Genomic DNA, 55,307 nt, shown 5'->3' on the forward strand with positions numbered 1-55,307 from the left:
AGCGGGAAGCGGATCGACATGTTGTGGTGCCCCTCAGGTTGACGTGGGCGGAATGCCCATGCCCGGCCCATGTCGGCAAAGCGTGACGATCCTGTTGCAGCGCACCACGAAAAGAAGGCCCGCTTCCGGGGGCTGAATCCGGAAGCGGGCCAAGGATCGGCACATGGGGTGCCGGAGGGTCTGGTGAAACTAGTTGGCGGCCACCTGTCCTGCCGCGCGTGTGGCCTGGTCCATCAGCGCCTTGGCGGTCTTGATGCCGTCGGCTTCCTTGGTCTTGCCGCTCTGGATCTCGTCGGCGATGCCGAGCAGGCGGCTGGCGATCACCGTCCCGGCCTCGGCCGCCTCGGTGATGCGGATGCCGTTCTTGGCCGCGGCGATGCGGTCCCACTCGCCGCGGATCGCTGCCCAATAGCCCTTGGTCGCCGCCCAATAATCGTCGGCCGCCTGCACCTTGTAGCCGTCGAACCTGGTATAGGTGTTCAGGACATATTCCTGCACGACCGGCTCGAGCTTGCCGTCGAACTCGCCCATCTTGGTATTGTCCTGCCAGTGGATCCAGCCGCCCGGGAACGCCTGGTGGCGGTTGATCGCGTAGTAGCGATCATAGACCGGGCCGCGCACCGCATCGCGGCGGGCGAGCGGGCGCCAGGTCCAGTTGGAGCGCCAGCGGCGGATGCCCGCCTCGCTCGTCCACTGGCCCCAGCCGCCGTAGCGCGGGCTGTCGTCGACCTGGTAGACGGTCTGCGACCAGCGGCCCTTGCGCATCCGCTCGGGCACGTCTTCCCAGGTCCAGCTGTCGGGGCCGGAATAGACCAGCACCCTGGCCGGCTCATATTCCCAGTCCTGGCGCCAATGCTTGATGACGTGATCCTTGCCTTCGTGGCTCACCACCAGCAGGTGCTGGAGCCGGATCACGCGGCCGGTGTCCTCGATCACCCGCACCGATTCATGCCCGCCCGAGACTTTGGCCTCGATCGGCGTGTAGTCGGCGCGCCATGGCGTCGACTCGCGCATGTCGAACTTGACCTTGTAGTTGCCCGCCATCGCCAGGATGTCGCGCCGGTCGGCCTCGAACGAGCTCTGCTCCTCGGCCTCCGCCCGCGGCTTGACCGGCCCATCGGCCAGCGCCGGCGCGGTGGAGGCGATCAGCGCCGCTCCCGCGATCCACATCATCTTCTTCATTTCGTTGCCCTCCTTTTATCGTTCAGAAGCGGACGCTCACCGACACGCTGCCGTTGCGGCCCGGCTGGGTGTAGGCGTCCTTGATCGTCGAGGTCGCCGCGAGCCCGCGCACGTCGCTCCACCAGGCGTATTTCTCGTCGGTCAGGTTAAAGAGGCCGCCGCGCAGCGTGACCCTGTCGGCGATCTTCACGAACGCCGTGACGTCGAGCGTGGTGAAGCCCGGAGGCGTGTATTGCCCGCCCGCGCGGTCGCGCTCCTTCTGCGCGCTGTGCGTCGCGATCACCTGCCCGCCGAAACGCCCGCCCGGATCGCGCCAGCCGGCGCCGACCACTACCTTGAGCGGATCGACCGACAGCAGCGGCGACTTGACGCCCGTCGGACTGATCTCGTCACCGGTGGCGTAGGAGATGGCGAGACGCCCGGTGAAGCCCGCATCGTTCCACGTCTCGAACCGCGCCTCGGCGCCCTTTACCCGCGCACGATCGATGTTGATGAATTGGAAGATCGTCGGATCGGCCGCGGTGCCGCTGCCACCGACGCTGTCCTGCGAGATGAAGTCGTCATAGTCGACATGGAAGGCGGTGAGGTCGAGCCGGACGTTGCTGCCCAGATACCGGATGCCGGCCTCGAACGCCTCGCTGGTCTCAGGCCGCAAATTCGGATTGGGTCGCGAGGTGTAGCCGAAGGCGAGGTTCTCGAAGAACTGGTTCACCTGGCTCGGCTCAGGCGCCTTGAAGCCCTGCGCATAGTTGCCGAACAGCCGGATCTCCTCGCCCAGCTTCACCACCGCGCCGATCTTGGGCGAGACGCGCGATCCCTCCTGCTTCGCCGCGGCAAAGCTCGGCAGCAGCGGATCGTCGTCGGGCGAGAGGTTGTAGTGATCGAAGCGCAGCGCCGGATGCAGCGTCACCGGGCCCAGCGTGATCTCGCCCGCCGCGAACAGCCCGGCCAGCGTATAGTCGGTCCTGGGAAAGGCGCGGGTCGGGAACACGTCAGGCGGCGTCGGCACGGTGCCGTCGCGCAGCCCCTCCTGTTCGGTCACGCTGATGTCGCCGCCCAGCACAATGCGCTGCGGCGTCTCGGCGCTCCCGAAGTTGAGCCGCAGCTCGCCCGAAGCGCCATAGATGCGGTTCTCGAAGGTATTGATGCGCGTGCGGTCGACCGCCGGGTTACGATCTTCGAACGTGAACTGGCGATCCTCGGAATCCTGGAGATAGGCGGTAATGCGTGCCTGTTCGATCCGGCCATTGCCGTCCCACGTCCAGTCGAACGCGCCGCGCCAGCGATGCCCAGTGTCGGTCGCATCGAGATCGACGATAGTCGCCGAGTGACCGGTCAGCACGTCGGTGAACAGATGCGTGTCGAGATACTCGCCGGTCAGGCGGAAGCGGTGCCCGCCGCTCTCATAGACGATGCGGCCGAGCGCCGCGTTGGAACGGCCGTCCTGAGGGTTTGCCTTGGTGCGTGTCGCGCGGTCGCCGCCAACCTCGCCCTGATTCTCATATTCGTTGAAGTCGCGGCGGGTATAGGCGGCCATCGCCGACCAGTCGCCCAACCGGCCAGCGACGATCAGCGTCTCGCTGAACTCGTTGTCGGCCGACGACCACGCGGCGCGCGCGCGGCCGCCGAAGCTCTCGCCCTCGCGCAGGAAATCCTTGGGATCGGCGGTGATGAAGCTCACCGCGCCGGCGAGTCCGTCGCTGCCGTAGAGCGCTGAGGCCGGGCCGCGCAGGATCTCGACCGACTTGATCAGACCCAGATCGACATAATCGCCGCGACCCACGCCCTGCGCACCGAAGCTGAACCCGTCGGGCACGCGCACGCCGTCGACCTGGATCAGCACGCGGTTGCCGCCCATGCCGCGGATGTTGAACCCCTCATTGCCCGCGCGGCCGGTCGTGCCGAGCGCCGCGCCGAAGCGGGTCGGCTGGCGCGTCACGCTCACGCCCGGCTCAAACCGCACCAGCTCCTTGATGTCGGTCACCAGCTCGTCGGCAATCTGCTCCTCGCCGATCACACTGACCGTCGCGGGCGCATCCTGAGTCGCCAGCGGCGAGCGGGTGGCGGTGACGGTCACCGTGTCACGCGCTTCGGGATCGGCCTCGTCGGCTGAGGCCGGCGCCCCCGCCAGCAACCCCAGCGCGCTGACGCCCGCCGCCAGCATGACCCGCATCGATTTCATCTTGCCCCTTTCATTTTGCGATTGCGACTGACTCGCATTAGCTAGGGGCGCCTAAGCTTGTTGCGAACCGCTGTCAATTGCGCGGCGCCGGGGCACGTGCAAATCGCGCATGACGTTTCGGCGGCAGCGCGCTAAAGCCGCACGTCATGCAACGTCCCAAGCTTTCGGTCGTCGTGCCGTGCTACAATGAGGAAGGCTGTCTCGAGCTGCTGCATGGCCGCGTCTCGGCCGCCGTGCGCGCCGCGGTCGGCGACGATTACGAGATCGTGCTGGTCAATGACGGCTCGCGCGACGGCAGCTGGGCGGTGATGCAGCGCCTGGCCGGGGCCGATCCCCGCCTCGTCGCGATCAACCTCTCGCGCAATCACGGCCATCAGCTCGCGCTCACCGCCGGGCTCGATCTGTGTGCGGGCGACGAGATCCTGATCATCGACGCCGATCTGCAGGACCCGCCCGAGCTGCTGACCGAGATGCGCGCGACGATGCGCGAGCAGGGCGCCGACGTCGTCTATGCCGTGCGCCGCAAGCGCGAGGGTGAGACCTTTTTCAAGAAGGTCACCGCCGCCTTCTTCTATCGCATGCTCGACCGGATCACCGATACGCCGATCCCGCTCGACACCGGCGATTTCCGGCTGATGACGCGGCGTGCGCTCGACGCCTTCCTGTCACTGCCCGAACAGGCGCGCTTCATTCGCGGCATGGTCGCCTGGGTCGGTTTCCGCCAGGTGCCGTTCGTCTATGACCGGCACGAGCGGCACGCCGGCGAGACCAAATATCCGCTCGCCAAGATGATCCGCTTTGCACTCGACGCCGTGACCGGCTTCTCGACCGCGCCGCTGCGCTTCGCCAGTCACGCAGGCCTTGCGCTCACCGGCCTGTCGGCGCTGCTGTTCCTTTACATCGTGATCGGCTGGCTCGCCGGCAATGCGGTGCAGGGCTGGACCTCGACGATGCTCGTCGTCGTGTTCCTCGGCGCGGTGCAGATGTTCGTGCTTGGCATGATCGGCGAGTATCTCGGCCGGCTCTACGTCGAATCGAAGCGCCGCCCGCTCTATCTCGTCGCCGATGTCGCGGGGCCGGTGAAGGGCCATGCCTCGCTCGGCTACCGCTTCGCCGATTCGGGCGAGGTCACCGTGTCGCCGCACGCACCGGCCCGTCCCGACCTGCCCGACGCGGCGCCTGCCGTGCCACCCCTCCCCGCCAAAACGCCGCGCCGCAAGGCCGAACCACCGACCCTGCTCTGAAGCGCGCACTCGCCCTTCTTGCGCTCACGCTCGCCGCGCCGCTGTCCGCGCAGCAGGCTGCGCCGCTTCAGGCCAGGGTCGAGGCCGAGCTCGCCAGGGCGGCCACGGGAACGCGTTTCGGCTTGGTCGTCGCCGATGCGCAGGGTCGCGAGGTCGTCACGGTCAATCCCGACCAGCGCTTCATCCCGGCCTCGAACACCAAGATCGTCACCACCGCCGCGGCCTTCGCCACCCTGCCCATGCTTGACCGGCCCGACGCCGCTGGCGGCGCTGCGGTCCGGCTCGACGGGCGCGACGTGATCCTCACCGGCCGGGGCGACGCACGCCTCTCGAGCGCGCCCAGCTGCGTCGCGAATTGCCTCGCCGCCCTCGCCGACGCAGTCGCCGCACGGGCCAGACACGTCCGCAACGTCACCGGCGATTCCAGCCTGCTCCCCGACGAGCGGTGGAGCGCTGGGATGAGCTGGAACAACATCCCGTCGCGCTACGGCACCGCGATCGCCGCGCTCACCCTCGACGACAATGAACTCGCCGCCGTCGTCACGCCGGCCAAAGCGGGCCAGGCGCCCGGCATAAGCCACCTCGGCTATCTCGCGATCGACAACCGCGCCGTCACGGTCGCGGCGGGCGGCAAGACCGACCTCGAATTCGACCGCCTGCCCTTCGATCGCGCGCTTCGCATCACGGGGACGATCGCTGCCGATGCCGCGCCGCAGACGCTGCGCTTCGGCATCGACGATCCGGCCCATTATGCCGCCTGGCGCCTCGCCGCTTTGCTCCGTGAGCGCAGCGTGCAGGTCGAGGGCGAGATCGGGTCGCGCTATCGTCCGGTCGGCCCGGGCGACGACCCGCGCCAGCGCGCCGGAACGCCCCCGCCCCAGATCGAATTCGGCGCGCAGCTCGCCACGCTCACCCCGCCGCCGCTGCTCGACGACATCCGCACGATCAACAAGGATAGCCAGAATCTCCACGCTGAGCTGCTGCTCCGCCGCACCGGCCTGGCGCGCGGCACCGGCTCGGTCGCCGACGGACAGGTCGAGATCGAGGCAATGTTCGCCAGGGCGGGCGTGCCGCGCACCGCCTGGGATTTCTCCGACGGTTCGGGCATGTCGACCTACAACCGCATCGCGCCGCGCGGCATGGTCAAGCTGCTCGGTTGGATCGCCGCGCAGCCCTGGGGCGCAGCGTGGCGCGAGACGCTGCCGATCGGCGGCGTCGACGGCACGCTTGCCCGCCGCTTCAAGGGCACGATCCTTGAAGGCAAGATCTTCGCCAAGACCGGTACGATCAACGCGACCAACGCGCTCGCCGGCTATATGACGACGAAGAGCGGCAAGACGCTGACCTTCGCCGCCTATGCCAATGACGTGCCCTCGGGCACCTCCGCCACGCCGGCGATGGACGCCGCGCTGGTGGCGATCGCCGAGGCGAACTAACCTATATGCGATCAGCTGCGAGCCCGATCCGTCTCTACCCAGTCAGAATGAGCAAGGCTCAGTTCAGCCTTGTGTTCGTCCTTCTACCGTTTCTCGCATGCTCGATTTTACCAAGCTTGTTGTTCGGCGTCCTGTTCGGCGAATGGGGCAGTAATCTAATCTGGGGCAGCTACTTCGGTCTCGGCTGGTGCGTCGCAGCCTTCTGGTCGGGCGGCTTGGTTCATGATCTATCCGCGGCCCGCATTGGAATCGCCTGGAGCTGGTTGGCACTGCTGCCGCTCTATCCCTTGGCGGGCTTGCTGTGGGAAAAGACCAGCGTACGTGGAAGGAATGTCGCGCTCGCGACCTTGGGTCTATCTGCGCTGCTGTCGGTTCCTGCTCGGGCCGTGATGTATCTGGAAGAGTGTGGAATCCATATTCCAGACTACACCCTACATATGGCGCTGTCCTACTGAAAGACACCGCCCCTCGAAACGCGATTACCCCTTGGGCTGCGCCAGCACGATCAGCGACAGGCCCGGTGGCAGCGGCACGCGGCCGACCAGGTGGCGCTCCAGCCCGAAAATCTTCTCGAACAGCGCGTTGATCGGCTTGGCCGGCGGCGAATCGTCGCTGTCGTCCTTGCCGGTGAGCTTGCCCACCAGCCGCGCCGCGACCGCCGCGGGGAACAGCAGCGAGTTGAAATAGCCGAGCTTGCGCCACTTGAGCCCCGCCCGCTCCAGCGCCGCGGTCAGCGTCGCCTTGGAGTAACGGCGCTTGTGGTGGTTGACCACGTCGTGCGCGCTCCACATCCACTGGTGCGCGGGCACGGTGATCAGGATCGAGCCGCCGGGCTTGAGCCGCTTGGCCATCGCCTGGAGCGCGGCGACGTCCTCCTCGATATGCTCGACCACGTCGAGCACCGCGATCATGTCATACTGGCCGTCGGCGACGCCCGACAGCTCGGGCAGCGGCGCGCTGCCGACTTCCTTGCCCAGCCGCTTGCTCGCGATGCTGCGCGCGGCCGAGTCGATCTCGATCGCATCGACCTCGCCGAACGCGCCGAGCATCGGGAGGTTGTGGCCGGTGCCGCAACCGATCTCGAGGATGCGCGCGCCCTTGGGCAGGCTCACCTCGCGTGCGATGAAGTCGGCGAGGATGTCGCGGCGCGCCACATACCACCAATGGGTGGAATCATGCTCGGCCATGCGGTCGTAGACGATGCGGTCCATATCAGCCGAATACCCATTGCCGGTTCAGGGCGAAAGTCGCGAGCGGGGTGATTGTCACGATCGGGATCAGCGGCGCCCAGTCGGGATAGTGCAGCAGGTCCGCGATCACCCAGGTGAACAACGCGTTGAGCAGCAGCCCGAAGCCTTGCACAACCAGGAATTTGACATGCTGCCGCCCGCTATTGTCGCGGCTGCCATGCCCTTTGAAGCTCCACAGCGAGTGCATGAAGAAACCGCACGTCACCGCCACCGCGAAGGCGAAGGGCACCGCCGCGACCGCGAGGTTCGGGAACACCCAGGTCACGAGCGGCATATAGACCGCGGCATAGATCAGCGTCGAAACGACACCCGCAATGCCGAAGCGCATCAGCTGGCCCAGGACGCCGCTGCGCTGCAATTCACCGATTCTGTGGATGATCGCCGTCACGCCTGCCTTGCCCTGAAGCCGGGCGCCGCCCTAATGCGCAACAAGCGGTAGGGGAAGCGGTTTTGACCAAAGGTATCGGTGGCTTCGATCTCGAGCGCGAGCTGGACAGGCACTGGCTGCGCTGGACGCTGCTCGCCTGGGCGGCGATCGCGGGCTGGTATCTGTGGGATCGCTGGGGGCAGATCAATGCCCTGGGCCTGGGCGACACCGACGACAATATGCGGCTGATGCAGGTCCGCGCGCTGCTCGACGGACAGGGCTGGTACGACCTGCGCCAATATCGCCTGAGCCCGCCGGGCGGCCTCGACATCCACTGGTCGCGGTTGGTCGATCTGCCGATCGCGGCGCTGATCCTGCTCTTCAAGCCCTTCCTCGGCACACCGATGGCCGAGAAGCTGGCCTGCGGCATCGCACCGCTCTTCCCGCTCGGCGTGACGATGGCGGCGTTGGGCCTGACCGTGCGCCGCCTGATCGCGCCGGCCGCCTGGCCGCTGGCGATCATCATCCTGATGGGCTGCACCGCGACAATGTTGATGTTCGTGCCGCTGCGCATCGATCATCATGGCTGGCAGCTCGCCTGTCTCGCGCTCACCGTCGCCGGGCTCGCCGATCCCAAGGGAGCGCGGGGCGGGCTCATCGTCGGCTTGTCGAGCGCCGCGTCGCTGACGATCGGGCTCGAGCTGCTGCCCTATTGCGCGATCGCCGGGGCGATCGTCACGCTGCGCTGGGTGTGGGACGGCGCCGAGGTGCGGCGGATGCAGGCCTATGCGCTGAGCCTCGCGGGCGGAAGCACGCTCGGCTTCGCGATCTTCGCCTCCAACGCCAACCATGCGATGCGCTGCGACGCGCTGACCCCAGTGTGGCTGTCGGTGACGATCGCCGCGGGCGTGCTGCTGTTCGGCCTCAGCCTGCTCAACCCGGCGAGCCGCGCGGCGCGTCTCGGCCTCGCAGCGGTCGCCGGCGCGGCGATCGCAGGCGGATTCGCCGCACTCTTCCCCCAATGCCTGTCGCGCCCCGAGGGCGTCTCGGACGAACTCTACAACACCTGGCTGAACAATGTCCGGGAGGCGCGCCCCATCTACAAGCACCGCTTCGCCATGGGCTTCCCGATCGCCGTGCTGCCGGTCATCGGCATCATCGGCGCGGCGGTAGCGGCGATGCGGGCGCGCACCGCCGATCAGCTCGTTGCCTGGGTCGCGATCGGGCTGTTCACGGCGTTCGCCGGGGCGATGCTGCTGTGGCAGATCCGTGCGGGGCCGGCCGCGCAGCTGCTCGGCGTGCCCGGCGCCACCGCGCTCGCCTGGATCATCGTGCCGTGGTTCCTCAACCACAAATGGATGCCGGTGCGCATCCTCGGCTCGGCCGCGGCATTCCTGATCGTCTCGGGCCTGTTCGCCGGATTCGTCGTCAAATATGTGAAGATCGACAAGCCCCAGCCCAACCGCGCGGTGGTCGCCCGCGCCAATGCGCGGTGCGCGAGTGCCGCGGGCATGTCGCTGCTCGACCGCACGCTGCCGCCGTCGACGCTGTTCACCCATGTCGATCTCGGGCCGCGGCTGATCGTGATGACGCATCACAAGGGCATTGCCGGCCCCTATCACCGCAACGAGCGCGCGATCCTCGACGTGCACCACGCCTTCACCGGCAAGCCCGAGGCGTTCCGGCCGATCGCGCGGCGCTATGGCGCGCAATATCTGCTGGTCTGCCCCAACATGGCCGAGAGCACGGTGTATCGCTCGCGCGAGCCCAATGGCTTCTACGGCCAGCTCGCCAAGGGCAAGGTGCCCGCCTGGCTCGATCCGGTGAAGCTGCCGAAGAACGCGCCCTATCGGCTGTGGCGGATCCGATATGACCGGCCCTAGAGCCCGAAGCTGCGCCTGATCCCGTCGATCACGAACTGGATTGCCAACGCCGACAGCAGCACGCCGAGCAGACGCGTGATGACCGATTCGATCTTGGCGCCGAGCAGCCGCATCAGCGGCCCCGCGGCGAGCAGCGCGACCAGCGTCAGGACCAGCACCAGCGCCAGCGCGCCGAACACCGCGGCGGTCTCTCCCAGCCCCTCGGCGCGCGACACCAGCAGCATGACGGTGGCGATCGAGCCCGGGCCGGCGATCATCGGCATGCCCATCGGGAAGACCGACACGTCCTCGACCTCAGGCGTCTCCATGATCTTGGTCGCGCGATCCTCGCGGCGCTCCTGGCGCTTCTCGAACACCATCTCGAGCGCGATCAGGAACAGCATGATCCCGCCCGCGATGCGGAAGGCGTTGAGGCTGATGCCGAGTGTCTTGAGCAGCGCCTCCCCCACCAGCGCGAACACCAGCAGGATCGCGCTGGCGATCACCACCGCGCGGACCGCCATCGCCCGCTGCTGCGCGTGCGTCGCGCCCTTGGTCAGACCCGCATAGATCGGCGCGCAGCCCGGCGGGTCGATCACCACGAACAGCGTGGCGAAGGCGGAGAGGAACAGCTCGATCATGCACGCTCCGCCAGCTTGCGCTCCCAGGCGAGCGCATGCGCGACGATGCGGTCGAGATCGTCATGCTGCGGGCGCCACGGGAGCGCTTCGAGGATCGCACGATTGTCCGACACCAGTTCGTCGGGGTCGCCCGCGCGGCGGCCCTCGAGGCGGCGCTCGATCTTCATATTGGTCACGCGATCCACCGCATCCAGCACCTCGAGCACCGAATAGCCGCGGCCATAGCCGGCGTTGAGGAAGTGGCTCTTGCCCGGCTCGGCGATCAGCAGGTCGAGCGCATCGACATGCGCCGCGGCAAGATCGCTGACATGGATATAGTCGCGCACCCCGGTGCCGTCGCGAGTCGCGAAATCGGTGCCGAACACGCTGACATGCCCGCGCTTGCCGGTCGCCGCCTCGGCCGCGATCTTGATGAGATGCGTCGCGCCCGCCGTGCTCTGGCCCGAGCGGCCCTGCGGATCGGCGCCCGCGACGTTGAAGTAGCGCAGCGCCGCGAAGTTGAGCGGATGCGCTGCGGCGACATCGCGCAGCATATGTTCGGTCATCAGCTTCGACATGCCATAGGGATTGATCGGCAGCTGCGGCGCATTTTCGCGGATGGGCACGATTTCGGGGATGCCATAGGTCGCGGCGGTCGAGGAGAAGATGAAGTGCTTCACGCCCTCGCGTACCGCGCTCTCGATCAGGCTGCGGCTCGCGGCGGTGTTGTTGCGGTAATATTTGAGCGGGTCGCTGACCGATTCCGGCACCACCACCGATCCGGCGAAATGCATGATCGCGGTCACGCCATGGTCGCGGATCGCCGCGCGCACCTTGTCGTCGTCGGCGACGTTGGCGACGACCAGCGCCGCCCGCGGATCGACCGCCCAGTCGAAGCCGGTAACGAGATTGTCGACCACCACCACGCGCCACCCAGCATCGAGCAGCGCCAGCACGGCATGGCTGCCGATATAGCCTGCTCCGCCCGTCACCATCACCGCGCCATCACGCATAAAGCTCACCTCTAGTTGCCCGCCCCGCTCAACCCTATCTTGGGCGGCGTAGCAAGGAGTTGAGGCGAAATGACTACCGAAACCGCAATCTTCGCGGGCGGCTGCTTCTGGTGCGTTGAGGCCGTGTTCAAGGACCTGATCGGCGTTCAGTCGGTCGAAAGTGGCTATATTGGCGGGCATGTCGAGAACCCGACCTACAAGGCGGTCTGCGGCGGCGACACCGGCCATGCCGAGGCACTCAAGGTCGTCTTCGACCCGGCGCAGATCACCTACGGCGACCTGCTCGACATTTTCTTCGCGACGCACGACCCGACCCAGCTCAACCGCCAGGGCAACGATGTCGGCACGCAATACCGCTCGGCGATCTTCCCCCAGTCACCCGAGCAGGAAGAAGCGGCGAAGGCCGGGATCGCACGCAACCAGAGCGAATGGCCCGCGCCGATCGTCACGTCGATCGAGGCGAACGACACCTGGTGGCCGGCCGAAGCCTATCACCAGGATTATTGGGAAGGCGAAGGCCGGCGCAATCCATATTGCCTCGCGGTGATCCCGCCCAAGCTCAACAAGCTGCGCAAGAGCTTCGCCGCGCGAATCAAGGAGGGGGCGGCCGCCTAGACCGCCCCGCTTTTCCTATTCCTCCGCGGCCGGGAGCGGTCCGCCCTCGACCGGCGGCCGCTTGGCAGCTTCGGCGCCGAGCATCTTGTAGACCAGCCCGCCGATGATCCCGCCGGCGATCGGCGCGACCCAGAACAGCCACAGCTGCTGGATCGCCCAGCCGCCCACGACCAGCGCCGGCCCGGTGCTGCGCGCCGGGTTGACCGAGGTGTTGGTCACGGGAATCGAGATGAGGTGGATCAGCGTCAGCGCGAGGCCGATCGCGATCGGCGCGAAGCCCGCGGGGGCGCGGCTGTCGGTCGATCCCATGATGATCAGCAGGAACATCGCGGTCAGCACGACCTCGATGATCAGCGCCGCATGCATGCTGAACTGGCCCGGCGAATGCTCGGCGAAGCCGTTGGCGGCGAGCCCGCCCGCGAGATCGTAGCCGCCCGGCGCACCGCTCGCGATGCAATAGAGCAGCCACGCCGCCACGGCGCCGCCGATCACCTGCGCGATCACGTAGAGCGGGATGTCCTTCGCCGCGAAGCGTCCGCCCGCCCACAGGCCGAGCGTCACCGCCGGATTGAGGTGACAGCCCGAGATATGTCCGATCGAATAGGCCATGGTCAGCACCGTCAGGCCGAAGGCGAACGATACGCCGAGCAGCCCGATCCCGACCTCCGGAAACGCCGCCGCCAGCACTGCGCTGCCGCAGCCGCCGAAGACCAGCCAGAAGGTGCCGATCAACTCGGCCAGACCCCGTTGCACATTGGTCATCATGCCTCTCCCACTCTCGTGTTCGAACACTCGCCCGGTACGCGGCGAGGCGGAGACTAGGACTCGTTGCGCGGGTGTAAAGGGCTTAGTTTTCCACAACTAGCGGTGCGCGGCGCGGCGCAGCCGGTCGTTGATCGCGATCCCGATCCCCTCGTCGGGCACGGGGGCGACGGCGATCGCGGCGCAATCCGACTCGTCTGCGCGGTGCAGCGCGTCGAACAGCTTCGCCGCCGCTTCGGTCAAGTCGCCCGAAGCGGACAGCGTGTCATGGCCGGCAATCGCGCCGAAGCCGATCAGCCACTCGTCGGCACAGCGCTCGGTCGCGTCGAGCCGGACCGGCTTGGCGGGCGCATAATGGCTGGCGAGTTGGCCGGGCGCCTCGATCTTTTCACTCCCGCCAGCCAGCCAGCGGCCGATCTCGCGCTCGATCGCCTCGGCCGGAATCGGGCCCGGGCGCAGCAGCCGCGGGGCCCCGCCGAGCGCGACGATGGTCGATTCAATGCCCCCGCTGGTCGGCCCGTCATCGACGATCAGCGGGATGCGTCCGTCGAGGCTGGCGGCGACATGGCTCGCCCGTGTCGGGCTGATCGTGCCGCTGGCATTGGCCGAGGGCGCTGCGAGCGGCTTGCCGGAGGCGGCGAGCAGCGCCTGCATCGCGCGATGCTGCGGCACACGGAGCGCGACGGTGTCGAGCCCGGCGGTGACCAGCCCCGCGATCGCGGCGTCGGGCCGCAGCGGGAGCACCAGCGTGAGCGGACCTGGCCAGAACGCGTCGGCCAGCGCGCGCGCGTCGCGATCGAACTGTGCGATCCGCTCGGCCGCCTGGCGATCCGCGACATGGACGATCAGCGGATTGAAGGAGGGGCGGCCCTTGGCCGCGTAGATCGCCGCGACCGCGTCCCGATTCGTCGCGTCCGCGGCAAGGCCATAGACCGTCTCGGTCGGCACCGCGACGCATCCGCCCGCCGCGACCAGCGCCGCAGCCTCGGCAATCGCCGCCTCGCCGTAGGGTAAGGTACGGGTCTCTACGCGTGGATTTGGAGCGGCCATAGCTGCTGGCTATAGCGGGGAGAAAATACCGGCAAGAGAGGACCGATGAGCTTCACCCCCGCCACCGCCGAGCAGCGCTTCGTGCTGGAGCATGTCGCCGGCATTTCGGAGCTGTCCGAAGCCGCGACGCCCGACCTGGTCGACGCGGTGCTGGAGGGCGCAGGCGCGTTCGCGGCGGGCGAATGGGCGCCGCTCGATCGCGCCGGCGACACGGTGGGCGCGAAATGGACGCCCGAGGGCGTGAAGATGCCCCAGGGCTATCCGGAGGCCTACAAGGCTTATGTCGAGGGCGGCTGGGGGACGATCGGCTCGCCCGAAGCCTTTGGCGGCCAGGGCCTGCCCTTCACCCTCGCGACCGCGGTGCTGGAAACGCTGGGCACCGCGAACATGGGCTTCGCGCTGTGCCCGACGCTCAATGTCGGCGCGATCGAGTCGCTGGTGCATCACGGCACGCCCGAGCAACAGGATCTGTGGTTGCCCAAGCTCGCGACCGGCGAATGGACCGGCACGATGAACCTGACCGAGCCGCAGGCGGGCAGCGACGTCGGCGCGCTCAAGACCCGTGCCGAGCCGCGCGCCGACGGCAGATGGTCGATCACCGGGACCAAGATCTTCATCAGCTTCGGCGACCACGACTTGGCGGACAATATCGTCCACCTCGTCCTCGCGCGCACGCCCGATGCGCCGCCGGGGACCAAGGGCATCTCGCTGTTCCTGGTGCCGAAGTACCGGCTGGACGCCGACGGAAACCCGGCCGAGTTCAACGATGTCCGCGTCGTCTCAATCGAGCACAAGATGGGGCTGCACGCCTCCCCAACCTGCGTCCTCTCGTTCGGCGACCATGGCGATTGCGTCGGCGAGTTGATCGGGGCCGAGCTCGGCGGGATGCGCGCGATGTTCACGATGATGAACAATGCGCGGCTCAATGTCGGCCTGCAGGGCGTGCAGGTCGCCGAGCGCGCGACGCAGCGCGCCGTCGCCTATGCCCGCGAGCGCATCCAGTCGGCGCGGGCGGGACATGGCCGCGAGCCGGTGGCGATCATCGAGCATCCCGATGTCCGCCGCATGCTGTTGCGGATGAAGGCGCAGACGATGGCGGCACGCGCTTTGGTCTATCTCGCCGCCTCGATGGTCGATCGCGCCAATGCCGGCGATGCGGCGGCGAGGGCGCGGCTCGAATTGCTCACCCCGCTCGCCAAGGCGCACGGCACCGATCTCGGCAACGAGGTCGCCAGCCTCGGCATCCAGGTGCATGGCGGCATGGGCTATATCGAGGAGACCGGCGCCGCCCAGCATTTCCGCGACGCGCGCATCACCCCGATCTATGAGGGCACCAACGGCATCCAGGCCGCCGATCTCGTGGGCCGCAAGCTGAGCATGGACAATGGCGGCACGCTGCTCGCACTGACCGCGCAGATGCGCGGCGAGGCGCAGGACGCCGGGCTGATCGCGCTGATCGACGCGTGCGAGGAGGTCGGCCGCCACATGCTGGCGAGCGAGATTGATGACCGGCTTGCCGGCTCTTATCCGTTCCTGACGATGCTGTCGGTCGCCGTGTGTGGCTGGCTGATGGAGAAGCAGCGCGGCATCGCTGCGAGCGCGGAGGGCGACCCGGCGTTCCTCGCCCTGAAGCAGGCGGCAGCGCGATTTTACGTCGAGCAGATCGTGCCCGAGGCTTTGGGGCTGAAGGCAGCGGCGATGGCGAAGGCGGAAGTGCTTTACGCGGTGGATGCGGAGACGTTCGCGGCCTAGGCGATCTCGCGGTCCAGCAGCTCGTGCGCGTTCAGCCCCAGCAGCGCGATATGCTCGCGCACCTTGGGCCAGTAGCTGGTCAGGAAGCGGTCGCGCTCGGCGATCTTGAGCCGCTCGACCGCGCCGGGCAGCACGAACATGCCGACGCCGCGGCGCACCTCGACATAGCCGTCGTCCTGGAAGCTCTGATAGGCCTTGGCGACGGTCAGCGGGTTGGCGCCATGCTCGGCAGCAAGCGCGCGCACCGACGGCAACTGGTCCCCCGCCCGGTATTCGCCGCGCAGGATCGCCGTGGCGATGCTGGCGCGAAGCTTCAGATAAACCGGGCTGTCTTCATGCTCGAGCGCTGTCATGCTGCCTTAATACAGCATGGGAGCGGAAAGTTCCACCCCTAAGGCGGTTTCGTCAGATACCGTCCGTCGCGGTTCCGCCCCATGTCGAGACGACCTTGGCCATGTCGGGCCGGGGACGCTCCTCCAGCAGCTTGCCGGCCGTACCGATGAACACGAAGCCCACGATACGCTCGGACGCGGCGCCGAACAGGTCGCGCACGCGATCGCTATACGCTGCCCAGCCGGTGAGCCAGCACCCGGCATAGCCGCTGGCGTGCACCGCGTGGAGCAGGTTCATCGTCACCGCGCCCGCCGACAGCTCCTGTTCCCACAATGGGATATGGCTCTCGACCTTGGGGGAAGCGAGCACGACCACCAGCGCCGGGGCCTGCCGTGCGAACTGGTCCATCGCCTCGATCTCCAGCCGTCCCGCCCCGGGCTTTTCAGCGCGATAGGCATCGATGATCCCCGCCGCGAGCGCGTCGCGCGCTTCCGCCGGCACCACCACGAACCGCCACGGCGCGAGCTTGCCATGGTCGGGCGTGCGCGCCGCGATCTCGAGGATCCGCGCCAGTTCACCCGCATCGGGCGCAGGGGGGATCAGGTCGCGCGCCTTGGCCGAGCGGCGGGTGGCGAGCAGCGTAAGCGGGGTGGAGCGATCGTTGAAGGTCATGCGCGCGCCCTAGCGGCTCTTGCGGCGCAGCAAAAGCGACCGCCCCATGAAATCGCTCAGCCAGGGTTCAGTTACGTGTGACACAATCCCGCTTCACATGGCGATTTTCGCCGTTAGGCTCCCGCGCAGCAATCCGCCCCGCGCGCACGGGGCAGGAATCTGTTTGATAAAGGGGTTCGAAATTGCCGCATTTCAAAGACGTAGCATTATGGGCGGAGGCCGAGTGGATCGCCGTGATCGCCACGGTCCTGCTCTTCGCCTTCCTCGCGGGCGGGGCGCTGATCGCCGCCAGCAAGAAGCCGGAATTCGCGGGCCATCCCAAGGGCCTGTACATGCTGTTCTTCGCCGAGATGTGGGAGCGTTTCTCCTACTACGGCATGCGCGCCATCCTGATCTTCTACTTGACCCAGCATTGGCTGTTCTCGGACGGCAAGTCGAACCTGATCTACGGCGCCTATACGTCACTGGTCTACATCACCCCGGTACTCGGCGGCTATCTCGCCGACCGTTATTTGGGCCAGCGCAAGGCGGTGATCTTCGGCGGCCTGCTGCTCGCCGCGGGTCACTCGCTGATGGCGGTCGAGGGCACGGGCGGGCAGAATGACCCGACCATCAACGTCTTCTGGCTGGCGCTCGCCTTCATCATCGTCGGCTCGGGCTTTTTGAAGGCAAACATCTCGGTGATGGTCGGGCAGCTCTACAACCTCACCGACACGCGCCGCGACGCGGCCTATACGATCTTCTACATGGGCATCAACGTGGGCGCCGCGCTCGGCACCATCCTGGTCGCCTATCTCGGCCAGACGATCGGCTGGGGCTTCGGCTTCGGCCTTGCCGGCATCGGCATGCTCGCCGGCCTGATCGTGTTCGTGCTGGGCAAGGCGTCGCTCCACGGCGCAGGAGAAGCGCCCGCGCCGCTGTCGCGTTCGCGCGAGTGGACGCTCTACGGCGTCGGCTTCGCGTCGGTCGCGGTGATCTGGGCGCTGGTCCAGTATCAGGACGTGATCCAGACGCTGCTCGCCATCTCGGGCGTCGCGCTGCTCGGCTATGTCCTCTACGAGAGCTTCAAGCTGCCCAAGGAACCGCGCGAGCGCATGTTCGCGATCCTGTTCCTGATCTCATTGAATCCGATCTTCTGGGGCCTGTTCGAGCAGGCGGGCGGTTCGATGAACCTGTTCACCGACGAGTTCGTGGACCGCGGCGGCGTGCCGGCGGGCATCTTCCAGTCGATCAACCCGATCTACATCATCCTGCTCGCGCCGCTCTTTGCCGGGCTGTGGCAGATGCTGGGCAAGCGCGGCATCGAGCCGTCGGCACCCGCCAAGTTCGGCCTCGCTCTGCTGCAGATGGGCTTCGCCAACCTCGTGCTGGTGTGGGGCGCGCACGCCTGGGGGATCGCCGCGATGACGCCGGTGTTCCTCGTCTTCGCCTATTATTTCTTCGCGACCACCGCGGAGCTGTGCCTGTCGCCCGTCGGCCTGTCGGCGATGAACCGGCTCGCGCCCAAGTTCCTCGCCTCGCTCATCATGGGCGCCTGGTTCTACATGACCGCGGTCGGCAATTTCGTCGCGGGCAAGATCGGCGAGGCGACTGGCGGTCATGACGGCCAGATGACCAAGGACGGTCTGCTCGACATCTACAGCCTGTTCGGCTGGATCGCGATCGGCGTGGGCGTGGGCGTGCTGGTGCTCAGTCCGATCGTGAAGCGCTGGATGCATCTCGATACGCTCAGGGACGACAAGGACCTGGCGGGCGAGCCGGAACTGGCGGAGAATCAGGCGGCCGGGATGCGACCGGATCTGGAGACCAAGCCGGTCTGACAAGGGCGCAAACCAAAACAGGGCGCGGGGAGCATCTCCCCGCGCCCTTTTTATGCCCGTCAGGCCAAGGCGGCTTCGTAGATACGGCGCATGTCGGGGCCGAACGCGACCAGCATCACGTCGAGCTCCAGATCAGCCGCTATCGCTGCCCGGCATTCGCGCACTGCAATCGCCGCGGCCTGGTCGACCGGAAAGCGATAGACGCCGCAGCTGATCGCGGGGAAGGCGATGCTGCGGATGCCCTGCGCGGCCGCGATCTCGAAACAGCGGCGGTAGCAGCTCGCCAGCAATTCCGGCTCGCCCTTGCCCCCGCCCTGCCAGACTGGACCGACCGTGTGGATGATATAGCGCGCCGGCAGCCGATACCCACCCGTGAGCTTGGCATCACCAGTCTTGCAGCCGCCCAGCGCATAGAGCTTGCGGCATTCTTCGAGCAGCCCCGGTCCCGCCGCACGGTGAATCGCGCCATCGACCCCGCCCCCGCCGAGCAGGGACGAGTTCGCGGCGTTGACGATCGCATCGACATCGAGCCGGGTGATGTCCCCCTCGATGATGCGAAGGCTCATCGCAGCCGGTTCGCCACCAGATCGTCGACCACCGCCGGATCGGCGAGCGTGCTCGTATCGCCGAGCGACGACACGTCACCCTCGGCAATTTTGCGCAGGATGCGGCGCATGATCTTGCCCGAGCGGGTCTTGGGCAGGCCCGGCGCGAACTGCAGCGCGTCGGGCGTCGCGATCGGGCCGATCTCGGTGCGCACCCATTTCACCAGCTCGGCGCGCAGCGCATCGTCCGCCGCCTCGCCGGCGTTGAGCGTGACATAGGCATAGATGCCCTGCCCCTTCACGTCGTGCGGCATGCCCACCACTGCGGCCTCGGCCACCTTGGGATGGAGCACCAGCGCGCTCTCGACCTCGGCGGTACCCATGCGGTGGCCACTGACGTTGATCACATCGTCCACGCGGCCGGTGATCCAGTAATAGCCGTCCTCGTCGCGGCGGCAGCCGTCACCGGTGAAATACTTCCCCGGATAGGTGGTGAAATAGGTCTGGAAGAAACGCGCGTGGTCACCCCACACGGTGCGCATCTGCCCCGGCCAGCTGCGCGCGATGACCAAATTGCCCTCGGTCGCGCCGCCCAATACCGCGCCCTCGCTGTCGACCAGCTGCGGGTCGACGCCGGGCATTGGCCTGGTCGCCGAGCCGGGCTTCAAGTCGGTCGCGCCCGGCATCGGCGCGATCATCGCGCCGCCGGTCTCGGTCTGCCACCAGGTGTCGATGATCGGGCAACGCCCCTCGCCGACCACCTCGTGATACCAGCGCCACGCCTCCGGGTTGATCGGCTCGCCGACCGTGCCGAGCAGCTTCAATGACTTGCGCGAGGTCTTGGCGACGAAGTCGTCGCCGTCCTTCATCAGCGCGCGCAACGCGGTGGGGGCGGTGTAGATGGTGTGGACCTTGTGCCGGTCGACCACCTGCCAGATGCGGCTGGCATCGGGCCAGTTGGGCAGCCCCTCGTACATCAGCGTCGTCGCGCCATTCGCGAGCGGGCCGTAGAGGATGTAGCTGTGCCCGGTGACCCAGCCGATATCCGCCGCGCACCACCACACGTCGCCGGGGCGATAGTCGAAGCACAATTCGTGCGTCAGGCTCGCCCAGAGGAGATAGCCGCCGCTGGTGTGCAGCACGCCCTTGGGCTTGCCGGTCGAGCCTGAGGTGTAGAGGATGAACAGCGGATCCTCGGCGTTCATCGCCTCGGCCGGGCAGTCGGCGGAGACGTTCGCCGCGGCGTCATGATACCAGACGTCGCGGCCCTCGGTCATCGCTACCTCCCTGCCGGTCGCCTTGACCACGATCACCGTCTTGAGCGCGGGCGCGCGCTTTGCCGCCTCGTCGACATTGGCCTTGAGCGCGATGCGCTTGCCGCCGCGCCGCCCCTCGTCGGCGGTCACCACCACGCTCGAATCGCAGTCGGTGATGCGCCCCGCCAGCGCCTCGGGCGAGAAGCCGCCGAACACCACCGAGTGGATCGCCCCGATCCGTGCGCAGGCCAGCACCGCGAACGCCGCCTCGGGGATCATCGGCATGTAGATGGTCACGCGGTCGCCCCGCGCGACGCCCTTCGCCTTCAGCACATTGGCGAAGCGGCACACTTCCTGATGCAGCGCCAGATAGGTGAAGCGCCGGGGTTCCTCGGCGGGATCGTCGGGCTCCCAGACGATCGCGATGTCGCCGCCGCGGCTGGCGAGGTGGCGGTCGATGCAGTTGGCAGCGACGTTGAGCTTGCCGTCGGCGAACCAGTTGATCCGGAAATCAGCTTCGTCGAACGACCAGTCGCCCGCCATTTCCGGCCGCTTGATCCAGTCGAGCCGCTTGGCCTGCTCCAGCCAGAAGCTGCCCGGATCGGCGATCGACCGGCCATAGAGCCGCTCGTAACCTGCCGCATCGTAACGCGCATTCCGTGCCCATTCGGCGGGGACGGGGTAGATCTCGCCGGTCATCGCGTCTCCTTTCGGGCGCGACCTTTAGCGGGCACCATGCGGGGCGCAAGCGAACAAACGTTGCGCGATCAGGCCTTTGACCGGGCATATTCCTGCGTGCCGCGGGTGATCACCCGGTCGCCCTCGACGATCTCGGCGATCGGGATGTCGGGCTGCGCCAGAATCTCGCGATAGAGCGGTGCAAAATCGGTCTCGACGGTGACGCGGAGCAACGCGTCGAAGCCCGGGATGACGAAGTAATTCTGCTGGAAATCGTCGATCCGGTATTCGGTGCGCATCACGCGCTTGAGGTCAAAGCCGATGCGGTTGGGGCTGTCGCTGTCGAGCGCGAAGCGGCTCTCGCCGAAGCTCGACACGATGCCCGAGCCATAGATGCGCAGCCCCTCGGCTTCCTCGATCAGTCCGAACTCGACGGTGTACCAATAGAGGCGCGAGAGCTGCGTGAGCGCACCCAGCTCCATCGCCCGCTGCCCGCCGCGGCCATAGGCCTCCATATAATCGGCGAACACCGGGTCGGCGAGCATCGGGACATGGCCGAACACGTCGTGGAACACGTCCGGCTCCTGGAGATAGTCGAGCTGGTCCGGGCGGCGGATGAAGTTGCCCGCGACGAAGCGGCGATTGGCCATGTGGTCGAAGAACACCTCGTCGGGGACGAGCCCCGGCACCGCCACGACCTGCCAGCCGGTGAGCTTCATCAGCCGCTCGGAAAGCTCCTCGAAATTGGGGATGCCCGATTCGGACAGCTTGAGCAGCTCGAGGCCACGGAGATAGGCCTTCGAGGCGCGGCCGGGGAGCAGCTTGATCTGGCGCTCGAACAGCGTGTCCCACACGGCATGCTCGGCGGGCGTGAAGGCGTTCCAGTCCTGCGGGATCGTCCAGTCGGCCGCCGCACCCTCCGGCGGGCGGTCGAGAACATGGGTTTCGCTTATCATGCGCCCTTCATAACATGCGTCCGGCATGGACGAAAACGGCACCCGCAAGAAAGTTGCGCGGCGGCTGCTGCGCTGGCTTGGCCGCGCGGCGCTTGCGGTCGCATTGCTGCTGCTCGGCTATGGTGGCGCAGGATGGATCGGCGGGCTGATCCCGGCCAACGGCGAATGGCGCGAGCCCGAGCAGGGCATCCGCATCTATGTCGAGGACAATGGCGTCCACACCGGCATCGTCCTGCCAGTGCGCGGGGCTGGGGTGGACTGGAGCGGCCTCGTGCGCGGCGAGGATTTGCGCGACCCGCGCTTCGCCGGGCATGGCTGGCGCAGCTTCGGCTGGGGCGACCGCGACTTCTACCTCAACACGCCGACCTGGTCCGAGCTCAAGCCCGGGCGGGTGCTCAAGGCGGCAATCGGCAGCTCAAATACGCTGATGCATGTCGACTTCATCCCCGAGCCGACCGAGGGCCCGAAGGTACGGGCGATCATGCTGCGGCCCGAGGAATATCGCCGGCTCGCCGCCTTCATCCAGGCGAGCTTCCGCACCGGAGCGGACGGGCGCGCGGCGCGTTATCCCGGCTATGGCAGTTACGATGCCTTCTACGACGCAACCGGCAGCTACAGCGCGGTGCGCACCTGCAACGCCTGGACCGGCGAGGCATTTCGCGCGGCGGGGGTGAAAATGGGACGCTGGACCCCATTTCCATCTACGGTGATGCGATGGTTGCCCGTGGAGAGCACGCAATGACCCAAGCCGAGATCCTGCCGCCGCCGCGATCCTCCTTCTATGCGGAGGCGCCGCGCCTCGCCTGGGCGCTTGCCGAACTCGCGACCAAGTGGCGCAGCCTCAAAGATACGCCTCCGGGCGATGGCCGGCCGCTGCTGCTGCTGCCCGGCCTTGCCAATGGCGACGCGTCGATGGCGGCAATGCACCGTTTCCTGCGCGGGCGCGGTTATCGCACCTGGCGCTGGCGGCTGGGCATCAACCTTGGCGTGCGCTCGGTCGGCACTGATGTCGAGCGGCTGATTGCGCGGATCGAGCAGGTCTATGCCGAGGCCGGCGAGCAGCCGGTGACGCTGATCGGCGTCAGCCTCGGCGGCATCCTCGCCCGCGTCGCCGCGCAGCGCCGGCCCGACCTAGTCCGCGAAGTGGTGACGATCTCGTCACCCTATGCCGGCCCGCCGACCGCGACCAATGTCTGGCGGCATTTCGAGGTGCTGACCGGCCAGAAGATCGACGATCCTGCCGCAAGCGCGATGCTCGCCGAAGCGGCCGCGCCGCTGCCGATGCCGGCAACGTCGATCTGGAGCCGCAGCGATGGCTTCGTCAACGGCAGCATCTGTCATGAGGGTGATCACGACGGCGCGCGCGCGATCGAAGTGGTCAGCAACCATATCGGCGTGCATTTCCGCCCGCAGGTCCTCCGCGTGATCGCCGAAACGCTGGCGCGCGACGGGCAGACCTAGTCCTTGTCGCCCTCGGGATCGCCGGCGCGATAGCCCTGATAGGGGCCGCAATTGTCCGGATCCTTGCGGCACGCCTCTTCATGCTTCTTGCGCTCGCGGCCTTCGCGGGCCTCCTGTTTGCGCAGCTTGCGCCCGGCGTTGCGGTCGGCCTCGTCCTGGCTCGTCGTCGCCCAGTCGGCGGTCTGCCCCACCGCCTTGACCGGCAGTGTGACGACATCGACCGCGGCCTTGGCGAGGCAGCCGCCCGCGAGCAGCGGCAGCGTCGCGACGACCAATATGAACCCCTTGCGCATCGCGCCTGTCTCCTTGCGGATCAACGGGAATGCCGATCGCGCGCCTGAACCCCGTGATAAGGGTAATCGGTGAAGAAACCATCCACCCCGGCGGCGAGATGGCGCGAAATCTCCTCCTCCAGCCGCCCATGGCCAGCCGGATTGATGCCTGAGCGAAGCCCCGCGGGCAGGAAGAAATTCTCCGCCCGGAACGTCCAGGGATGGACCTTGAGCCCGGAGGCGTGCGCGTCGGCGACCAGCGGGGTGACGGCGCCGTCATTCGTTACCACCATCACCTTGGCCGGGCCGATTCCCGCGGCATAGGTGGCGATTTCCTTCAGCCCCGCGGGCGTGATCATCGCCGCATAGCTCGGCTGCGCCTTGTCTGCGGGACCGCCCTCGGCGTCGAGCAGCTGGATCAGGCGCACCTTGGTCTGCTTGCTCAGCGCCTTCAGATTGTTCACCTCGAACGACTGGATGAACACCGGCGCGTCGGCGCGGTCCCAGCCCGCCGCCTTGAGCTCAACGAGCAGCTTCGCCTCCAGCGGCAGGCCGATCGAGGCGAAATAGCTCGGATGCTTGGTCTCGGGATAGATGCCGACCGGACGCCCGCGCGTCACCGCGGCGGACTTGGCCAGCGCGATCACCTCGCGCAGCGTCGGCACCTCGAACTGGCCGTCATATTGCGTGTTGCCGCGCCGGAGCAGCGGCAGCCGCTCCTTGGCGCGCAGTGTCTTGAGCTCGGCAAGCGTGAAATCCTCGGTGAACCAGCCGGTCATCTTGACCCCGTCGATCGTCTTGGTCGTCTTGCGGTCCTTGAACTCGGCGTGGCTCGCGACGTCGGTGGTGTCGGCGATGTTGTTCTCGTGCCGTGCGACCAGCTCGCCGTCCTTGGTCATCACCAGATCGGGCTCGATGAAGTCGGCGCCCTGCTCGATCGCCAGGGTGTAGGACGCCAGCGTATGTTCGGGCCGCTCGCCGCTGGCGCCGCGATGCGCGATGACGATCGGTTTGGCGGCTGGCATGATCGTCTCCTTCGCCGCGGCGGGCCCCGCGACCATAATCAGCGCAAGCGCCGCTCGCCACATCCCCGCCATCGCCCTATCTCCTTCGAAACGCTCGGATCGGCTAGTCGATTCGGATGACAGTCTAGAGGCAGGCCGATGGCGAGGAAGTTGCATGATCGGGGCTGAACGCGTGGCGCTGGTGCTGCTCGCCGCGGGCCGCTCCAAGCGGTTCGGCGGCGACAAGCTGACCCAGCTCTATCTCGGCCGCCCGGTCGGGCTGCACGTCGTCGTCGCGCTCGAGGCGGTCCCGTTCCGCGAGCGGATCGCAGTGGTGTCAGAAACCAAGCTGGACCTCGCCGGCTGCGGCTACCGCATCATCCACAATGATGACCCCGCGGCAGGCATGGGCCGCTCGCTGCGGCTGGGCGTGGAAGCGGCCTGCGAGAGTGGCGCCGAGGCGGTGCTGATCGCGCTGGCCGACATGCCCAAGGTCACCGCCACGCACATCTACCGCCTGCTCGACCGCGCCGAGGGGCCCGATGCAATCGTGGCGTCGAGCGACGGCGAGATCCCGCGTCCACCGGTTCTGTTCGGATGCAGCCATTTCGACGAGCTGCTGCGCACCGAGGGCGACATGGGCGCGCGCGCACTGGTCAAGCACGGCCATCATGTCGTGACCTCCCCCGCCGAGCTGGTCGATATCGACACGGTCGAGGATTTGAACCGCCTGATTCGCGGCTAACCTCGCTATTCGTGCCGCAGCGCGTCGATCGGGTTGAGGCTCGCCGCGCGCCGCGCTGGGAAGAAGCCGAACACCACCCCGATCGCCGCCGCGATCAGGAAGGCGATGACGTTGATCTGCAGGTCGAACGTCCACGGCACCTGCATCAGCGGCGTGAGGATCGCGATGGCCAGCTGCGCGATCAGCAGCCCGATCACCCCGCCCAGCATCGACAGCACGATCGCCTCGACCAGGAACTGCATCAGCACCTCGCTCGCGATCGCGCCGATGGCGAGGCGGATGCCGATCTCGCGCGTGCGCTCGGTCACCGACACCAGCATGATGTTCATGATGCCGATGCCGCCGACGATCAGGCTGATCCCGGCGACCGCCGCGACGATCTGTGTCAGCAAGGTGGTGGTGCCGGTCAGCGTCGCGCTGATCTGGGCGGTGTCGAAGATGTTGAAATTGTCCTCCGCGCCCGGCTCCAGCCGCCGCCGCTCGCGCAACAGGTCGGTGAGCGCGGACTGCACCTGCTGCGTGTCATAGGCCTGGTCAACGCCGACCAGCATCAGGCGAATGTCACGGTTGCCGGTGAAGCGGCGCTGCACCGTCTTGATCGGCATGATGATGACGTCGTCCTGGTCGCCGCCGAAGCCGGCCTGGCCGCGCGTCGAGAGCGTGCCGATCACGTCGCACGAGACATTGTTGACGCGCAGCCGCGCGCCGACCGCGCGCTCGCCGCGGAACAGGTTCTGGCGCACCGTGTTGCCGATGATGCACACCGATTTGCCCGCCGCTTCCTCGGCCGGAGAGAAGGTGCGCCCCGCGGTCAGCGGCCAGGGCTGGACCTTGAAGAAGTCGTTGGTCGTGCCGTTGATCGTGGTCGACCAGTTGGCGCCCTCGTTGATCGCGGTCGCGGTCGACTGGGCCTGCGGCGCGACCGCGGTGACGCCCGCGACCTGCTCCTTGACCGCCTCGACGTCCTGCTCCTCGAAATCGGGCGGACGCGGGCCGCCGCCGCCGCGGCCGAAGCCCTGGCCGGGACGGACCTGCAGGATGTTGGTGCCGAGGCTCGCGATCTGCTGCTGCACCGCCGCCGTGGTCGCCTTGCCCAAGGTCACCATCGCCACCACCGCGGCGACGCCGATGATGATGCCGAGCGTGGTCAGGAACGAGCGCAGCTTGTGGCGCAGGATCGAGCGGATCGCGAGGGTGAGCGTGGTGCCGAGCATTGGCTAGCGAGCCTTACGCAAGAAAACGTCGTCACCCCGGCCCCCGTGCCGGGGTCCACTCATCCGCGCATACTGATTTCGAGCCTCACGCACATCGCTTGCCGCCCGCTGGACCCCGGCACGCGGGCCGGGGTGACGAATAAGAACTGGTAGGAGGCTCACACCATCACCTTCCCGTTGCCCGCATCGATCCGCTCGACCAGACCATCCTTGAAGTGGACGATGGTGTGAGCGAACGCCGCCATGTCGCCCTCGTGCGTGACCATCAGCACGGTGATGCCGCTATTCTTGTTGAGGCTGGTAAGCAGCTCCATGATCTCGATCGAGCGCTCGGAATCGAGATTGCCGGTGGGCTCGTCGGCGAGCAGCACCGCGGGGCTGGTGACGATCGCACGGGCGATCGCGACGCGCTGCTGCTGGCCGCCCGAGAGCTCGGCAGGGGTGTGGTCCCACCAGTCGGCGAGCCCGACCTTGTCGAGCGCGGCCATGCCGAGCTCGTGGCGCACCTTCCGGTCCTCGCCGCGATAGAGCAAGGGCAGCTCGACATTCTCGAGCGCGCTGGTGCGGCTGAGCAGGTTGAACCCTTGGAACACGAAGCCGAGATATTTGCGCCGCACCAGCGCGCGCTGGTCGCGGTCGAGCCTCTCGATATGCACGCCCTTGAAGGTGAACTCCCCCGCAGTCGGCACGTCGAGGCACCCAAGGATATTCATCGTCGTCGACTTGCCCGAACCCGACGGGCCCATCACCGCGACGAAATCGCCCTCCTGGATGTCGAGGTCGACCCCCTTCAGCGCCTGGAAGGCGGTCGGTCCCTCGCCATAGGTCTTGGTGACGCCGCGCAGGCGGATGATCGGATCGGCGTCAGCCACCCGTATTGCCTCCGCCACCGCCGCCCTGGCGCCGCTGGCCGCCGCCCGACTTGCGCTGGCTGGAGCCCGAGGATTCGCCCGCATATTGGCCGGTGATGACCTCCATCCCTTCCTTGAGATCGCCCGACAGGATCTCGGTCACCTGGCCATTGGTATCGCCGGTGGTGACCTGGATCGCCTGGGGCTGGCCGTCCGCGCCCTTCACATAGACGGTCTGACGTGCCCCGCGGGTGATCGTCGCGGACTTCTCCGTCGCCTGGCCGCCGCGGCGACCGCGCCGCGGCACGAGCGCGCCCGCCATGCCGCCGCCGCTCGCCTGCTGCGCGTTGCCGTCGCTGGGCGTGAAACGCAGCGCCGCATTGGGGACGAGCAGCACGTTGTTCTTCTGCAGCGTCACGATCTCCGCCGTCGCGGTCATGCCCGGGCGCAATTTCTGCTGGGCATTGGCGACGCTCAGAGTCGCGGCATAGGACACGACCTGTCCCGTCGTGCTCGACGTGCTGGTCGAGGACGAGCTGGTGCTCTGCGCCGACAGGTTCGAGCCGACATCGACTCGCTGGATCGTCGCGGGGAAGGTCTCCCCGGGGAACGCGTCGACGGTGAAGTTCGCCTTCTGCCCGTCCTTGACCTGGCCCACGTCCGCCTCGTCGATCGCGACCTGCAGCTCCATCGCGCCCAAATCCTCGGCGATCACGAACAAGGTCGGGGTGTTGAACGAAGCCGCAACGGTCTGGCCCGGCTCGACCTGCCGCGCCAGCACCACGCCGTTGACGGGCGAGCGGATCACCGCCTTGTCGCGCTGGGTGACGTTGGAGCGCAGCGCCGCCTGCTGCGAGACGACCTGCGCCTGGCTAGCGCGCAATGTCGCCTGCGCGCGGGCAACCGCGGCGCGGGCATTGTCCATCTCGGTCTTGGCCGGCACGCGCCCGCCCGACAGGCGGCTCACTTCCTCAAAGCGGGCGAGCTGGCTGCGCGACTCGGTCACCGTCGCCTGGTTCTGCGCGACGGTCGCCTGCGCCGCGGCGACCGCGGCCTCACCCTGCTGGATCGTGTCGTTGAGCCGCGACTGATCGATCAGCGCGAGCGTCTGGCCCGCGGTGACACGATCGTTCACATCCACCATCACCTTAGTGATCAGGCCCGACAGCTCCGAGCCGACCTGCACCTGGTTGGTCGGGGCGAGCTTGCCGGTGGCCGAGACGGTGACGGTGAGCGCGCCGCGGTCGACCTTCTGCGTCGCATAGCCGCCCGTCTCGCTGGTCCCGAAATAGCGCCACAGGCCGAACGCGACCGCGATCACCACCAGCACCAGCGCGACCCATTTGGCGTAGCGCTGCCATGGCGGAGTCACCCTGCCGCCGAGGAATTCGTCGAGCTTGGGGTTGGGATTCGCATCGGCCATCAGTTTTGTCCGGTCGTGGAGAGGGTCGCGGGCGCGGGAACACTCTGCGGGGTGGGCACGGCGCCGGCATCCCAGCCGCCGCCGAGCGCGAGATAGAGCTGGATCAGCGCCGAGGCCTGGTCCGAGCGCGCCTGGAGCAGGCCGTTGCGCGCCGAAATCAGCGAGGCCTCGCTCTGGCTGAGCGTCAGGAAATCGGCGAGCCCGGCGCGGTACGAGCTGCGCGAGAGAATTGCGCTGTTGTTCGCCGCGTCGAGCGCGATCACGAACTCGCGCTCGCGGCGCTGCGCGGTCTGCAGTGCGACGATCGCGTTCTCGACATCCTCGACCGCGGTCAGCACGGTCTGCTTGTAGGCGACAAACGCGCCGTCCGCCCCAGCCTGCGCCGAGCGGACCTGCGATCGCGTGCGGCCGGCGTCGAAGATCGTCTGCGCGATGCTTGCGAAGACGCGTCCGGTGATCACGTCAAAGATGCTGCCGAGGTTCGACGCACCCGCGTCGATGCTCCCGCCGAGCGACAGTGAGGGATAGAGCTGCGCCTCCGCGACGCCGATCTGCGCCACCGCGGACGCGAGATTGCGTTCGGCCGAGCGGACATCGGGGCGCTGGCGCAGCGTGTCGGCCGGGATGCCGACCGCGATCGCCCCCGGGCCCTGCGGCACGGGGCGCACCGCCTCCATCTCGCCCTTGAGCGCGCCGGGCGCCTGGCCGGTGAGCACGCCCAGCCGCGAGACCGCGCTGTTGTAGCTTGCCTCGATCGACGGAATCGACGCCGCGGTCTGCGCCCGGCTGGCGCGCGCCTGTTCCTGGTCGAGCGAGGAGACGAGCCCGGCCTGCACACGGAACCCGGCGATCTCGAGATTGTCGTCCTGAATCGCCAGGCTATCCCGCGCATTGGCGAGTTGCGCCTGCGCGGCCCGCGCGAGGATGTAGTTGCGCGCGATCTCACCCTGGATCGAGACCAGCACCGTCGCATAGTCATAGCCGCTCGCTTCGAGCTGCGCGCGGCTCGCCTCAACGCCCCGGCGCACCCCGCCGAACAGGTCGGCCTGATAGTTGACGTCGGCGCCGAGCGAGAAGCTGCTGTTGCCGCCCGATGCGCCGGTGATCCCCTCGGTCCGCGACGCCCCGGCGCTCGCGCTGACGTCGGGAAGGAGCGAGGCGCGCGACTGGACCAGCGCCTCGCGCGCCTGGCGCAATCGCACGACCGCCTGCGCCACATCGAGATTCTGCGTCGCCGCCTGCCCGACCAGTTGCGTGAGCAATGGATCGTTGAACGCGGTCCACCACTGGCGCAGATCCGCCTGCGCCGCCTGCTGCGCCTCGACCGAATAGGCCGCCGGCACGCCGAGCTCGGACGCGCCCTTCGGCCGGTAATCCAGGCCGACCGCGCAGCCCGCGAGCGGCACGGCGATCAGCATCGTCAGGATTGTCGGACGGTTCATCATGGCTCCAAAACTGGGCAGCAGCGGCGCGCGCGTCCATCAAAACATTGTCGCAAATTGTATGCGATACGCCTGAACGCGTCCGAAACGATGTAGTTGCCTGGGGTTCAGCCCAGGCCTCACCAGCTCCCGAAACCCGGCGCCAATCCGAGGCCATCGGCCCCCGGCCGCGACACCCGGTCCCAGCCATAGCGCATGCGCTTGCGCAGCCGCAGCGCGGGCCAGTCGCCCCTCGGAATCCGGCCCGCGAGCCGCAGCCCCTGGCGGCGATAGGCATGCGCGACGCGCTCGGCCTGGGTGTCGAGCAGCCCAGCGAGCACCAGCGTCCCACCCTCGGAGAGCGCCGCCGCAATGCTCGGCGCCAGCTCGATCAGCGGCCCGGCGAGCACGTTGGCGATGATCAGATCATAGGGCGCACGGCCGATCAGCAGCGGGTGCTCGAGCCCCGGCGCCGCGGCGAGCGCGAGCTGGCCCGCGCCGTCGCCCAGCTCCACGCCGTTGGCAGCGGCGTTCTCGCGCGTCACCTCGACCGCGACGGAATCGATGTCCGATGCCGTCGCATAGGCGCGCGGCCACAAATGCATCGCGGCGAAGGCGAGCAACCCGGTGCCGGTGCCGATATCGAGCAGGTTGCGCACCACCTCGCCCCGCGCGCGCATCGCGTCGAGCGTGAGCAGGCAGCCGCTGGTGGTCTCGTGCGTGCCGGTGCCGAAGGCGCGCCCGGCTTCGATCTGGAAGGCCTTGGCGCCTTCCGGCACCTCGCCCTTGTTGCTCGCGGTGTGGACGTAGAAGCGGCCGGCGTGGACCGGCTCGATCCCCGCCTGGCTCAGCGTCACCCAGTCCGCGTCGGGCAGCTTCTCCGTGACTGCCTTGGCCTCGCCCGCGCTCGGCACCAGCATGCGCAGCGCGGTGATCTCGGCCTTGCCAGGCTTGGCCTCGAAAAAGGCTTCGAGCTGCCAGGCAAGCGGGTCGTCCGGGATGGTCTCGCTGGTCAGCAGCACCGGCGCGGGCTCGATGCCGAGCAGTTCGGCGCCCTCGAAGCCGATCGCCTCCGCCTCGTCGCGGGTGCAGGGCAGGATGACCTTCCAGCTGGTCATCAGGAGACTCCAGTGAGCATCGCCGCGAGCCAGATCACCGCGATCGCCGCCAGCAGGCCGACGCCCGCGAAGATCCAGATCAGGACTCGTCCCGCCCCGCCGCTTTGCTTCCCCGTGTCGGTCATGCCCACCTCCCCTTATCGAACGTAGCTCGCCCCGTTCACGTCGAGCACCGCGCCGGTCATCGAGGCGGGAGCCTCGAGCGCGCAGAACCGCGCCATCGTCGCCACCTCTTCGGGCATCGCGACGCGGCCGAGGGGGATGTCGGCGAGCAGCTTATCCCCGCCGCGGCTCGCCATATACTCGTCGGCCATTCCAGTCATGGTGAAGCCGGGGCAGATCGCGAAGGCGAGGATGCCCTCGCGCGCGAAGCCGCGGGCGATGCTCTTGGTCATCCCGACCATCCCGGCCTTGGACGCGGCATAATGCCAGTGTGCCGGGCTGTCGCCGCGATAGGCGGCGCGGCTGGCGATGTTGACGATACGTCCCCCGCTGCCGCGCGCCTGCCAGTGCCGCACCGCGAGCCGCGAGAGCTGCGCCGCAGCGGTCAGGTTGACGCGCATCGTCCGCTCCCAGGCGTCGAGCCAGTCGTCCTCGTCGAGCTCGACCGGCGCCGCCTCGAAGATCCCCGCATTGTTGACCAGCACGTCGATCCGCCCGTCGAGCGCATCGAGCGCCGCGTCCCACAGCGCGCGCGGCGCGGCGGGATCGGTGAAGTCGGCCGGCAGCCCGCTCCGCGTCCCCTGCCCCACCGCCTTCACGGTCGGGAGGTCGATCGCCTTGAGAATCGCCGCGCCGATGCCCCGGCTGCTGCCGGTGACCAGGATATGGATCGTCATCCCCATTCTCTACCCGCCCGGATCGGGCGAAGTCGAGACGGCGCGCTTACGCCGCGACCGAGGCCGAGAAGCTGCCCGCGGCGTCGCTGAGCTGGTTCAATCGCTCATCGATCGCGCCGAACTCATGCTGGAGCGTGTCGATCTCCCCGGCGACGCTCTTGGTATCCTCGCGGATGGCGCCGATGGTGGCGGACATGGAGTCGGCGGCAAGCGCGGTCTCGTCGACCGCGGCGGTGATCGCGGTCACGGTCTGCGCCTGGATCTCCATCGCGGTGCGGATGCGGTCGGCGCTGGCCTGCACCTCCATCACCGTGTCGCGGATCGAGGCGTTGGTGTCGACCGTGCCCTTGGTCGCCGATTGGATCGCCGCGATCTTGGCGGCGATGTCGTCGGTCGCGCGCGCGGTCTGGTTGGCGAGAGACTTCACTTCCTGCGCGACCACCGCGAAGCCGCGGCCGGCATCCCCGGCGCGTGCCGCCTCGATCGTCGCGTTGAGCGCGAGGAGATTGGTCTGCCCGGCAATGTCGCGGATCAGCCCCAGGATCGATTCGATCGACTTGGCGTGGTCGGAGAGCATCTCGCTCATCGCCACCGCTTCGCCCGCCTGCGCCGAAGCGCGCGTCGCGATCCGCGCGGCGGCTTCCACCTCGCTGCGCGCATCCTCAATCGCCCGGATCAGGCCCGCCGCGGTGTGCGCCGCCTCGCGCATCGCCACCGCCGACTGCTCCGCCGCCGCCGCAACCTCCGACGCCTTGCCCAGCATCCCGCGAGTCGAATCCGCCGCGCCGCGCGCCTGCTCGCGCACCTTGGAGCCGAGCGCGGTGGTCAGATCGATCGTCCCGGCGATCTCACCGCGGAACTGCTCGGACCGCGCCTGGCGCTCGCCGCGCGCCAGCTCGGCATCGCGCGCGCCGAGCTGCGAGGCCATGAAGTCGGCCTCGAGCAGCGACATGCGTTGCGCCACGTCCACGAGACGACTGAAACGGACCGGATCGTCACTCAGCCGGTCGCGGATGATGCCGTGCGTACGGGTATGCGCGTAGGCGAAGGCGGAGAGCAGCGCCGAGAGCGGGATCCGCGCGCGATGCGCGTCGTCGGCATGCTTCGACGCCATCTTCAGCCACGCCTCGTCGAACGGGCGCTTGAACTTGCAGGCCATATACTCGGCGCTGGCGCGGACCTGGTCGCGCATCCGCTGGCCGGTGAAATAGTCGCGCACATGCGCCGTCGCCTCGAGCGAGAGATAATGGTCCCAGAAGGCTTGCGAGACGGTCTCGAAATCGTCGCCGATCAGCGCGGCGATGTCCGCGCAGCCCGCCGCGATCGCGCCATCCCAGTCATAGTCGCGGATCCGTTCGCCAATGGGGCGGTCGCGGCCGCTCCACTGGCCGAGCTCCTTCGCTGCGGCCATGCATTCTCTCCATAATTCTTATGCAGCGACTTTTGCGACGAACTCGCCCGCGCTGTTCCTCAGGGTGCCAAGCTGCCCGTCGAGCGCGGCGAAGCCCTGCCCGACACGGTCGATCTCGCTCGCGACCGCCTCGGTATCCTCGCGGATGGCGCCGATGGTGGCGGACATGGAGTCCGCGGCGAGCGCGGTCTCGTCGACCGCGGCGGTGATCGCGGTCACGGTCTGCGCCTGGATCTCCATCGCGGTGCGGATGCGGTCGGCGCTGGCCTGCACCTCCATCACCGTGTCGCGGATCGAGGCGTTGGTATCGACCGTGCCCTTGGTCGCCGACTGGATCGCCGCGATCTTGGCGGCGATGTCGTCGGTCGCGCGCGCGGTCTGGTTGGCGAGAGACTTCACTTCCTGCGCGACCACCGCGAAGCCACGGCCGGCATCCCCGGCGCGTGCCGCCTCGATCGTCGCGTTGAGCGCGAGGAGATTGGTCTGCCCGGCGATGTCGCGGATCAGCCCCAGGATCGATTCGATCGACTTGGCATGGTCCGACAGCATCTCGCTCATCGCCACTGCCTCGCCCGCCTGCGCCGAAGCGCGCGTCGCGATCCCCGCGGCGGCTTCCACCTCGCTGCGCGCATCCTCAATCGCGCGGATCAGACCCGCCGCGGTGTGCGCCGCCTCGCGCATCGCCACCGCCGACTGCTCCGCCGCCGCCGCAACCTCCGACGCCTTGCCCAGCATCCCGCGAGTCGCGCCCGAGGTGAGCGTTGCCTGCGCACGCAGTGCCTCGCCGTCGCGCGTCGCCTGCTCGACCGTGATACCGATCGATTCGCGGAACTCGGCGGCCAGCCGGTCGCGCGCCGCGCGCGCGTTGAATTCGTAATAGGCCGAATAGAGCGCGGTATAGACCTCGCACTCCATCGAGCGCAGACGGAAGAGCAGATCGATCATCTGCGACAGCTCGGGCGATCCCGCCGGCAGACGCCGGTTGAGGATGTCGAGCGTCGCGCGCCCGCCCGCATCGGTCATCGAGAGGATCGCGGTGAGCGACACATTCTGCGCATAAGCGGCGGCGACGGTACGCTCGGCCGACTGCACCCAGTCCAGTCCCGCGAGGTTGGTGTAGCGGTTGCGCAGATAGGCCATGCCGAGCTCGATCATCCGGTCATGGTCGTGCTGCGCGAAGCTCTGGCGGTCGCCATAGAAACGCTGCCACTGCTCCCAGTGCGCCGCAGCGACCACCGCCGCCTCGGGCTCGATCGCTGCCCACAGCCTGTGCGTCATGGCGAGATCTGCGTCGGTCAGGTCGAACAGGCGCAGGCGTTCGCGCAGGTCGATCGTCGGGCTGACGCTTCCGACCGGTGGCATCTGTTTGTTCGATGCGGAATCGCTCACGGAAACTCACCCATAATGATTGCCCCGGGCCGAGAGACATTCCCGGCCCTTTCACTCGCGTAACGCGCAACGGTTAAAAGCGGGTTAGTCATGCGCCTGTGTTGCGGCTTGCATCGCCCGCCGCTCTGTCTCATTAGGCCGCAAACCTTGAGGGGAACCCACGCCTTGGCATCGGCCCGCAACGAAAACCGCCCGCTCTCGCCCCATCTCCAGGTCTGGAAATGGGGCCCGCACATGCTGGTCTCGATCCTCCACCGCGTCACCGGCACCGGCATGGCGACGGTCGGCGTGATCGTCCTCCTCTGGTGGCTTGCCGCGCTGGCGGGAGGTGAAAAGACCTATGCCGACTTCATGGACCTGCTCACCTATGCCTCGGGCGCGCCCAACATCGCGGGCTACATTCTCGGCATCGGCCTGACGCTCAGCTTCTTCCAGCACATGATGAGCGGTATCCGCCATTTCGTGATGGATGCGGGCGCCTCGTTCGAGCTCCAGGCGAACAAGAGCTTCGCGATTCTGACGATCGTGATCTCGGTGCTGCTGACCGCGGTGCTGTGGGGATATCTGAGCTACGGCCAGCTGACCGCGAAGCCGGTCGAGAACGCGCCGATCGCGGTGGAGACGAAATAATGGGCAACGGAACCTCGATCGGCCGCGTCCGCGGCCTCGGCTCGGCGCATGAGGGCACGCACCACTGGTGGCAGCAGCGGCTGACCGCGGGCGCCAACCTAGTGCTCATGCTGTGGCTGATCGTCAGCCTCGTCCTGCTGCCCGACCTCGGCTACACCACCGTCCAGGCCTGGCTGTCCTCGCCGCTCGCCGCGGTGCCGATGATCCTGCTGGTGATTACCGTCTTCTATCACTTCCGCCTCGGCCTGCAGGTGGTGATCGAGGACTATCAGCATGACGAGTCGCGTATCGTGCTGATGGTGCTGCTCAACTTCTTCGCCATCGCCGCGGGGGTCTTCGCGATCTTCTCGATCCTCAAGATCGCCTTCACCGCCGCCGCCGGAGCCGCCGCATAATGTCTGCCGCGTACAAGATCATCGATCACACCTATGACGCGGTGGTCGTGGGCGCGGGCGGATCAGGTCTGCGCGCGACGATGGGCTGCGCCGAGGCCGGCCTCAAGACCGCCTGCATCACCAAGGTGTTCCCGACGCGCAGCCACACCGTGGCCGCCCAGGGCGGCATCGCCGCGAGCCTCGGCAACAACTCGCCCGACCACTGGACCTGGCACATGTTCGACACCGTCAAGGGTTCGGACTGGCTCGGCGACCAGGACGCGATCGAGTATATGGTGCGCGAGGCGCCTGCGGCCGTGATCGAGCTCGAACATGCCGGCGTGCCGTTCAGCCGCAACGACAACGGCACGATCTACCAGCGCCCGTTCGGCGGTCACATGCAGAATATGGGCGAAGGCCCCCCGGTGCAGCGCACCTGCGCCGCGGCCGACCGCACCGGCCACGCCATGCTCCACGCGCTCTACCAGCAGAGCCTGAAGTATGACGCCGACTTCTTCATCGAATATTTCGCGCTCGACCTGATCATGGAGAACGGGGCCTGCCGCGGCGTCATCGCCATGTGCATGGAGGACGGCTCGATCCACCGTTTCCGCAGTCACGCCGTGGTGCTCGCCACCGGCGGCGGCGGCCGCGTCTATCAGTCGGCGACCTCGGCGCACACCTGCACCGGCGACGGTAACGGCATGGCGCTCCGAGCCGGAATCGCACTCCAGGACATGGAGTTCGTCCAGTTCCACCCGACCGGCATCTACGGCGCGGGTGTGCTGATCACCGAGGGTGCGCGCGGCGAGGGCGGCTACCTCACCAATTCCGAGGGCGAGCGCTTCATGGAGCGCTACGCCCCCTCGGCCAAGGACCTTGCCAGCCGCGACGTCGTCGCGCGCTCGATGGCGATGGAGATCCGCGAGGGCCGCGGCGTCGGCAAGGAGAAGGACCATATCTTCCTCCACCTCGACCATATCGATCCCAAGGTGCTGCACGAGCGCCTGCCCGGCATCACCGAGACCGGCAAGATCTTCGCCGGCGTCGACCTGACCAAGAAGCCGCTGCCGGTGGTCCCGACGGTCCACTATAATATGGGCGGCGTCCCGACCAACTATCATGGCGAGGTCGTCCAGCTGCGCGACGGCAACCCCGATGCGGTCGTTCCCGGCCTGTTCGCCGTCGGCGAAGCGGCATGCGTCTCGGTCCATGGCGCCAACCGCCTCGGCTCGAACTCGCTGATCGATCTCGTCGTGTTCGGCCGCGCCACCGGCCTACGCCTCAAGGAGACGCTCAAGCCCGGCACGCCGCACAACCCGCTGCCCGCGGGCTCGGAGGAATTCGCGCTCACCCGCCTCGATCATTTCCGCAACGCCAAGGGCGGCTCGCCCACCGCGCAGGTTCGCGCCGATATGCAGAAGACGATGCAGCGCCACTGCGCCGTGTTCCGCGATTCCGCGCTGCTGGCGGAGGGCGTCCAGCACATGGACCAAGTCTACAAGCGGATGGCGGACATCGACGTCACCGACCGCTCGCTGATCTGGAACACCGACCTGATCGAGACGCTCGAGCTCGACAATCTGATCGGCCAGGCGCTGGTGACGATCAAGGGCGCCGAGAACCGCAAGGAATCGCGCGGCGCGCACATGCACGAGGATTTCCCCGAGCGCGACGATGCCAACTGGATGAAGCATACCGTCGCGACGTTCGAAGGCTGGGGCGGCAAGGGCGGCGCGACGCAGATCGCCTATCGCCCGGTGCACGACTACACACTCACCGACGAGATCGAGTATATCAAGCCGAAGAAGCGGGTGTATTGAGGCGTCGTCGGTCGCCATCGCGCGGCCGGCGCCCCGTTCGTCAAATCTCAGGTCGATATTCGCCAGCGGGGCTTTGCAAGGTCATGCGCATGCGCGTCACATCCATTCGCTCGTGAAGGACGCGGACGACCAGCACGGCATCGTCTGTCGGCAGATAATAGATGCTGTGGCTAGCTTCGCCCACGCGGCGCAGTCCGGGGTGCAGCCAGTCCTGCGCCACGCCCATCAGCGAAAAGGCCCGAACCGCTTGACCTTCCGCGTTCCGCATCCACTTAAGTTCCACCACCACCGGGGGATCACGATGCGCCGCTCGTTGCTGTCACTCACCGCACTGCTCGCGCTTCTTCCTGTATCGGCCGCCCAACAGCAACAACCCTACGCCCCGCCTCAGCACACCGCCCCGCCCCCGCCCGGCGTCGCGCGTTCGACCCCGCTGGAGGTGGTCCAGCAGGCCGATGGCGGCACCCAGATCGAGCGCGATCGCCCCGCGGCACACGCCCTCGCCGAGCACCGCCGCCTCGCCAAGGCACTCGCCACCCTCGCACCCCAGCGCAAGGGCGTGGTCGATGCCTATGTCCTCTCGGTCGCACTCGACAGCGATCCGGTATTCGGCCGCGAGGCGCGCGAGGCCGCGAAGGTCCTCACGCGGCGCTACGACGCCGCCGGGCGCACGATCACGCTGGCCGGTACCGACGGCGCAGGGCCGAGCGCGCTGCCGATGGGCTCGCCGCAGAATGTCGAGGCCGTGCTCGGCCGCATCGCCGAGCAGATGAATCCGGCGGAGGACGTGCTCGTCCTCTACACCACCAGTCACGGCGCGCCGTTCGGCATCGTCTACAATGACGGCAACGAGGGTTGGGGCGCGATCTCGCCCAACCGGCTCGCGCGGCTGCTGAACGAATCCGGCATCCATCGCCGCCTGCTGATCGTCAGCGCCTGCTACTCCGGAGTGTTCGTCCCTGTTCTGTCCGGCCCGCAGACCGCAATCGTCAGCGCCGCCTCATCCGACCGCTCCTCGTTCGGCTGCATCGCTGAGAATGACTGGACCTTCTTCGGCGACGCCCTCATCAACCGCGCGCTGCGCAAGCCCCAGCCGCTCGGACAGGCGATGACCGAGGCGGTCGCCCTGATCGACGGATGGGAGAAGCAGGGCAACCTCAAGCCCTCGCTGCCGCAACAGAGCGTGGGCGTCGAAGTCCAGGCCTGGCTCACCCCGCTCGAGGCGCGCATGCCCAAGGCCGCGACCCAGCCGGTCGGCCGCCCCTCGGTCGACAGCCTCAAGGACCTGCAGCGCTAGGCGCCAACTGGCATATCGAGGCCGAGGAGGTACAACCTCGGCCTCGCACTCGATATGATCTTAGGCGGTCGTGCCGCCGTCGACGTCGATCGTCGTGCCGGTGATGTACGAGGAATCGTCGCTGGCCAGGAAGGCGGCGAGCGCAGCCACCTCTTCGCCCCGTCCATAGCGCCCGAGCGGGATCGTCGGCAGCAACGACGCGGCCATCTCGCCGTCCGCGGGGTTCATGTCGGTGTCGATCGGCCCGGGCTGGATCACATTGACCAGGATGCCGCGCGGGGCGAGATCGCGCGCCCAGCCGCGGGCGAGACCCTGCACCGCCGACTTGCTGGCCGCATAGGTCGCGGCGCCCGGGAACATCGAGGCGTCGCCCATCACGCTGCCCGTGATGATGACGCGTCCGCCGTCGGTGAGATGCGGCACCGCGGCGACCGTCCCTGCGACCACGCCGTCGACATTGACCGCAAAGATCCGGCGGAACGTCTCGATGCTCTCCTGATCGACCCCGGTGAAGCCGGCGACGCCAGCATTGTGGACGAGGATGTCGATCCCGCCCAAGGTCGCCGCGGCTTCGTCGACCGCCGCCTTCACCGCGACAGGATCAGCCGCATCGGCTCGTATCGCCTTGCCCTTGACGCCTTGCGCCTCGATCGCCGCGACGCTCGCCTTGGCGCCATCGTGATTGCCGGCATAGGTGATGACGACATCGGCGCCGTCCTCGGCCAGCCGTTTGGCGATCGCCGCGCCAATTCCACGCGATCCGCCCGTCACCAGCGCGCGCTTGCCTGCAAGTTTCTTCGACATTTCCCAAATCTCCGGTCCCCAGCCGGTCGCTTCGCCGGCTGCCGGGACGAAGCGCAACTTGGGAAGCGGCAAATATAGTTCAATGTTTCCGAACTATGGAAACGACGAAGTGTTTCTATATCCGTCAAATGGATCGCTTGGTGCATCCCGACCTCAAGGACGTGAGCCTGGCAGCGGCGCTGCATGCGCTCGCCGATCCGGTGCGGCTCGATATCGTCGCCAAGCTGGTCGAATGCCCCTGCCTCAATTCCACTGCGTCATGCCCGACCACGGGTATCCCCAAGAGCACGCTGTCGAATCACTTCAACGTGCTGCGCGCCGCCGGGCTGATCGAGACCAGCGCCGAGGGTCGCGAGCGGATCAACCGCCTGCGCCGCGCGGACTTCGACGCGCGGTTTCCGGGGCTTCTCGACTCGATCCTCGCCAACAAGCGCTGATCGCGGCGGCGAACGGGGTTGCGCTGCGTTTGCGAAAGTCATAGCCCGCGCAGCGAAATACTCGCGCAGGGACCTTCCGAATGGCTGATTTCGTCCTTCCCAAGAACAGCAGGATCAAGAAGGGCAAGAGCCACCCGGCCCCGGCAGGCGCGCGCCGCGCGCGGACCTTCACCATCTATCGCTACGATCCCGACTCGGGCGAGAATCCGCGCTACGACGATTTCACGATCGATCTCGACGATTGCGGGCCGATGGTTCTCGACGCGCTGATCAAGATCAAGTCGGAAGTCGACCCGAGCCTGACCTTCCGCCGTTCGTGCCGCGAAGGCATTTGCGGCTCCTGCTCGATGAACATGGATGGCAAGAACGGCCTCGCCTGCACCACCGCGATCGAGGACATCAAGGGCGACATCCGTATCACCCCGCTCCCGGCGATGGACGTGATCAAGGACCTGGTCCCCGACTTCACGCACTTCTACGCGCAATATGCCTCGATCCAGCCCTGGCTGAAGACGGTGAGCCCCGCGCCCTCGGGCAAGGAGCGCCTCCAGTCGCCCGAGGACCGCAACAAGCTCGACGGCCTGTACGAGTGCATCCTGTGCGCCTGCTGCTCGACCTCGTGCCCGAGCTACTGGTGGAATAGTGACCGCTTCCTCGGCCCGGCAATCCTGCTCCAGGCCTATCGCTGGCTCGCCGACAGCCGCGACGAGGCGACCGGCGAACGGCTCGACGAGCTCGAGGATCCGTTCCGCCTCTATCGCTGCCACACGATCATGAACTGCGCGAACGTCTGCCCCAAGGGCCTCTCGCCCGCCAAGGCGATCGCGGAGATCAAGAAGATGGAAGCCGAGCGCATCGTTTGATCGCGCGCGCCGCCTTCGCCTTGCTCGTCCTGTGCGCGGCGCCCGCGGCTGCGGAGGAAAAGCCGGTCGTGCCTGGCATCTGGCTGATCGAGGGCGGGTTCGAGCCGGGCCGCCAGCCCGACGGCAATTCGGTGCTGATCGAAGGACCGGACGGGTTGTTGCTCGTCGATACTGGCCGTCACGCCAGCCACACCGCAAAGATCGAGGCGGCGATCGCCGCCCGCGGCAAGCCGCTGGTGCGGATCGTCAACACCCACTGGCATCTCGATCATGTCAGCGGCAACCTGACGCTTAAGGCCAAGCATCCCAACGTTCGCGTCTCGGCGAGCGACGCGATCGACGGCGCGCTCACCGGCTTCCTCAAGCGCAGCGCCGATTCCGCCCGCCCCGCGCTCGAAGCCGGCAAAATCCCCGAGCCGATGGCAAGCGAAGTTCGCGGCGATCTCGCGACCTTTGCCCGCGGCAACGAACTGCGGCCCGACAACGTGGTGCGCGGCAACGCCACGATCGACGCGGGCGGGCGCAAGGTCGAACTCCATCTGACCCGCAACGCCGCCACCGCAGGCGACGTGTGGCTCTACGATCCGCAAAGCCGCGTTCTCGTTGCGGGCGATCTGGTGACCGATCCCGTGCCCTTCCTCGATACCGCCTGCCCCGATGGCTGGCTGAAGGCGCTCGATGCGATCGCCGCGACGCCCTTCGCGACGCTGGTTCCCGGACATGGCGGGCTTATGAGCCAAGCCTCGTTCATCGAGTGGAAGCAAGCCTTCGCCGCCTTCCTCGATTGCGCGCGCGGCACGCAGAAGCCGAGCTATTGCACCGCCGCCTGGTACGACAGCCAGACAGCGCACAGCACGCCGCCGGCGGACAAGCTGCGCATCCTCACCATGGCCGATTATTATGTCGGCCGCATCCGCAGCGGCGAGCTCGACAAGAACTGTGCGGCATGAGCGAAGAGCCGCATTTCACCTACACCGACGATCCCGACCACCCCGGCTGGAAACGCTGGGAGCTGCGCGATTCGACGCGCTTCAATGCCTTTCTCGGCCCGATCCTGACCCGGATCGAGGACGGCAAGGCGCTGGTCCGCATGGTCCCCGGCCGCGAACATTCCAACCTGCGCGATTCCACCCATGGCGGCGCCCTGCTCGGCTTCATGGACGTCGCGCTGTTCGCCGCCGCGCGCAGCTTCGGCGTGCTCTCGGCGGGCGGCGCGGTGACGCTCGACCTGTCGGCGCAGTTCATCGACAGCAGCCGCATTGGCGAGCCGATCGTCGCCGAGGTCGAGCTGCTGCGCGAGACCGGCCGCATGCTGTTCATGCGCGGCCTCGTGAAGCAGGAGGCCAACGTCCTCGCCAGCTTTTCCGGCACCGTGCGCAAATCCTCGCCCCAACCATGAACGATCGGCCGTGACTCAGGTCCTTGTCCGCTACGAGGCGCTCGTCGCCGCCGGCGAATTGCGCCGCGATCCCGACCAGGCGGCCGCCGCGCGCCGCCTCGAACAGCTCGCGCGCGAGCTCGAGCAAGGACCGCGCAAGGGCAGCGTGCTGTGGCGCCTCGCCCGCCGCGCGCCCGAGGCGCCGATGGGTGTCTACCTCTGGGGCGGCGTCGGGCGCGGCAAGTCGATGCTGATGGACCTGTTCTTCGCCAGCGTGAAGATCGGCCGCAAGCGCCGCGTCCATTTCCACGAGTTCATGATCGAGGTCCACGCCCGCATCGCCGAAGAGCGCAAGAAGGAGACCGGCGACCCGATCGTGCCCGTCGCCAAGGCGCTGACCGAGGACATCCGCCTGCTCGCCTTCGACGAGATGGTGATCAACAACGCCGCCGACGCGATGATCCTCAGCCGCCTGTTCACCGCGATGATGGCCGAGGGGCTGACGGTGGTCGCGACCTCGAACCGCCCGCCCGACGATCTCTACAAGGATGGGCTCCAGCGCGACTCCTTCCTGCCCTTCATCGCGCTCTTGAAGGACAAGCTCGACATCGTGCCGTTGAACGGCCCGACCGACTATCGCCGCGACCGGCTCGGCCGGATGGACACCTGGCTCGTCCCCAACAACCCGGCTAACACCGCGACGCTCTCCGCCGCCTTCTTCCGCCTCACCGACTATCCGGTCGAGGACCGCGCCAACGTGCCATCGGAGGACATCGCGGTGCAGGGCCGCACGCTGCACGTGCCCAAGAGCCTCAAGGGCGTCGCGGTCTTCTCGTTCAAGCGGCTGTGCGGCGAGGCGCGCGGCGCCGCCGACTATCTCGCCATCGCGCGCCGCTACCACACCGTGATCCTGGTCGGCATCCCGCGCCTCGGGCCCGAGAACCGCAACGAAGCCGCGCGCTTCGTCACGCTGATCGACGCGCTCTACGAGCACAAGGTCAAGCTGCTCGCGATGGCCGACGCGACGCCGACGGACCTCTACCGCGAAGGCGACGGCAAGTTCGAGTTCGAGCGGACGGTGAGCCGCCTGATGGAAATGCAGTCGGAAGAGTATCTGGCGCAGGGGCATGGCAGCGCCGGCTGAGGCTCAGCCCGCCATCGCCACCGCCAGTTCCTCCCCCCGCCCGGTCAGCCCATAAAGCGGCACCGGCGGGAACCGGTCCTCCAGCCTTCGCTGCACCAGGTCCTGCCCGATCATCTGCTGCAGCGTCAGCGACAGCGCGCGCGGCGTGACCGGCTCGAGCCGCGCCTGTAGCGCACCGAAACGCGTCCAGTCGGCGCCCAGCCGCGCCGCCACCGGCAGCGTCCAGCGCGAAAGGTCGGGCGCATCGAGCCCCAGCCGCGTCCGCGCATCCTCGATCCGCTCGCACGCCGCGCCCAGCACCCGCCCGGCATCGGTCAGCACATATTCGGGCCGCAGCGGATGGCCGTAACCGGGATTGGGCGTCACCCAGCCCTGTTCGCGCAGATAGGCAAGCGTGCGCGTCAGGCTGTGCCGCGACAGACCGAAGCGCCGCTCGATCACCGCGAAGCGCGATCCCTGCTCACGGCTGAGCAGCGCCAGCACCGGAATCGCCCAGCGGCTCGCCGTCAGCAGCCGCAGCGCCTCACTCGACAAGACCGGATCGTTCACCCTTGACCATCTCGCAACCTACTATATAAATGGAACCATAGATTCGGGAGGACGAGATGGCAAGCTCAACGATCACCGAAGCCGCGGCCCCCACCACTCCGCGCATCGCCTATGACGGTGGCCTCACCTGCTCGATCGGGGTCACCAGCCTCGACAAGGCGATCCCCTGGTACACCGACATTCTCGGCATGCGGCTGCTCTACCGCCGCGACGACCTCGCCTGGTGCGAGCTCGAGAGCGACGTGGCGCGCGTCAATGTCGGCCTGTCGCAGGTCGAGAGCGCGGGCGGCCCGGGCGGCGCCACACTCACCTTCGGCGTCGTCGACATCGATGCCGCCAAGGCCGCGCTCGACGCCGCGAAGGTGCGCCAGGACGGGCCGATCCTCGACATTCCGGAGATGGTCCGGCTGCTCACCTTTTACGATCCCGATGGGAACACGCTGATGTTCTATCAGGACATATCGGGCGACGGCGCGTCCGGCTAGACCCAGAAAATCTCTCTATTGCAACTAATTCGCAAGTGCAAAGATTTCCTTGACAAGCCGCGATTCGACGGTTGCCGCAGGGTCCCAAAGCGCCTAAGGCGCGGCCGTTCCCTGCGGCCAACCGTGAGTCCAGAGCCGCCCAACCACGTCTAGGGAGGTTCATTTGGCCCGCAAGAAGATCGCGCTCATCGGCGCCGGCAACATCGGCGGCACGCTCGCCCACCTCGCCGCGCTCAAGGGCCTCGGCGACATCGTCCTGTTCGACGTGGTCGAGGGCGTTCCCCAGGGCAAGGCGCTCGATCTTTCGCAGTGCGGCCCGGTCGAGGGCTTCGACGCGACGATCACCGGCACCAACGACTATGCCGACATCGCGGGCGCGGACGTCATCATCGTCACCGCCGGCGTCGCCCGCAAGCCGGGCATGAGCCGCGACGACCTGCTCGGCATCAACTTGAAGGTCATGAAGGCGGTCGGCGAGGGCATCGCCGCCAACGCGCCCGACGCCTTCGTCATCTGCATCACCAATCCGCTCGACGCGATGGTGTGGGCGCTGCGCGAATTCTCGGGCCTTCCGCACCAGAAGGTGGTCGGCATGGCCGGCGTGCTGGACTCGGCCCGTTTCAGCCACTTCCTCGCCGACGAGTTCAAGGTCTCGGTCAAGGACGTCAACTCGTTCGTGCTCGGCGGCCATGGCGACACGATGGTGCCGGTGCTCGAATATTCGACCGTTTCGGGCATCCCCGTCACCGACCTGATCGAGATGGGCTTCTCGACGAAGGAGCGCATCGACGAGATCGTCAAGCGCACCCGCGGCGGCGGCGGCGAGATCGTCGCGCTGCTCAAGACCGGCTCGGCCTTCTACGCCCCTGCCACCTCGGCGATCGCCATGGCCGAGAGCTATCTCTACGACCAGAAGCGCGTCCTGCCCGCCGCGGCGCACCTCACCGGCCAGTATGGCGTGGACGACCTCTATGTTGGCGTGCCGATCATCATCGGCGCCGCGGGCGTCGAGAAGGTGATCGAGATCAAGCTCGGCGACGAGGCCAAGGCCAACCTCCAGGTCTCGGTCGACGCGGTCAAGGAACTGCTGGTCGCCTGCAAGGGCATCGACAGCTCGCTCGGCTGATGCCGGCGCTTGCCGCCTTGCTGCTGATCGGATCGGCGCAGGCCTCGCCTGCGCCGTCGCCGTTGTTCGGCGCGTTCAAGGCGGCGTGCTTCGACGTGCAGAAGTTCGACGGCGTCGGCGCCGCGGCGACCGCTGCGGGCTGGACCGAGGTCGCCGAAGCGCAGGCCGATCCGCGGGTCACCGCGATCGTCGCCAAGGGCCGCGACGCGATGCGCAAGGCCGAGCCGCAGGCGAAGGTCTCCGGCCAGATGTTCCGCCAGCGCTTCGACGGCCGCGACGTGTGGCTGGCCACAAGCCGGATCGAGACCGCCAAGGGCGGTTGGGCCAATGGCTGCCGCGTCTATGATCTCGACGCCCCCGCAGTTCCGTCGCGCGAGACGCTCGACGCCTGGGTCGGAACCGCGCCCACCAGCGTTCAGGCCAATGGCGAGGCGAGCAAGCGGCGCTGGGAGCCGTGGCAGCCGGGCGTCAGCCTCGAAATCACCTACGTGCCGCGCGGCCACCCGCTCGGCGCTTCCTATGGCATCCAGGGGCTGATCCTAGTCAGCCAATCAATCGGAGGGTTCTGAATGTCGATTCTGATCGACCGTAACACCAAGGTCATCACCCAGGGGATGACCGGCGACACCGGCACCTTCCACACCCAGCAGGCGCTGGCGTACGGCACGCAGATGGTCGGCGGCGTCACGCCCGGCAAGGGCGGCACCGAGCATATCGGCCTGCCCGTGTTCGACACCGTCGCCGAAGCCGTGAGCAAGACCGGCGCCGACGCCTCGGTGATCTACGTCCCGCCGCCCTTTGCCGCCGACTCGATCCTCGAGGCGATCGACGCCGAGGTGCCGCTGGTGGTGTGCATTACCGAGGGCATTCCGGTGCTCGACATGGTCAAGGTCAAGCGCGCCCTCACCGGTTCCAAGACCCGCCTGATCGGCCCGAACTGCCCCGGCGTGCTGACGCCGAACCAGTGCAAGATCGGCATCATGCCGGGCAGCATCTTCTCCGAAGGTTCGGTGGGCGTTGTTTCGCGCTCGGGCACGCTTACCTATGAAGCCGTGTTCCAGACCACCAATGCGGGCCTTGGCCAGACCACCGCGGTCGGCATCGGCGGCGACCCCGTCAACGGCACCAACTTCATCGACGTGCTTGAGCTGTTCCTGGCCGACGAGGCGACCAAGTCGATCATCATGATCGGCGAGATCGGCGGCTCGGCCGAAGAGGAAGCTGCGCAGTTCCTGCAGGACGAGGCGAAGCGCGGCCGCAAGAAGCCGATGGTCGGCTTCATCGCCGGCCGCACAGCGCCGCCGGGCCGCCGCATGGGCCATGCCGGCGCGATCGTCTCGGGCGGCCAAGGCGGCGCCGAGGACAAGATCGCGGCGATGGAGGCTGCGGGCATCCGCGTCTCGCCGAGCCCGAGCGAGCTCGGCTCGACGCTGGTCGAGGTGTTGAAGGGCTAACTGGTTAGGGCGGGACGCAAGGGCGTTCCGCCGCGCCGGACGATCCGGCGGGAAGGACGACTGCAATGGGCGCTGAGGGCCTGGATTTCGCGGAGATCGCCGGGGGCGTAAGCCCGGCGTTCGTCGAGACGCTGTACGCCAAGTGGAAGGCGGACCCCGCCTCGGTCGAAGCCGGCTGGCGCCAGTGGTTCGACGGGCTCGAGGGCACAGTCAACGGCCCGAGCTGGGAGCGTCCCAACTGGCCGCCGACCGAGACCGACGCGCTCACCGCGGCGCTCGATCCGACGCAGATGGAGCCCGCGCCCAAGCCGGCGAAGCCCGGTACCCCGGCACCGGCCGCCGCGCCGGCAGCGTCCTCGGCCGACATCGCGCGCGCCGCGAACGACTCTATTCGCGCGATGCTGCTGATCCGCACCTATCGCGTGCGCGGGCACCTCGCCGCGAATCTCGACCCGCTCGGCCTCTCCAAGCAGGAGCTGCCCGCCGACCTCACCCCCGAATATCACGGCTTCACCGCCGCCGATCTCGACCGTCCGATCTATCTCGGCGGCACGATGGGGCTGGAAAAGGCGACGATCCGCGAGCTGGTCGAGATCCTGCGCCGCAATTATTGCGGCAATGTCGGCCTCGAATACATGCACATCGCCGATGTCGAGGAGCGCCGCTTCCTGCAGGACCGCATGGAGGGCAAGGACAAGGCGATCGAGTTCACGCCCGAGGGCAAGAAGGCGATCCTCGGCAAGGTCATCGAAGCCGAGCAGTGGGAGAAGTTCCTGGGCCGCAAATATGTCGGCACCAAGCGCTTCGGCCTCGACGGCGGCGAGTCGATGATCCCGGCGATGGAAGCGATCATCAAATATGGCGGCGCGCAGGGCGTGCGCGAGATCGTCTACGGCATGGCGCATCGCGGCCGGCTCAACATGCTCGGCACGGTGATGGCCAAGCCCTATCACGTGATCTTCCACGAATTCGCCGGCGGCTCGGCCAATCCCGACGACATCGGCGGCTCGGGCGACGTGAAGTATCACCTCGGCACCAGCACCGACCGCGAGTTCGACGGCATCAACGTCCATATGTCGCTGGTCGCCAACCCCTCGCACCTCGAGGCGGTCGATCCGGTCGTGCTCGGCAAGGTCCGCGCGCAGCAGACCAACCGCAATGACTTGGAAGAGCATGAGCAGGTCCTGCCCGTGCTGATCCATGGCGACGCGGCGTTTGCCGGCCAGGGTATCGTGTGGGAGTGCCTCGGCTTCTCCGGTATCCGCGGCTACAATACCGGCGGCTGCGTCCATTTCATCATCAACAACCAGATCGGCTTCACGACAAGCCCGCAATTCGCGCGCTCCTCGCCCTACCCCTCGGACGTCGCCAAGGGCGTCCAGGCGCCGATCTTCCACGTCAACGGCGACGATCCCGAGGCGGTGACCTTCGCCTGCAAGATGGCGATCGAGTTCCGCCAGACCTTCAAGCGCGACATCGTCATCGACATGTGGTGCTATCGCCGCTTCGGCCATAACGAAGGCGACGAGCCCTCGTTCACCCAGCCGCTGATGTACGCCAAGATCAAAGGCCATCCCGGGGTCGCCGATATCTATGCCAAGCGCCTTGAGGGCGAGGGCGTGATCGACGGCAGCTTCGCGCCGGCCAAGGTCGCCGAGTTCACCGCGCATCTCGAGGACGAGTTCACCGCGGGCGCCACCTACAAGGCGAACAAGGCCGACTGGTTCGGCGGCCGCTGGCAGGGCCTCGGCGCGCCGGTCGACGCCGAGACCGCGCGCCGCAACGTCGAGACGGGCATCGACAAGAAGCTCTTCGACAGCCTCGGCCGCACGCTGACCACCGTCCCCGAGGGGCTGGCGATCCACAAGACGCTCGGCCGCGTGCTCGATGCCAAGGCGGCGATGTTCAAGTCGGGCGAGAATTTCGACTGGGCGACCGGCGAGGCGCTCGCCTTCGGCGCGCTGCTCTCCGAAGGCTATGGCGTGCGCCTGTCGGGCCAGGATTCGGGCCGCGGCACCTTCTCCCAGCGCCACGCCGTCTGGGTCGACCAGACCGACGAGCACAAATACGTGCCGCTCGACGAGATCCCGCACGGCCGCTTCGAGGTGCTCGACAGCCCCTTGAGCGAATATGGCGTGCTCGGCTTCGAGTACGGCTATGCGCTCGCCGATCCCAAGACTTTGGTGCTGTGGGAGGCGCAGTTCGGCGACTTCGTCAACGGCGCGCAGATCATGATCGACCAGTTCATCTCGGCGGGCGAGGCCAAGTGGCTGCGCGCCAACGGCCTCGTGATGCTGCTCCCGCATGGCTATGAAGGCCAGGGGCCCGAGCACAGCTCGGCGCGTCCCGAGCGCTTCCTGCAATCGTGCGCGGGCGACAACATGCAGGTCGCGAACTGCACCACCCCGGCCAATTACTTCCACCTGCTGCGTCGGCAGATGCACCGCAACTTCCGCAAGCCGCTCGTGATCATGACCCCCAAGTCGCTGCTCCGCCACAAGCTGGCGGTGTCGAAGACCGAGGACTTCCTCGGCGACACGCATTTCCGGCGCATCCTCTCCGATCCCTCGGCCCCGGCCGACAAGGACGTGAAGCGCGTCGTGCTGTGCACCGGCAAGGTCGCGTACGACCTGATCGAGGCGCGCGACGCGGCGGGCGACAAGAATACCGCGATCGTCCGCGTCGAGCAGCTATATCCCTTCCCCGGCGAGCCGCTGGTCAAGCGCCTCGAGCGCATGACCAATGTCGAGGAAGTGGTGTGGGCGCAGGAGGAGCCGAAGAACAACGGCTACTGGTTCTTCGTCGAACCCTATATCGAGGCATGCATGGTCGAGGCAGGAATCAAGCCGCAGCGCCCGCGCTATGCCGGCCGCGCCGCGGCGGCGTCGCCCGCCACCGGCCTGATGAAGCGTCACCAGGCCGAGCAGGGCGCGCTGGTCGCCGACGCGCTCGGCCACAGCGTGCGCGAGGAGATTCGCCGCACGCGCAAGACCGAAGACAAGAAGACCGCCGGCAAGGCCGGGGCTTGAACACGCTCCCCAGGAAGGACTGAACGATGGCCACCGAAATCCTCGTCCCCGTGCTGGGCGAATCGATCACCGAAGCGACCATTGGCGAATGGCTCAAGCAGCCGGGCGATCCCGTCGCCGCCGATGAGCCAGTCGCGAGCCTCGAGACCGACAAGGTCTCGGTCGAGGTGCCAGCCCCCGCCGCCGGTGTGATGGGCGCGCATGCCGCGAAGGTCGGCGACACCGTCAATGTCGGCGCGATGATCGGCACGATCGAAGCTGGCGATGGCGCGGCCGCCGCTCCCAAGGCCGAAGCGCCTGCGGCCGCTGCCCCGGCCCCGACGCCTGCCCCCGCTCCCGCACCGGCCGAGGCCACGCAGGAGGTCGAGGCCGCCGCGCTCTCGCCGTCGGTGCGCCGCGCGATCCTCGAACATGGCGTCGATCCCTCGACCGTGCAGGGCACCGGCAAGGACGGCCGCATCACCAAGGAGGACGTGGTCGCCGCCGCCAACGCCAAGAGCGAAGCGCCTGCTGCCACTCCCGCTCCGGCTCCGGCGGCCGCCCCTGCTGCTGCCCCATCCACCGGCGGCCGCAAGGAAGAGCGCGTGCGCATGACGCGCCTGCGCCAGACCGTCGCCCGCCGCCTCAAGGACGCGCAGAACACCGCTGCTTTGCTCACCACCTTCAACGACGTCGACATGACCGCCGTCATGGAGGCGCGCGCCAAGTACAAGGACCTGTTCGAGAAGAAGCACGGCGTCCGCCTCGGCTTCATGGGCTTCTTCGTGAAGGCCGCGTGCCAGGCTCTCAAAGACATCCCCGCGGTCAACGCCCAGATCGACGGCGAGGAGATCGTCTACCACGATTACGCCGACATCTCGGTCGCGGTCTCCGCGCCGCAGGGCCTGGTCGTTCCCGTCATCCGTGACGCCGACCAGATGTCGGTCGCCCAGGTCGAGCGCACGATCGGCGACTTCGGCAAGCGGGCCAAGGACGGCACGCTCAAGATGGAGGAGATGAAGGGCGGCACCTTCACCATCTCCAACGGCGGCGTGTTCGGCTCGCTGATGTCCACCCCGATCATCAACCCGCCGCAGTCGGCGGTGCTGGGTCTCCACCGCATCGAGGACCGCGCCGTGGTCCGCGACGGCCAGATCGTCATCCGCCCGATGATGTATCTCGCGCTCAGCTACGACCATCGCCTGGTCGACGGCCGCGAAGCGGTGACCTTCCTCGTCGCGCTCAAGAACGCGATCGAGGACCCGACGCGCCTGTTGATCGACCTGTAATTTTCCCGAGCACGTCCCACATCACGCGGACGAACGGAGCAAGAAATGGCTGAATACGACTTCGACGTCCTCGTGATCGGTTCCGGGCCCGGCGGCTATGTCGCCGCGATCCGCGCGGCGCAGCTCGGCCTCAAGACCGCCTGCGCCGAAGGGCGCGAGACGCTCGGCGGCACCTGCCTCAACGTCGGCTGCATCCCGTCCAAGGCGCTGCTCCACGCGTCCGAACTGTACGAGGAAGCCGCGGGCGGCGCGCTCGCCAAGCTCGGCGTCAAGCTCGGCAAGGTCGAGCTCGACCTCGAGGCGATGCACGCGCAGCGCCTCGACGCGGTCAAGGGCCTGACCGGCGGCATCGAGTTCCTGTTCAAGAAGAACAAGGTCGAGTGGCTCAAGGGCTATGCCGCGTTCACCGGCAAGGACAGCGTCAAGGTCGGCGACCGTGAGGTCCGCGCGAAGAACATCGTCATCGCCACCGGCTCGTCGGTCACCCCGCTTCCCGGCGTCGAGATCGACCAGAAGGTCGTCGTCGACAGCACCGGCGCGCTCGAGCTGGCCAAGGTTCCCGGGCATCTCGTCGTCATCGGCGGCGGCGTGATCGGGCTCGAGCTCGGCAGCGTGTGGCGCCGCGTCGGCGCCAAGGTCACCGTCATTGAATATCTCGACCAGATCCTGCCCGGCTTCGACGCCGATGTGCGCAAGGAAGCCGCGCGCCTGTTCAAGAAGCAGGGCATGGAGTTCAAGACGAGCACCAAGGTCACCGGCGTCGCGGTCAAGGGCAAGAAGGCGACGGTCACGATCGAGCCCGCCGCAGGCGGCGCTGCCGAGACGATCGAGGCCGACAACGTCCTCGTATCGATCGGCCGCAAGCCGAATACCGATGGCCTGAACCTCGAAGCCGCCGGCCTCGCGACCAACCAGCGCGGCCAGATCGAGACCGACCACAGCTTCAAGACCTCGGTCCCCGGCATCTGGGCGATCGGCGACGTCATCCCCGGGCCGATGCTCGCGCACAAGGCCGAGGACGAGGGCATCGCGGTGGCCGAGAACATCGCCGGCCTCACCGGCATCGTGAACCACGACGTGATCCCCTCGGTGGTCTACACCATGCCCGAGATCGCGGGCGTCGGCCTCACCGAGGAAGCCGCCAAGAGCCGCGGCGAGGTCAAGGTCGGCAAGTTCCCGATGGCCGGCAACAGCCGCGCCAAGACCAACCACGAGCCCGACGGCTTCGTGAAGGTCATCGCCGACGCCAAGACCGATCGCGTGCTCGGCGTGTGGATCATCACCAGCGTTGCCGGCACGATGATCGCCCAGGCCGCGCAGGCGATGGAGTTCGGCGCGACCAGCGAGGACATCGCCTATACCTGCCACGCCCACCCGACGCACAGCGAAGCGATCAAGGAAGCGGCGATGGCGGTGACCGGCAAGCCGATCCATATCTGATCGCATTCATCACCCCGGCACAGGGCCGGGGTGACGAAAGAGCTGTTCTGTGCGAGCATCGCCTCCGAAAGGACTCGGCCATGCTTCGCCTGATCGCTTTCCTCCTCGCCCTGTGCCTTCTGCCTCTCTCCGCTACCGCGCAGGTCACCGAGAGCATCAAGGTCGAGGCCGACGGCTCGCGCACGCTCATGCACGCGCTGATCGTCCCTGCGCCGGCCGATCAGGTCTGGACTGCCGTTGCAACCGTGGAGGGCTGGAAAAGCTGGGCCGTCCCCAGCGCATGGAGCGATCCCGCCGATCCGGATGCGATTGAGACCGCGTACAGCCTCACCGCGAAACCGGGCGATGCGACGAACATCGTCAACCGCTTCATCGCTCGCCTGCCCGGCCGCATCCTCGTCTATCGCACCACGCGCGTGCCCGCCGGCTTCCCGCATGGCAAAGCCTATCTCGGCGTCACCAGCTTTTTCGAGATCGAGGCAATCAACGGCAAGCAGACTCGGATTCGCCTGAGTAGCGTCAACTATCCGGCGGGCGCGGCGGGTGACGCGCTGCTCGGTTTCTTCCGCCAGGGCAACCGCATGTCGCTCGAGGCACTGCGCGATCGTTTCGTCCACGGCCCCGTCGACTGGCCCAAGAAGCTCGCAAAGGCCGCCGGTTAGCCGGCAGCGATGATCCGGCGGCATCGTGCGGGGGAAACGAGGGGGAAACGCGGTTAGCGGTGCGCTAACCTGGACCCCCGCGACGAACCGGCGCGTTCTGCGCTGATGCGCAGTCACGTCCACGCCCTTCCCGTCCTCACCCTTGCCCTGTTCCTCGCCGGCTGCGGCGGTGGCGGAGGCGGAGGGGGTGGTGGGGGCAGCGGCGTGGTCGTCACCCCCACGCCGACCCCGACGTCGCCGGCCCCGACGCCGGGTCCCAGCCCCTCACCCTCCGCATCGCCGCTACCAACCAGCTGGGCGGGCGTCGCCGGCTATTACGACGTCCAGCCCGACATCGCCGGGTGCCGCGCCGGCACGCTCAAGGCCGCGGTCGGAGCCGAGTTCCTCGCTCGCCTCAACGAGATCCGCGCGCGCCACGGCTTGGCGCCCGTCGTCTATTCGACCGACGAGGACGTCCAGCAGGCCGAATCCTCGCTGATGATGGCGGCCAACGTCGCGCTCAGCCACACCCCGCCGACCAGCTGGCGCTGCTACACCAGCGGCGGCGCGGCCGGGGCGGGGGCGAGCAACCTGATCGGCGGCTGGGGCACCGGCCTCGGTTTCGACAGCGAGGACGATCTGCTCGCCGGCTGGCTGCGCGAGGGCGGCACCGCCTCGCTCGGCCATCGCCGCTGGATCCTCCACCCGTTCCTGCGCAAGACCTCGTACGGCCGCGTCTCGGGGCTGCTGCCCGATGGCCGCCGCGCCACCACCGCATCGATGCGCGTGTTCAGCTTCGCGACCGCCGGCCCCGCCCCCTCGATCGTCCCGCCGTTCGTCGGCTTCCCGCAGGGCGACTATCCCGCGCGTTATTTCGCGCTGACCGATTATCTATCCTTCTCGGTCATCCCCAGCAGCACCAACAACGGCGCCGATCGGTCGGTCGATTTCTCCGCCGCCACCGTCACGGTTCGCGGTCCCTCGGGCGACCTGCCGGTCACCAACATCACGCGCGACAATGACGGCTACGGCATCGCCAACAACATCCAGTGGCGCGTCACCGGCCTCGCCGCCAACACCAGCTATACCGTGACGATCGCCGGCGTGCGCAGCGCCCCGCAGGCGACCTACACCTACAATTTCCGGATCGTGCCCTAACCAGCTTCATCGCCGCCACGCCCTCGGCTAGACGGAGGCGATGACTCCGCCTGCCGCACCTCTCGCTCTGGCCCAGCTCGGCAACGTCCTGCCCTGGCTCGACCTGTTCGGCATCGCCGTGTTCGCCGCCACCGGCGCGCTGGCGGCGGCGGGACGCGGCCAGACTCTCGTTACCGCCGCCTTCTTCGCGCTGATCACCGGGGTCGGCGGCGGCACGATCCGCGACCTCTTGATCGGCGCGCCGGTGTGGTGGACGCACCACCCCTATGTCGCCGCGATCTGCCTCGGCGTCGCGCTGGTCATCTGGATCACGCCGCAGCGCTGGTGGCACGGCGCGGCGCTCGATTGGCTCGATGCGCTCGGCCTCGCCGCCTATGCCGTGTTCGGCGCGGCCAAGGCGCTGAGCTTCGGCATCCCGCCCGTGCCCGCCGCGCTGATGGGCGTGCTCACCGCCTGCTGCGGCGGCATCATCCGCGACGTGCTGGCGGGCGAGCCCTCGATCCTGATGCGGCCCGAGCTCTACGTCACCGCCGCCGCGCTCGCCTCGGGCCTCTACATCCTACTGACGCTTGCCGGGCTGCCGCTATTGGCCGCCGCGGTGATCGCCGCCGCCGCCGGTTTCGCGCTGCGCGCCGCCGCGATCGTATGGAAGATCAAGCTGCCC

57 protein-coding genes (2 of these 57 only partly in view) are annotated in these 55,307 nt (G+C 67.8%); 29 read left to right on the top strand and 28 right to left on the bottom strand.

The window, feature by feature from the left end; all coding sequences use genetic code 11:
- The 3 genes from OK349_RS07545 to OK349_RS07555 form a co-directional block, all read right to left on the bottom strand.
- Window positions 1-20 carry the 5' portion of a TonB-dependent receptor gene (locus tag OK349_RS07545; RefSeq protein WP_265117200.1) on the bottom strand. 2,584 nt of this gene lie to the left of the window's left edge, so 20 of the gene's 2,604 nt are visible here — the first part of the coding sequence; the start codon lies at window positions 18-20; the stop codon falls past the left edge of the window.
- 169 nt (window positions 21-189) lie between these two features.
- Entirely contained in the window at window positions 190-1,182 is a 993-nt protein-coding gene (locus tag OK349_RS07550; protein WP_265117201.1) for a DUF6607 family protein, read from the bottom strand.
- Between the two features lie 22 nt (window positions 1,183-1,204).
- A complete protein-coding gene (locus OK349_RS07555; RefSeq protein WP_265117202.1) occupies window positions 1,205-3,355 on the bottom strand; it encodes a TonB-dependent hemoglobin/transferrin/lactoferrin family receptor in 2,151 nt (716 codons plus the stop codon).
- A 155-nt stretch (window positions 3,356-3,510) separates the two neighbouring features.
- Between OK349_RS07555 and OK349_RS07560 the strand changes: the two genes are divergently transcribed.
- The 3 genes from OK349_RS07560 to OK349_RS07570 are packed head-to-tail and all read left to right on the top strand — an operon-like array spanning window position 3,511 to window position 6,499.
- A complete protein-coding gene (locus tag OK349_RS07560; protein WP_265117203.1) occupies window positions 3,511-4,608 on the top strand; it encodes a glycosyltransferase family 2 protein in 1,098 nt (365 codons plus the stop codon).
- 41 nt (window positions 4,609-4,649) lie between these two features.
- A complete protein-coding gene (gene dacB / locus OK349_RS07565) occupies window positions 4,650-6,044 on the top strand; it encodes a D-alanyl-D-alanine carboxypeptidase/D-alanyl-D-alanine endopeptidase (protein WP_265118559.1) in 1,395 nt (464 codons plus the stop codon).
- A gap of 47 nt (window positions 6,045-6,091) precedes the next feature.
- Window positions 6,092-6,499 carry a hypothetical protein gene (locus tag OK349_RS07570; protein WP_265117204.1) on the top strand — a complete coding sequence of 136 codons (408 nt, stop codon included), beginning with the start codon at window positions 6,092-6,094 and terminating at the stop codon, window positions 6,497-6,499.
- A gap of 24 nt (window positions 6,500-6,523) precedes the next feature.
- On the opposite strand, the gene OK349_RS07575 is transcribed toward OK349_RS07570, so the two are convergent.
- On the bottom strand, window positions 6,524-7,255 hold the full coding sequence (locus OK349_RS07575) for a class I SAM-dependent methyltransferase (RefSeq protein ID WP_265117205.1): 732 nt from the start codon (window positions 7,253-7,255) through the stop codon (window positions 6,524-6,526).
- A 1-nt stretch (window position 7,256) separates the two neighbouring features.
- Window positions 7,257-7,682 (bottom strand): GtrA family protein, encoded by a 426-nt coding sequence (locus OK349_RS07580; RefSeq protein WP_265117206.1) that lies wholly within the window; start codon window positions 7,680-7,682, stop codon window positions 7,257-7,259.
- A 62-nt stretch (window positions 7,683-7,744) separates the two neighbouring features.
- Here OK349_RS07580 and OK349_RS07585 point away from each other — a divergent pair, with 62 nt between their 5' ends.
- Window positions 7,745-9,544 (top strand): AcrB/AcrD/AcrF family protein, encoded by a 1,800-nt coding sequence (locus OK349_RS07585; RefSeq protein WP_265117207.1) that lies wholly within the window; start codon window positions 7,745-7,747, stop codon window positions 9,542-9,544.
- Here the strand turns inward: OK349_RS07585 and OK349_RS07590 are convergent.
- Both OK349_RS07590 and galE read right to left on the bottom strand, forming a co-directional pair.
- The gene (locus OK349_RS07590; protein ID WP_265117208.1) at window positions 9,541-10,164 is read right to left on the bottom strand and encodes a MarC family protein; all 624 of its coding nucleotides are present in this window, start codon (window positions 10,162-10,164) and stop codon (window positions 9,541-9,543) included. The two genes, OK349_RS07585 and OK349_RS07590, sit on opposite strands and share 4 nt — an antisense overlap.
- A complete protein-coding gene (gene galE, locus OK349_RS07595; RefSeq protein ID WP_265117209.1) occupies window positions 10,161-11,156 on the bottom strand; it encodes a UDP-glucose 4-epimerase GalE in 996 nt (331 codons plus the stop codon). The genes OK349_RS07590 and galE overlap by 4 nt, the downstream gene beginning before the upstream one ends.
- A gap of 69 nt (window positions 11,157-11,225) precedes the next feature.
- Here galE and msrA point away from each other — a divergent pair, with 69 nt between their 5' ends.
- Window positions 11,226-11,771, top strand: coding sequence for a peptide-methionine (S)-S-oxide reductase MsrA (gene msrA, locus OK349_RS07600; RefSeq protein ID WP_265117210.1), 546 nt, complete (start codon window positions 11,226-11,228; stop codon window positions 11,769-11,771).
- Window positions 11,772-11,786: 15 nt separating this feature from the next.
- On the opposite strand, the gene aqpZ is transcribed toward msrA, so the two are convergent.
- A complete protein-coding gene (aqpZ, locus tag OK349_RS07605; RefSeq protein ID WP_265117211.1) occupies window positions 11,787-12,533 on the bottom strand; it encodes an aquaporin Z in 747 nt (248 codons plus the stop codon).
- 99 nt (window positions 12,534-12,632) lie between these two features.
- The gene (locus tag OK349_RS07610; protein ID WP_265117212.1) at window positions 12,633-13,583 is read right to left on the bottom strand and encodes an L-threonylcarbamoyladenylate synthase; all 951 of its coding nucleotides are present in this window, start codon (window positions 13,581-13,583) and stop codon (window positions 12,633-12,635) included.
- 45 nt (window positions 13,584-13,628) lie between these two features.
- Here OK349_RS07610 and OK349_RS07615 point away from each other — a divergent pair, with 45 nt between their 5' ends.
- Window positions 13,629-15,335 carry an acyl-CoA dehydrogenase family protein gene (locus OK349_RS07615; protein WP_265117213.1) on the top strand — a complete coding sequence of 569 codons (1,707 nt, stop codon included), beginning with the start codon at window positions 13,629-13,631 and terminating at the stop codon, window positions 15,333-15,335.
- On the opposite strand, the gene OK349_RS07620 is transcribed toward OK349_RS07615, so the two are convergent.
- Window positions 15,332-15,688, bottom strand: coding sequence for a GntR family transcriptional regulator (locus OK349_RS07620; protein WP_265117214.1), 357 nt, complete (start codon window positions 15,686-15,688; stop codon window positions 15,332-15,334). The genes OK349_RS07615 and OK349_RS07620 overlap by 4 nt on opposite strands.
- Window positions 15,689-15,740: 52 nt before the next feature.
- A complete protein-coding gene (locus tag OK349_RS07625; RefSeq protein ID WP_265117215.1) occupies window positions 15,741-16,340 on the bottom strand; it encodes a nitroreductase family protein in 600 nt (199 codons plus the stop codon).
- A 182-nt stretch (window positions 16,341-16,522) separates the two neighbouring features.
- Between OK349_RS07625 and OK349_RS07630 the strand changes: the two genes are divergently transcribed.
- A complete protein-coding gene (locus tag OK349_RS07630; protein WP_265117216.1) occupies window positions 16,523-18,160 on the top strand; it encodes a peptide MFS transporter in 1,638 nt (545 codons plus the stop codon).
- A 59-nt stretch (window positions 18,161-18,219) separates the two neighbouring features.
- Here the strand turns inward: OK349_RS07630 and OK349_RS07635 are convergent, their stop codons facing one another.
- From OK349_RS07635 to phhA, 3 genes are all read right to left on the bottom strand, one after another.
- On the bottom strand, window positions 18,220-18,726 hold the full coding sequence (locus OK349_RS07635; RefSeq protein ID WP_265117217.1) for an O-acetyl-ADP-ribose deacetylase: 507 nt from the start codon (window positions 18,724-18,726) through the stop codon (window positions 18,220-18,222).
- On the bottom strand, window positions 18,723-20,660 hold the full coding sequence (acs, locus tag OK349_RS07640) for an acetate--CoA ligase (RefSeq protein WP_265117218.1): 1,938 nt from the start codon (window positions 20,658-20,660) through the stop codon (window positions 18,723-18,725). Before acs ends, OK349_RS07635 begins: the two co-directional genes overlap by 4 nt.
- Window positions 20,661-20,728: 68 nt before the next feature.
- Entirely contained in the window at window positions 20,729-21,595 is an 867-nt protein-coding gene (gene phhA / locus OK349_RS07645) for a phenylalanine 4-monooxygenase (RefSeq protein WP_265117219.1), read from the bottom strand.
- 25 nt (window positions 21,596-21,620) lie between these two features.
- On the opposite strand from phhA, the gene OK349_RS07650 reads away from it, so the two are divergent.
- Window positions 21,621-22,337, top strand: coding sequence for a TIGR02117 family protein (locus OK349_RS07650; protein WP_265117220.1), 717 nt, complete (start codon window positions 21,621-21,623; stop codon window positions 22,335-22,337).
- Window positions 22,334-23,056, top strand: coding sequence for a GPI inositol-deacylase (locus tag OK349_RS07655; RefSeq protein WP_265117221.1), 723 nt, complete (start codon window positions 22,334-22,336; stop codon window positions 23,054-23,056). Before OK349_RS07650 ends, OK349_RS07655 begins: the two co-directional genes overlap by 4 nt.
- On the opposite strand, the gene OK349_RS07660 is transcribed toward OK349_RS07655, so the two are convergent.
- Both OK349_RS07660 and OK349_RS07665 read right to left on the bottom strand, forming a co-directional pair.
- Window positions 23,053-23,349 carry a hypothetical protein gene (locus OK349_RS07660; protein WP_265117222.1) on the bottom strand — a complete coding sequence of 99 codons (297 nt, stop codon included), beginning with the start codon at window positions 23,347-23,349 and terminating at the stop codon, window positions 23,053-23,055. The genes OK349_RS07655 and OK349_RS07660 overlap by 4 nt on opposite strands.
- Window positions 23,350-23,369: 20 nt before the next feature.
- Window positions 23,370-24,425, bottom strand: a complete 1,056-nt coding sequence (locus OK349_RS07665; protein WP_372340541.1) for a glycerophosphodiester phosphodiesterase — start codon at window positions 24,423-24,425, stop codon at window positions 23,370-23,372.
- A gap of 82 nt (window positions 24,426-24,507) precedes the next feature.
- Between OK349_RS07665 and OK349_RS07670 the strand changes: the two genes are divergently transcribed.
- Window positions 24,508-25,077, top strand: a complete 570-nt coding sequence (locus OK349_RS07670; protein ID WP_265117223.1) for a nucleotidyltransferase family protein — start codon at window positions 24,508-24,510, stop codon at window positions 25,075-25,077.
- A gap of 5 nt (window positions 25,078-25,082) precedes the next feature.
- On the opposite strand, the gene OK349_RS07675 is transcribed toward OK349_RS07670, so the two are convergent.
- The 9 genes from OK349_RS07675 to OK349_RS07715 all read right to left on the bottom strand — a co-directional run bounded on the left by OK349_RS07675 (window position 25,083) and on the right by OK349_RS07715 (window position 34,716).
- On the bottom strand, window positions 25,083-26,291 hold the full coding sequence (locus OK349_RS07675; RefSeq protein ID WP_265117224.1) for an ABC transporter permease: 1,209 nt from the start codon (window positions 26,289-26,291) through the stop codon (window positions 25,083-25,085).
- 158 nt (window positions 26,292-26,449) lie between these two features.
- Complete coding sequence (locus tag OK349_RS07680; RefSeq protein ID WP_265117225.1) at window positions 26,450-27,247, bottom strand: ABC transporter ATP-binding protein; 798 nt, start codon at window positions 27,245-27,247, stop codon at window positions 26,450-26,452.
- Entirely contained in the window at window positions 27,156-28,565 is a 1,410-nt protein-coding gene (locus OK349_RS07685; protein ID WP_265117226.1) for an efflux RND transporter periplasmic adaptor subunit, read from the bottom strand. Before OK349_RS07685 ends, OK349_RS07680 begins: the two co-directional genes overlap by 92 nt.
- Window positions 28,565-30,007 carry an efflux transporter outer membrane subunit gene (locus tag OK349_RS07690; RefSeq protein WP_265117227.1) on the bottom strand — a complete coding sequence of 481 codons (1,443 nt, stop codon included), beginning with the start codon at window positions 30,005-30,007 and terminating at the stop codon, window positions 28,565-28,567. Before OK349_RS07690 ends, OK349_RS07685 begins: the two co-directional genes overlap by 1 nt.
- Before the next feature lie 119 nt (window positions 30,008-30,126).
- Window positions 30,127-31,104: a 50S ribosomal protein L11 methyltransferase gene (locus OK349_RS07695; RefSeq protein WP_265117228.1), complete on the bottom strand. Its 978-nt coding sequence runs from the start codon at window positions 31,102-31,104 to the stop codon at window positions 30,127-30,129.
- The gene (locus OK349_RS07700; RefSeq protein WP_265117229.1) at window positions 31,104-31,229 is read right to left on the bottom strand and encodes a hypothetical protein; all 126 of its coding nucleotides are present in this window, start codon (window positions 31,227-31,229) and stop codon (window positions 31,104-31,106) included. Before OK349_RS07700 ends, OK349_RS07695 begins: the two co-directional genes overlap by 1 nt.
- Window positions 31,230-31,241: 12 nt before the next feature.
- Window positions 31,242-31,943, bottom strand: a complete 702-nt coding sequence (locus tag OK349_RS07705) for an SDR family NAD(P)-dependent oxidoreductase (RefSeq protein ID WP_265117230.1) — start codon at window positions 31,941-31,943, stop codon at window positions 31,242-31,244.
- 46 nt (window positions 31,944-31,989) lie between these two features.
- Window positions 31,990-33,354 (bottom strand): methyl-accepting chemotaxis protein, encoded by a 1,365-nt coding sequence (locus OK349_RS07710; RefSeq protein WP_265117231.1) that lies wholly within the window; start codon window positions 33,352-33,354, stop codon window positions 31,990-31,992.
- An 18-nt stretch (window positions 33,355-33,372) separates the two neighbouring features.
- A complete protein-coding gene (locus tag OK349_RS07715; protein ID WP_265117232.1) occupies window positions 33,373-34,716 on the bottom strand; it encodes a methyl-accepting chemotaxis protein in 1,344 nt (447 codons plus the stop codon).
- A 192-nt stretch (window positions 34,717-34,908) separates the two neighbouring features.
- On the opposite strand from OK349_RS07715, the gene sdhC reads away from it, so the two are divergent.
- The 3 genes from sdhC to sdhA are packed head-to-tail and all read left to right on the top strand — an operon-like array spanning window position 34,909 to window position 37,570.
- Window positions 34,909-35,373, top strand: coding sequence for a succinate dehydrogenase, cytochrome b556 subunit (gene sdhC, locus OK349_RS07720; RefSeq protein ID WP_265117233.1), 465 nt, complete (start codon window positions 34,909-34,911; stop codon window positions 35,371-35,373).
- Window positions 35,373-35,768, top strand: a complete 396-nt coding sequence (sdhD, locus tag OK349_RS07725; protein WP_265117234.1) for a succinate dehydrogenase, hydrophobic membrane anchor protein — start codon at window positions 35,373-35,375, stop codon at window positions 35,766-35,768. The genes sdhC and sdhD overlap by 1 nt, the downstream gene beginning before the upstream one ends.
- Window positions 35,768-37,570 (top strand): succinate dehydrogenase flavoprotein subunit, encoded by a 1,803-nt coding sequence (gene sdhA, locus OK349_RS07730; RefSeq protein WP_265117235.1) that lies wholly within the window; start codon window positions 35,768-35,770, stop codon window positions 37,568-37,570. The genes sdhD and sdhA overlap by 1 nt, the downstream gene beginning before the upstream one ends.
- A 40-nt stretch (window positions 37,571-37,610) precedes the next feature.
- Here sdhA and OK349_RS07735 read toward each other — a convergent pair whose 3' ends face one another.
- On the bottom strand, window positions 37,611-37,856 hold the full coding sequence (locus tag OK349_RS07735; protein WP_265117236.1) for a type II toxin-antitoxin system RelE/ParE family toxin: 246 nt from the start codon (window positions 37,854-37,856) through the stop codon (window positions 37,611-37,613).
- Window positions 37,857-37,871: 15 nt separating this feature from the next.
- Between OK349_RS07735 and OK349_RS07740 the strand changes: the two genes are divergently transcribed.
- Window positions 37,872-38,867: a C13 family peptidase gene (locus OK349_RS07740; RefSeq protein WP_265117237.1), complete on the top strand. Its 996-nt coding sequence runs from the start codon at window positions 37,872-37,874 to the stop codon at window positions 38,865-38,867.
- Window positions 38,868-38,927: 60 nt separating this feature from the next.
- Here OK349_RS07740 and OK349_RS07745 read toward each other — a convergent pair whose 3' ends face one another.
- Entirely contained in the window at window positions 38,928-39,671 is a 744-nt protein-coding gene (locus OK349_RS07745; protein WP_265117238.1) for an SDR family NAD(P)-dependent oxidoreductase, read from the bottom strand.
- A 128-nt stretch (window positions 39,672-39,799) separates the two neighbouring features.
- On the opposite strand from OK349_RS07745, the gene OK349_RS07750 reads away from it, so the two are divergent.
- The 5 genes from OK349_RS07750 (at window position 39,800) to zapE (ending at window position 43,493) form a co-directional block, all read left to right on the top strand.
- Window positions 39,800-40,108: an ArsR/SmtB family transcription factor gene (locus OK349_RS07750; protein ID WP_265117239.1), complete on the top strand. Its 309-nt coding sequence runs from the start codon at window positions 39,800-39,802 to the stop codon at window positions 40,106-40,108.
- 80 nt (window positions 40,109-40,188) lie between these two features.
- The gene (locus tag OK349_RS07755) at window positions 40,189-40,971 is read left to right on the top strand and encodes a succinate dehydrogenase iron-sulfur subunit (RefSeq protein ID WP_265117240.1); all 783 of its coding nucleotides are present in this window, start codon (window positions 40,189-40,191) and stop codon (window positions 40,969-40,971) included.
- The gene (locus OK349_RS07760; protein WP_265117241.1) at window positions 40,968-41,921 is read left to right on the top strand and encodes an MBL fold metallo-hydrolase; all 954 of its coding nucleotides are present in this window, start codon (window positions 40,968-40,970) and stop codon (window positions 41,919-41,921) included. The genes OK349_RS07755 and OK349_RS07760 overlap by 4 nt, the downstream gene beginning before the upstream one ends.
- A complete protein-coding gene (locus tag OK349_RS07765) occupies window positions 41,918-42,370 on the top strand; it encodes a PaaI family thioesterase (RefSeq protein WP_265117242.1) in 453 nt (150 codons plus the stop codon). Before OK349_RS07760 ends, OK349_RS07765 begins: the two co-directional genes overlap by 4 nt.
- A gap of 10 nt (window positions 42,371-42,380) precedes the next feature.
- On the top strand, window positions 42,381-43,493 hold the full coding sequence (gene zapE / locus OK349_RS07770) for a cell division protein ZapE (RefSeq protein WP_265117243.1): 1,113 nt from the start codon (window positions 42,381-42,383) through the stop codon (window positions 43,491-43,493).
- A gap of 3 nt (window positions 43,494-43,496) precedes the next feature.
- On the opposite strand, the gene OK349_RS07775 is transcribed toward zapE, so the two are convergent.
- Complete coding sequence (locus OK349_RS07775) at window positions 43,497-44,042, bottom strand: winged helix-turn-helix transcriptional regulator (protein ID WP_265117244.1); 546 nt, start codon at window positions 44,040-44,042, stop codon at window positions 43,497-43,499.
- Window positions 44,043-44,098: 56 nt separating this feature from the next.
- Here OK349_RS07775 and OK349_RS07780 point away from each other — a divergent pair, with 56 nt between their 5' ends.
- The 10 genes from OK349_RS07780 to OK349_RS07825 form a co-directional block, all read left to right on the top strand.
- The gene (locus OK349_RS07780) at window positions 44,099-44,527 is read left to right on the top strand and encodes a VOC family protein (RefSeq protein ID WP_265117245.1); all 429 of its coding nucleotides are present in this window, start codon (window positions 44,099-44,101) and stop codon (window positions 44,525-44,527) included.
- Between the two features lie 163 nt (window positions 44,528-44,690).
- Window positions 44,691-45,653, top strand: a complete 963-nt coding sequence (mdh, locus tag OK349_RS07785) for a malate dehydrogenase (protein WP_265117246.1) — start codon at window positions 44,691-44,693, stop codon at window positions 45,651-45,653.
- Window positions 45,653-46,222: a hypothetical protein gene (locus tag OK349_RS07790; protein ID WP_265117247.1), complete on the top strand. Its 570-nt coding sequence runs from the start codon at window positions 45,653-45,655 to the stop codon at window positions 46,220-46,222. The genes mdh and OK349_RS07790 overlap by 1 nt, the downstream gene beginning before the upstream one ends.
- The gene (gene sucD, locus OK349_RS07795) at window positions 46,223-47,107 is read left to right on the top strand and encodes a succinate--CoA ligase subunit alpha (RefSeq protein ID WP_265117248.1); all 885 of its coding nucleotides are present in this window, start codon (window positions 46,223-46,225) and stop codon (window positions 47,105-47,107) included.
- Window positions 47,108-47,172: 65 nt separating this feature from the next.
- Window positions 47,173-50,136, top strand: coding sequence for a 2-oxoglutarate dehydrogenase E1 component (locus OK349_RS07800; RefSeq protein WP_265117249.1), 2,964 nt, complete (start codon window positions 47,173-47,175; stop codon window positions 50,134-50,136).
- A 26-nt stretch (window positions 50,137-50,162) separates the two neighbouring features.
- Window positions 50,163-51,404 carry a 2-oxoglutarate dehydrogenase complex dihydrolipoyllysine-residue succinyltransferase gene (gene odhB, locus OK349_RS07805; protein WP_265117250.1) on the top strand — a complete coding sequence of 414 codons (1,242 nt, stop codon included), beginning with the start codon at window positions 50,163-50,165 and terminating at the stop codon, window positions 51,402-51,404.
- Window positions 51,405-51,449: 45 nt separating this feature from the next.
- Window positions 51,450-52,844, top strand: coding sequence for a dihydrolipoyl dehydrogenase (gene lpdA, locus OK349_RS07810; RefSeq protein WP_265117251.1), 1,395 nt, complete (start codon window positions 51,450-51,452; stop codon window positions 52,842-52,844).
- A gap of 80 nt (window positions 52,845-52,924) precedes the next feature.
- Window positions 52,925-53,506, top strand: coding sequence for an SRPBCC family protein (locus tag OK349_RS07815; RefSeq protein ID WP_265117252.1), 582 nt, complete (start codon window positions 52,925-52,927; stop codon window positions 53,504-53,506).
- 105 nt (window positions 53,507-53,611) lie between these two features.
- Window positions 53,612-54,643 carry a CAP domain-containing protein gene (locus OK349_RS07820; protein ID WP_265117253.1) on the top strand — a complete coding sequence of 344 codons (1,032 nt, stop codon included), beginning with the start codon at window positions 53,612-53,614 and terminating at the stop codon, window positions 54,641-54,643.
- A 40-nt stretch (window positions 54,644-54,683) separates the two neighbouring features.
- Window positions 54,684-55,307, top strand: the 5' portion of a protein-coding gene (locus OK349_RS07825) for a trimeric intracellular cation channel family protein (RefSeq protein WP_265117254.1). It continues 21 nt past the right edge of the window; the window shows 624 of its 645 coding nt (coding positions 1-624); its start codon is at window positions 54,684-54,686; its stop codon lies off the right edge, out of view.

This window comes from Sphingomonas sp. BT-65, from assembly GCF_026107375.2.
Classification (GTDB): Bacteria; Pseudomonadota; Alphaproteobacteria; order Sphingomonadales; family Sphingomonadaceae; genus Sphingomonas.

What these genes read in the sequence shown, in the direction of transcription:
- OK349_RS07680 (WP_265117225.1), bottom strand. Translation starts at nt 27,247, where the DNA reads ATGCGGGCGAATCCTCGGGCTCCAGCCAGCGCAAGTCGGGCGGCGGCC.
- OK349_RS07620 (WP_265117214.1), bottom strand. Translation starts at nt 15,688, where the DNA reads ATGACAGCGCTCGAGCATGAAGACAGCCCGGTTTATCTGAAGCTTCGC.
- OK349_RS07560 (WP_265117203.1), top strand. Translation starts at nt 3,511, where the DNA reads ATGCAACGTCCCAAGCTTTCGGTCGTCGTGCCGTGCTACAATGAGGAA.
- OK349_RS07660 (WP_265117222.1), bottom strand. Translation starts at nt 23,349, where the DNA reads ATGCGCAAGGGGTTCATATTGGTCGTCGCGACGCTGCCGCTGCTCGCG.
- sucD (WP_265117248.1), top strand. Translation starts at nt 46,223, where the DNA reads ATGTCGATTCTGATCGACCGTAACACCAAGGTCATCACCCAGGGGATG.
- sdhA (WP_265117235.1), top strand. Translation starts at nt 35,768, where the DNA reads ATGTCTGCCGCGTACAAGATCATCGATCACACCTATGACGCGGTGGTC.
- OK349_RS07790 (WP_265117247.1), top strand. Translation starts at nt 45,653, where the DNA reads ATGCCGGCGCTTGCCGCCTTGCTGCTGATCGGATCGGCGCAGGCCTCG.
- OK349_RS07610 (WP_265117212.1), bottom strand. Translation starts at nt 13,583, where the DNA reads ATGGCCGCTCCAAATCCACGCGTAGAGACCCGTACCTTACCCTACGGC.
- OK349_RS07820 (WP_265117253.1), top strand. Translation starts at nt 53,612, where the DNA reads ATGCGCAGTCACGTCCACGCCCTTCCCGTCCTCACCCTTGCCCTGTTC.
- lpdA (WP_265117251.1), top strand. Translation starts at nt 51,450, where the DNA reads ATGGCTGAATACGACTTCGACGTCCTCGTGATCGGTTCCGGGCCCGGC.
- OK349_RS07670 (WP_265117223.1), top strand. Translation starts at nt 24,508, where the DNA reads ATGATCGGGGCTGAACGCGTGGCGCTGGTGCTGCTCGCCGCGGGCCGC.
- OK349_RS07755 (WP_265117240.1), top strand. Translation starts at nt 40,189, where the DNA reads ATGGCTGATTTCGTCCTTCCCAAGAACAGCAGGATCAAGAAGGGCAAG.
- OK349_RS07615 (WP_265117213.1), top strand. Translation starts at nt 13,629, where the DNA reads ATGAGCTTCACCCCCGCCACCGCCGAGCAGCGCTTCGTGCTGGAGCAT.
- OK349_RS07800 (WP_265117249.1), top strand. Translation starts at nt 47,173, where the DNA reads ATGGGCGCTGAGGGCCTGGATTTCGCGGAGATCGCCGGGGGCGTAAGC.
- OK349_RS07590 (WP_265117208.1), bottom strand. Translation starts at nt 10,164, where the DNA reads ATGATCGAGCTGTTCCTCTCCGCCTTCGCCACGCTGTTCGTGGTGATC.
- OK349_RS07815 (WP_265117252.1), top strand. Translation starts at nt 52,925, where the DNA reads ATGCTTCGCCTGATCGCTTTCCTCCTCGCCCTGTGCCTTCTGCCTCTC.
- OK349_RS07745 (WP_265117238.1), bottom strand. Translation starts at nt 39,671, where the DNA reads ATGTCGAAGAAACTTGCAGGCAAGCGCGCGCTGGTGACGGGCGGATCG.
- OK349_RS07740 (WP_265117237.1), top strand. Translation starts at nt 37,872, where the DNA reads ATGCGCCGCTCGTTGCTGTCACTCACCGCACTGCTCGCGCTTCTTCCT.
- OK349_RS07675 (WP_265117224.1), bottom strand. Translation starts at nt 26,291, where the DNA reads ATGCTCGGCACCACGCTCACCCTCGCGATCCGCTCGATCCTGCGCCAC.
- aqpZ (WP_265117211.1), bottom strand. Translation starts at nt 12,533, where the DNA reads ATGACCAATGTGCAACGGGGTCTGGCCGAGTTGATCGGCACCTTCTGG.
- OK349_RS07765 (WP_265117242.1), top strand. Translation starts at nt 41,918, where the DNA reads ATGAGCGAAGAGCCGCATTTCACCTACACCGACGATCCCGACCACCCC.
- OK349_RS07695 (WP_265117228.1), bottom strand. Translation starts at nt 31,104, where the DNA reads ATGACCAGCTGGAAGGTCATCCTGCCCTGCACCCGCGACGAGGCGGAG.
- OK349_RS07705 (WP_265117230.1), bottom strand. Translation starts at nt 31,943, where the DNA reads ATGACGATCCATATCCTGGTCACCGGCAGCAGCCGGGGCATCGGCGCG.
- OK349_RS07710 (WP_265117231.1), bottom strand. Translation starts at nt 33,354, where the DNA reads ATGGCCGCAGCGAAGGAGCTCGGCCAGTGGAGCGGCCGCGACCGCCCC.
- OK349_RS07715 (WP_265117232.1), bottom strand. Translation starts at nt 34,716, where the DNA reads ATGCCACCGGTCGGAAGCGTCAGCCCGACGATCGACCTGCGCGAACGC.
- OK349_RS07555 (WP_265117202.1), bottom strand. Translation starts at nt 3,355, where the DNA reads ATGCGGGTCATGCTGGCGGCGGGCGTCAGCGCGCTGGGGTTGCTGGCG.
- OK349_RS07650 (WP_265117220.1), top strand. Translation starts at nt 21,621, where the DNA reads ATGGACGAAAACGGCACCCGCAAGAAAGTTGCGCGGCGGCTGCTGCGC.
- msrA (WP_265117210.1), top strand. Translation starts at nt 11,226, where the DNA reads ATGACTACCGAAACCGCAATCTTCGCGGGCGGCTGCTTCTGGTGCGTT.
- OK349_RS07750 (WP_265117239.1), top strand. Translation starts at nt 39,800, where the DNA reads ATGGATCGCTTGGTGCATCCCGACCTCAAGGACGTGAGCCTGGCAGCG.
- odhB (WP_265117250.1), top strand. Translation starts at nt 50,163, where the DNA reads ATGGCCACCGAAATCCTCGTCCCCGTGCTGGGCGAATCGATCACCGAA.
- OK349_RS07625 (WP_265117215.1), bottom strand. Translation starts at nt 16,340, where the DNA reads ATGACCTTCAACGATCGCTCCACCCCGCTTACGCTGCTCGCCACCCGC.
- OK349_RS07635 (WP_265117217.1), bottom strand. Translation starts at nt 18,726, where the DNA reads ATGAGCCTTCGCATCATCGAGGGGGACATCACCCGGCTCGATGTCGAT.
- OK349_RS07700 (WP_265117229.1), bottom strand. Translation starts at nt 31,229, where the DNA reads ATGACCGACACGGGGAAGCAAAGCGGCGGGGCGGGACGAGTCCTGATC.
- OK349_RS07570 (WP_265117204.1), top strand. Translation starts at nt 6,092, where the DNA reads ATGAGCAAGGCTCAGTTCAGCCTTGTGTTCGTCCTTCTACCGTTTCTC.
- OK349_RS07655 (WP_265117221.1), top strand. Translation starts at nt 22,334, where the DNA reads ATGACCCAAGCCGAGATCCTGCCGCCGCCGCGATCCTCCTTCTATGCG.
- galE (WP_265117209.1), bottom strand. Translation starts at nt 11,156, where the DNA reads ATGCGTGATGGCGCGGTGATGGTGACGGGCGGAGCAGGCTATATCGGC.
- OK349_RS07685 (WP_265117226.1), bottom strand. Translation starts at nt 28,565, where the DNA reads ATGGCCGATGCGAATCCCAACCCCAAGCTCGACGAATTCCTCGGCGGC.
- OK349_RS07575 (WP_265117205.1), bottom strand. Translation starts at nt 7,255, where the DNA reads ATGGACCGCATCGTCTACGACCGCATGGCCGAGCATGATTCCACCCAT.
- acs (WP_265117218.1), bottom strand. Translation starts at nt 20,660, where the DNA reads ATGACCGGCGAGATCTACCCCGTCCCCGCCGAATGGGCACGGAATGCG.
- OK349_RS07690 (WP_265117227.1), bottom strand. Translation starts at nt 30,007, where the DNA reads ATGAACCGTCCGACAATCCTGACGATGCTGATCGCCGTGCCGCTCGCG.
- sdhD (WP_265117234.1), top strand. Translation starts at nt 35,373, where the DNA reads ATGGGCAACGGAACCTCGATCGGCCGCGTCCGCGGCCTCGGCTCGGCG.
- OK349_RS07665 (WP_372340541.1), bottom strand. Translation starts at nt 24,425, where the DNA reads ATGGCGGGGATGTGGCGAGCGGCGCTTGCGCTGATTATGGTCGCGGGG.
- phhA (WP_265117219.1), bottom strand. Translation starts at nt 21,595, where the DNA reads ATGATAAGCGAAACCCATGTTCTCGACCGCCCGCCGGAGGGTGCGGCG.
- OK349_RS07550 (WP_265117201.1), bottom strand. Translation starts at nt 1,182, where the DNA reads ATGAAGAAGATGATGTGGATCGCGGGAGCGGCGCTGATCGCCTCCACC.
- OK349_RS07780 (WP_265117245.1), top strand. Translation starts at nt 44,099, where the DNA reads ATGGCAAGCTCAACGATCACCGAAGCCGCGGCCCCCACCACTCCGCGC.